The organism is Spirosoma pulveris (assembly GCF_054781875.1).
In genome coordinates this window covers 1-57,671 of sequence record NZ_BAAGTO010000015.1, presented here as the reverse complement: position 1 = coordinate 57,671, position 57,671 = coordinate 1, and the positions used below count along the sequence as shown (strand labels likewise).

Genomic DNA, 57,671 nt, shown 5'->3' with positions numbered 1-57,671 from the left:
CGGGTATTTACCAACTTCCGGCTTAGTTATCAATTGAGTAAGAATCTGAGTCTGGTTGGACAGGCTGGCTATAACTGGACTGCTACCGACATTAAGGAACAACAAAAAGTAATTTCCTGGTACAATTATCTCGGCACGATTCAGGCCGCAGACAACCCGACCCGCCCCAATTCATACTATTCACGTCGTTTGGTGAAAGATGCCTATGCAACCCTGAATGCGTATCTAAACTATGCCAAGACGTTTGGCCAGAATCACGACATCAGCGTAACCGTTGGTACGAACTACGAACGTGATGAGGCCAATGCCTACACGGCTCGAACAAATTACGTGGCCAACGACAACGTGCCTTCGCTGAATTTAGGCATCGGAGATGCAACGACCAAAAGCGTAACGGAAAGTCAAAGTCACTATGCCATCGGGTCTTATTTTGGGCGCTTTAATTATGCTTACCAGCAGAAATACCTGCTTGAAGTAAATGCTCGCTACGATGGTTCATCAAAATTCGATGCGTCAAATCGCTGGCAGTTATTTTACGGGTTATCGGGTGGCTGGCGTATTTCGCAAGAAAACTTCATGAAGAGTCTGACGTTCCTGAGCGATTTAAAACTCCGGGGCTCATACGGAACTGTCGGAAACCAAAGTGGCATTGGTCTGTATGATTACATCCAATTGCTGAACGTAGCGGCTACGTCTGGCGCAACCAGTGCTGGCTTTCCAATTATTGGCGCAAGCCCGGTTGTCACTGTAGCGCCAACGTCAAGCCTGGTTAGCCTGAACCGTACCTGGGAACGGGTTGAAACCACCAATTTTGGTCTTGACTTCTCGGTTCTGAACCGCCGATTGTCAGGTAGCTTCGATTATTTCGTCAAGCACAACCGAAACATGTTGCTGGGGCAGACTTTCCCGGCAGTACTGGGCGCTACGGCGCCAGCAGCCAACATCGGTCACCTGAAAACCTGGGGCTGGGAAGCGGCCTTAAACTGGAATGACCGGATTGGACAATTTGGGTATCGCATCGGTGCCAGCCTGACCGATAACCAGAACGTACTGGTGAGCTATGGGGGGGCAAATGTGATCAATCAGGGCTATAACGCAAACGTTGAAGGGTACGCTCTGGGCTCCTACTTCGGTCTTGAATATGCTGGCCGCATCCAGACGGCCGAACAATTGGCGGCTGCCCGTGCACTGTCTCCTGGGAATAACATCAATATGCCCCTTACGACATCTACATTACCTGGGGTACGTATTGGTGATAACAGCTTTAAAGACCTCAATGGCGACGGTAAACTAACTGTGCCGGGCGATTTGAAATACCTGGGCCGTGATGATCCACGCTACAGCTTTGCCCTGAATCTGGGTGCCGACTGGAAAGGCTTCGACTTTCAGGCCGTCTTCCAGGGAGTAGGCCAGCGAACGATCTTCCGGGAAGGAAACTGGCGAGTACCGTTCGGCTCGATCTTCCAGGGCCAAACGGACTTTTGGATTGGCAAAACCTGGACTCCGACGAACACCGATGCCTACTACCCCATTTTGTCGACGGGTCAAAACGCAACTACCTACAATACCTACAACTACCAGATTTCGGACTGGTCGGTAGAAAATGGTGCCTATGTACGACTGAAAAATCTGGTGGTTGGCTACACGGTGCCGCTTAGCATTACCAAGCGAATCAAGGTTGACCGGCTTCGGGTGTATTATTCCGGTAACGACCTGTGGGAAGCCAGTCATATCCGCGATGGCTGGGACCCCGAAGCGACTCGCAACGTTGGGCGCGCCAACAGTGAAAACACGTTCACCCGCTATCCCTTTTTCCGGCTGCATACCGTGGGTGTAAACCTTACTTTTTAACTACATGGTCTTCGCTGCTGGCGAAGACCGAAAAATATACACTATGAAATCCTTTCGGAAAATTTATCTCATTTTACTGGCTGGCACGCTGACGCTAACCCAGAATGGCTGTAATAAAGCCCTGGACCTGGACCCGCTCGACCAGCTTTCGGATGCCGCCTACTGGCAATCGCCAAATGACTTTATGCTGGCTGCCAATGCGTTTTATTCCTACGAGCGGTCGTTTATCGATGTGCTTTATGACGCAAACGGTTCCACGCAAAACTATCATTCTGATTTCAAAAGCGACTTTGCTTCGGGTCAGAATGCCTACAGCCGTGGGTTGAATACGGTACCGGTAACGGATGCGAACTACAACAACAACTATAGCCGGATTCGCACGATCAATTACATGCTGGGCAAGGCCAGCGCATACAGCAACCAAGCTGATATTGCCAAGTACGTCGCTGAGGCTAAGTTCTTCCGGGCGTATGTCTACTTCGATCTGCTCCAGATTTTCGGGGGTGTACCCATCATCAGCACACCACTGGCAACCGATGCTCCCGAATTGCAGGCCCCCCGTAATACGCGGGATGAAGTGGTCGACTTTATTGTAAAAGATTTGAACGAAGCCATTGCCGCTCTACCGGCTAAAACAGCCCAGAATGTATCGACGGAACAAGGACGAATCAATAAAGAGGTTGCACAGTCGTTCCTGGGCCGGGTAACGTTGTACGAAGGAACCTGGCAAAAATTCCGCAACAATGCCGGCCGCGCCAATACGCTGCTCGACGCATCCGTTGCCGCCAGTGGAGCTGTTATTACCGGAGCACAATACCAGTTGTTTGCTCCAGCCGCCCTGGGCGATTCGGCCCAGAAATACCTGTTCATCCTGGAAAATCAGAAGTCGAACCCCGCTAACCTTACCAAAAGCGCGAACAATGAGTACATTCTGGCCAATCGCTACGACTGGACGCTCCGGCAGATTCGCCAAAACGTGTCGCGCCAGGCGCAGGTAATGTCACCCACCAAAAACTTTGTCAATCTGATTTTGTGTCAGGATGGGTTGCCCATTGAGAAGTCACCGCTTTTCAAAGGATATGCAACGATGCTTTCGGAATTTCAGAACCGGGAAAACCGGATGAAATACACGCTAAAGGTGCCGGGTGGGTATTACTGGTTTGGTATCAATAACGCCCGGGTTGACTGGACAAGCGGAGCGGCAGACCGAGCTACAGCTTATGCGTCACCCTTTAAAATGTACACGGGTGGCCTCGGTGGTTATGGTCACCAGAAATGGATTACGGAGCGGGCCGTGACCGACAACGAAGAGGCCTATGACTACCCAGTGATCCGGTATGCTGAAGTCCTGCTCAACTATGCGGAAGCTGTATTTGAACGGAACGGGACGATCAGCGATGCTGACCTGGACAAGTCCCTCAACTTGGTTAGAAATCGGGTAAACAAGACGATGCCTAAACTAAGCAATGCCTTCGCACAGGCCAACGGGCTGGATATGCGTACCGAAATTCGCCGGGAACGTAGCGTAGAGCTTTTTTATGAAGGCTTTCGAGTGGACGATCTGAAGCGCTGGGCCGCTGCCAGTGAGTTACAGAAGCCGTTGATTGGTTTAAAATGGACGGGTACGGAGTACCAGACCTTGTGGCCTGCGATGGCTTCAGCTGCCAAGGATGCTGAGGGTAACATTATTATTGACGGCAGCCGCTCGTTCAGCGACAAAAACTACCTGCTACCAATCCCTACGCAGCAAATTCAGCTGAATCCACAGCTTACCCAAAATCCGGGTTGGTAAACAACTGCCCTTTGCTTTCCTAGCTACAATAAGGCCACTCAGCTAAGTTTAATACATACTGGGTGGCCATTTCTTCGACCTTACTTCAACAATTCTCTTCCTAAATCAGTCATGAATCATCTTTACTTCTCCACGGGCTGGGGTAAGGGTTTTATTGCCCTTCGACAAGCCATTTGCCTCATTTTGCTGCTATTAGCAGTAACGCCCTTCGTAAAGGCACAGTCATTTATTCACCCGGGGTTACTGCATAAACAGGCCGATTTCGACCGGATGAAAAGCAACGTAACTGCTGGTGCCCAACCCTGGAAAGCCGGTTGGGACGTGCTGACTACTAATTCGCACTCGTCACTGACCCGCGCGTTTACTAACCCGGTTCCGGCCACCATTTACCGGGGCTTTAATGGAACAAACCCAGAAAACTACGCGTCCATTTTCCGGGATGCAGCCTCGGCTTACCAGACCGCACTTCGGTGGAAAATTTCGGGCGATGATGCTTACGCGAACAAATCTATCGCCATTCTGAACGCCTGGGCGGCTGGTATGACAACCATCAGTGGTACAGCCGACCGTTTTTTACTGGCCGGTATTCAGGGGTATCAACTGGCCAATGCCGCCGAGATTATGCGCTCGTACAGCGGCTGGGCGCCAGCCGATTTCACCCGGTTTCAAAACTGGATGCTGACCGTTTGGTATCCGATGAATCATGATTTTCTGGTGAATCACAACGGGGCCTGCATCAGTAATTACTACGCTAACTGGGATTTATGCAACATGGCCTCCATGCTAAGTATCGGTGTCCTCTGCGACCGTCGGGACATTTACAACGAAGCCATTGACTACTTCAAAAATGGAGCAGGAACAGGCTCAATTAAGAATGTTGTCCCTTACGTGTACGGTGACCTGGGTCAATGGCAGGAAAGCGGTCGCGATCAGGGGCATACGGTGCTGGGCGTGGCCCTGGCCGGTTCGTTCTGTGAGATGGCCTGGAGTCAGGGCGACGATCTGTACGGGTACGACGACAACCGGCTGCTGAAAGGGTTTGAATATATCGCCAAATATAACCTGGGTTACGAGGTCCCCTATACGACCTACCGAAATTGCATCGGTGTTGTACAGACGATTGTATCGGAAGATCAACGCGGTAATCTTCGCCCAGTATGGGAGATGGTCTACAACCACTACGTCAATCGAAAAGGCCTGAGCGCCCCCTACTCCACCCGTTTTGCCCAGCTTGTGCGGCCCGAAGGGGGCGGAGGTAATTACGGCCCCAACAGTGGTGGTTACGACCAGTTGGGTTTTGGCACATTGACGTTTTCGCTTGAAGAGGTAGCAAAGCCGAATAGCCAGACCATTACGTTCCCTCCTATTCCAAACAAAGACTTTGGCGCTGCCGATTTTTCGCCGGGAGCAACCGCCAGTTCAGGGCTACCCGTTGTCTATGCCAGTTTAAATCCGACTGTTGCCTCCATCAACGCCGATGGAACAATACACGTGTCAAAGCCCGGAACAGCAACGATTACGGCTCAGCAAATGGGTGACAGCCAATACAATCCGGCACCTGTTGTCTACCAGGTTTTCACCGTAAACCAGATTCCCGGGGTTACGGATGGTACCTGGACGAACACGGCGGGTATCCTGACAACCACCCTTTCATCGGTCGCTGGCAGCGCCGATTTGAACTGGCCGGGTCAGACATTTACCGTTGGGGATTTTGTGCGGCTGAGCGGAACCGTTCCGGGTGGTTTTACGGCCAATACAAACTATGCCGTTGTGGCCGTGAATGGATCGGCAATACAGCTCTCACAACGGCCAGGTGGTACGGCCATTACGGCTACTACAACCATCTCGAACGGAACGGGTAACCGGTTCCTGAAATGGCCAACGGCGACCAACTGGAGCAATTCAGTGGTTCCGGGCGGAGTTCAGGCCAACGCGACCTTTGGGGCCACCAGTTTTGGAAATATTGGGGGTGTTCAGCTGGATGGTACTATCACGGTAGGTACGTTGACCTATGCCGCCAACGGCACCTCGGAACTAACGCTGGCCAGTGGCCTGAATGGGGGTACGTTAACGTTTCAAACGTTGTCGGGCACGCCCGCGATCAACATGATCAATACGGGTGCCCGGAAGCTGTTCATGGGAAATGCCAACAACAACTCGCGGGTACCGTTAAAAATCGCCGGGACGCAGGGGTTGAAAATTACGACCCCGGTCTACGGTGGCAGCGGTTCATACGCAGGTCTGCGGATACAGGCGGCTATGGACTGGAGCGGTTTGCAGGGCGGCCTCAATCTGGCGCAGGGTACCATTGAATTGCACAACACCACCAATAGCCTCACCGATGCTAACAACGTATTGTTACCCCCCACCCGGCTGACGATGGGAACTGATGCGACGGCTGTACTGGTCTATAATGGAGCAAACCTATATGCCAACAAACAAACCATTGGAGCGCTCGATGGCACTTCTGATGCCTACATCATCTCGCGCAGCAACCTGACAAACGGGGCTTCGATCCTAGCGATTGGTATTGATAATCAGGACGGTACGTTTGATGGCACAATTGGGTCGGGTCCTACGGCCGATGCCGTGGATAAGGGTCGGGTCAATCTGGAAAAAGTCGGTACCGGTACGCAAACCATCACGGGATCGATCAAAAACGGAACGACAACCATTGGTGGAACGCCTTTTTATTCGTCGGTGACAGTAAATAACGGCAAACTGGTGCTAACTGGCGCAAACGAATACCAGGGAGCTACTACCGTCAACAGCGGCACACTGGTTGTCAATGGTTCGCTGGCCAGCCCGGTATCTGTAACCGGCGGCACCTTAGCTGGCACTGGCCTGACCAGTGGTTCAGTCACCATTGGCAGTGGGGGATTCCTGGCACCAGGTAACTCAATCGGTACGTTCACTTCCTCAGCAGAGTTACTCCTCAGCACCGGTGCAACCTATCAGCTTGAGTTGAACAGCAGCAACAGTACCATGGATAAACTAGTGGCCAACGGGGTTTCGCTCAATGGGGCGAACCTGGTTTCCAGTGACCTTGGAAATGGAGGCAGCCTGCCAGTCGGCACCAGCTACGTGATCATCGACAACACGTCGACTAATCCCGTTACAGGAACATTTGCTGAGCTAGCCGAAGGAAGTAGTATGACAATAGGATCGATTCGCTTTCAGATAACATACCAGGGCGGAACTGGAAATGATGTTGCGTTACTAGTATCGAAACTATCTCAGACGATTACGTTCAACCCGTTGCCGTCCAAATCTGCGGGTGATGCTGATTTTGCTCCAGGTGCCACAGCCACATCAGGTTTATCCGTAAATTATACCAGTTCGAACACCGACGTAGCAACGATTGTCGACGGCAACATTCATCTGGTTGGTCCAGGCTCAACCACGATTACCGCTACACAAGCCGGGGATGCAACATATACAGCCGCAAACCAGGTTAGTCAAACGCTGACCGTTTCAAAACGTAGTCAGACCATCACATTTGCCCCCTTACCGTCTAAAAAAGTGGGTGATGCTGATTTCGACCCAGCGGCTATCGTTAGTTCTGGCTTACCAATCTCCTATGCCAGCTCGAACGTTTCTGTTGCGACAATTATCGATAACAAAATTCATCTGGTTGGTCCGGGATCAACAACGATTACAGCTTTGCAGGCTGGGGATGCTACCTACGCAGCAGCCGCTCCAGTTGATCAGGTTCTCGTGGTAACACTGGCAACACTGGTAAAAGTGAAATCGCTGGATGGGGATAATAACAAAACGACAAATAATGTCATTCGGCCTTACCTGACGCTGGTTAATGAAGGCACAACAGCTGTGGCCTATAGTGAGCTGACCGCCCGTTACTGGTTTACGGCTGAGAACTATGCGGGCATTAATACCTGGATTGATTATGCGCAGGTAGGCAACAGCAATGTCAAACTGAAATACGTGATACTGGATCAGCCGCGTAACGGCGCACTGGGATATATCGAGTACAGCTTTACGGCTGGAGCTGGCACTTTGGTAGCTGGTGGTAATTCTGGGCCTATTCAATCCCGGTTCGCCAATACAGACTGGGCAGATTTGAATGAAAGTAATGATTATTCCTTCACTCCTCAGTTGAGTTATGGAACGAATGAACGCATCACCGTTTATCAAAATGGCTACCTGATCTGGGGAACTGAGCCCGCTCTGGTTACTCCGGTGGTCAAGCTAAAGGTCTATACCGAAAACAGGAATCGCAACACAGGGAGTAATTCGATCAGTACGTACCTGAAAGTGACGAACGAAGGTAATGTTCCCGTGTCTTATGGTGACCTTTCGGTACGTTACTGGTTCACCGCCGGAGGAACGCAGAGCCTCAACTACTGGATCGACTATGCGAAACTGGGTAATTCAAACGTGACGGCGCAATTTGTCAGTAATGTAGGACGCACCAACGCAGACACGTATTTCGAACTAAAGATAAATCCGAGCGTAGGTACGTTATATCCATCAGGCACGACAGACAACATTCAGTACCGGATCGCCAAAGCTGACTGGTCGAATTTCAACGAAACCAATGACTATTCGTATAAGGTCGCGGGGGCAATGGCGGAGAATGATCGGGTAACGATTTACCACAAAGGGCAACTTATCTACGGCACTGAGCCTGCTTCGGGTGCCCGTATGGCTGCTGAACACACAGATAACCCGCTTATTCTGACTGCGCTGGGCAACCCGGTAGCTAACGATCAGGCCATTATCAAAATTCGGGGAGCTACCGGTCAGCCTCTTAAACTGACGCTAACGGATATAACTGGTCATGCACTGTTCGAACATCAGATCGAGTCTGTTACGCCTGGTCAGCAGCAGGGTATTCCGATGAGCCGTCAGTCAGGTATCTATTTGCTTCAGGCATCTACCAATACTGAACGGGTAACGATTAAACTAATAAAGCCTTAGTGCCAGCGACTATGTTTTGATTGACAAGCAAGAGGAAGCCATACGGTTTCCTCTTGCCGTTAAAGGGGGTATGCATACAGAAATCTTCCTTGCTTTTAAGCCGTCTGAAAAGGGTATGCGAAACCAGGCATGGTCTATTTCAGGATAGAGGCAGTTTAGTGTATGCCTTAGCCTTTCTATGACGAAAACCCTTCGCATTTTCCAAAAATACAGCCTCGTGCGGGGCCTCTTCACGTTTGGTTTGATTGGCCAGTCGGTCCTGGGCTTGGCGCAGTACCCCGGCCAGTCGGCCGACAAAATGAAGGTGCCGGTGAACGTACCCATCAAAGCCCAAAGCTTCGATTTGCAGGATGTCCGGATTACGCACGGCTTGTTCCACGATAACATCGAGCGTGAAGGAAAATGGCTCTTATCACTGCCTGTCGACCGATTGATACACAGCTTTCGGGTCAATGCGGGCATGAATACGCCCAAGCCGGGTAGCCCAACCAAAATGCCCAAGCCCCTGGGGGGTTGGGAAGGGCTGGATATGGAACTTCGTGGCCATAGCATCGGCCACATCATGTCGGGTCTGGCGCTACAGTATGCCTCTACGGGTCGTGACGCCTTTCGAAAAAAAGGCGATAGCCTGGTGACGGCCTTGGCTGACGTACAGCGGGTTCTGAACCAGAACGGCTACCTGAGTGCCTATCCACAGCAGTACATCGACCGCAACATCGCCGGCACGGCCGTCTGGGCACCCTGGTATACGCTGCACAAACTTTTCGCCGGGTTTACGGATCAATACACCTACGCGGGTAACCGGCAGGCGCTCGACATCGTCACAAAAATGGCGTCGTGGGCTAGCGCGAAACTGTCGCCACTGACACCCGAGCAGCGCCAGAAAATGCTTCGAAATGAGTTTGGTGGCATGAATGATGCCTTCTTCAATCTGTATGCCGTAACGGGCAATCCGGATCACCTGAAACTGGCGCAGTTTTTCTACCATAAAGCAGCCCTGGAACCGCTCGAAAATGGGCAGGACAATCTGGATAAGGCTCATGCTAATACGTTCATCCCCAAGCTGGTCGGTGAAGCGCGTGATTATGAGTTGACAGGTAACGAGAAAGCTAAAACTGCCGCCCTGTTCTTCTGGAAAACGGTCGTGCAGCATCACACCTATGCGCATGGGGGCAACAGCGACAAGGAACATTTCTTCGAGCCAGACCAGCTCTCCAAACACCTGACGGGCAACACGAGCGAAACCTGCAACACGTATAACATGCTCAAACTGACCCGGCACCTGTTTACCTGGTCTGCCAACGCGACGGTTGCGGACTATTACGAGCAGGCGCTCTACAACCACATCCTGGGTCAGCAAGACCCCGAATCAGGCATGGTCTGCTATTTCACGCCCATGAAAGCGGGGGCCTACCGGCTCTACAGCACACCCGATCAATCGTTCTGGTGCTGCGTGGGCTCTGGGTTTGAAAGCCAGTCGAAATACGGCGAAGCGATTTATTACCATGACGACAAAGGCGTGTACGTCAACCTGTTTATTCCGTCGGAAGTAAGCTGGAAGCAGAAAGGTGTCACCCTCCTACAGGAAACCAATTACCCCGAAGAATCAACCACTCGCCTGACGGTGCAGACAAAAACGCCGGTACAAATGCCGGTATACCTCCGGTATCCGGCCTGGGCAACGGCAGGTGTCACGCTGAAAGTAAATGGAAAAGCAGTCGCCGTCAAGCAGTCGCCGGGTAGTTATATCACCGTCGAACGTACCTGGAAAGCGGGCGATCAGATCGAGCTTACATACCCCATGGCGCTCCGGCTGGTGCCCACCAACGATGATCCTGCCGTGGCAGCAATTGCCTACGGACCGATTGTGCTGGCGGGGCAACTGGGAACGGCTAATTTGAAAGGAACCGCCCCGTTTCATGATCCGGCCGACCCGTACCAGTATTACGGCTATGATTACACCATTCCCGATTCAATTAACCATATGCTGACCACCGGCGGCAAACCGGTAACGGATTGGCTGAAACCCGTTTCCGGAAAGTCGCTGACGTTCCAAACGGTAGCCATGCCGGGGGGCAAACCCGTTGAACTGGTGCCGTATTACCGGACTCATCGGCAGCGCTATGTCGTTTACTGGGACCTGAAATAATCCTTTTCACTCTTCTCACTCAAGAACGTATGTCCGGCAGGTCTGCATTGTATGGCTGGTTGATTGGCTTGTGCTTCATATCGTCAATCGTTGCCGCTCCCAAACCCAAAACGTATCAGGCCTTATCGCCCGATAAAAACACCCGCATCGAGATCACCGTTGATGATCAGAAAGCGCTGGTGTATCGTATGTTGTTCGCCAATGAACCGGTATTGACCTGGTCGGCGCTGGGGTTTGGGCTGAACGACGTAGCCGTCGGATTAGACGCTGTGGTTAAAAAGCAGCGGACAGAGACGCATACTGAATCAATCGCGTGGCGGTTGGGCGAAAACGACGTCATCCACAATAACTACACGGAGCTTACGCTGGATTGCGTCTCTGGGTCGGTGTCGTACCGGCTCATTGCGCGGGTCTTCAACGGAAGCGTGGCGTTCAGGTACGTGGTACCGAAAGAAGCCGGGAGTACGCCCGGTAAAATCCGGCAGGAGCATACGACGTTTGTGCTTCCCGGCGACTTTACGATCTACCAGTACAATGAAGAAACCGTGTTTACGCCGACCGCCGTGGCCGACCTTCAAAAAACCTGCGATTTCCCGGCTACGCTGACCAATGGCCGTTTGTTTCTGTCGATCGGCGAAGCGGATAATACCAGCTACACCAAAGCCGTATTGACCAAAGGCGCAACACCGAATACCCTGGCGGTTGGCTTTGGAAAAGACTCAGTGCAGACGAACGACACGTTCCAAACCCCCTGGCGAACCGTTAGCGTGGCTACATCAGCGATCGGGCTGCACGCCTTCAGCGACCTGCCTCTGCGGCTTTGCCCCCCATCGTCGCAACCCGTCCCCGATTGGATCAAGCCGGGTAAACTCATCCGCTCGTCGCTGACGACGCAGGGTGGCTTGAACTGCGTCGACTTTGCGGCTACTCACAATCTGCAGTACGTTCTCTTCGATGCAGGCTGGTACGGGGCTGAATTTCGAACCACCTCTGACCCCACGCAGGTCATTCCAGCCATCGACCTGCCGAAGGTGATTCAATATGGGAAAGAGAAAAACATCGGCGTGATCCTGTACGTCAACCGGGTAGCCTTGCGCACCCGGCTGGATGACATTCTGCCGCTTTACAAGAAATGGGGCGTGGCGGGGCTGAAGTTTGGCTTCGTAGACGGACTGACGCAGGAGGGCATCAGCTGGTTGCCCGGTGCCATCAAAAAGGCATACGACCATGGCTTTATCCTGGATATTCACGACAACTACAAACCCACGGGACTAAGCCGAACGTACCCCAATCTGCTGACGCAGGAGGGTATTCGCGGCAACGAAAACAACCCCGATGCGTTTCATAACACGGTGCTGCCCTTCACCCGTTTTCTGGCCGGTGCCGCCGACTACACGTTTTGCTACCCCAACACGAACCGGTATTTCACCGATAATCTGTACAAGAGCAAGTTGCAGGTGAGCAAAGGGCAACAACTGGCGCTGTCGGTGGTGTATTTCAGCCCATTGCAGGCTATTTTCTGGTACGGCAACCCCACGGATTATAACGACGAAGGGGAGATCGAATTCTTCAAACGCGTACCGACCGTCTGGAATGAAAGCCACTATCTGGCGGGTGAACCCGGCAAATTCATCAGTGTAGCGCGCCGGCAGGGTACCACCTGGTACGTTAGCTCGGCAGCCGGCCTGATGGAGTGGACAGGTAAGCTCTCGCTTTCCTTTCTCGCACCCGGAAAGCGGTATCTGGCAACCAGTTACGAGGACGATGGAACGGGCAGTATTCAGAAGCGAGTTGCCGAGGTCGGGGCAGGCGATTCGTTACCGGTCAGCCTGAAAGCTAAAGGCGGACAGGCCTTAATTCTGGACGAGAAGCCATAAAACCACGACGAATGATTCGTATACAAATGGGGATTGGTCTGCTGCTTTGGCTGCTATCGGTTCAACTCTACGCCCAGCAGCTTGTCATTTACCCCGTACCAGCAGGGGTGCTCTACAGTCAGCATAACGACGATTACACGGTCCGGGTACGTAAGCCGGGTGAACCGTGGCAGGACCTGTTCGAGTATACCGTGCAGGTTGACCTGGATAAAGTACGGGATGCCTCCATGGTGTTCTTCGACTTTTCGGGTATAGTCGAAGTAGCGGTACGCAAAAATAACGGCCTTGTTCAGTCGGCTCGTATTCGGCCATTGTCGTATCAGGTTCAGTCAAAGCAGGAAGGGAACACCCTGTACTTCACGCTTACCCAGCCTCGCAAACTGTCCATCGAGTTCAATGGCGACAAACTTCAGAACCTGCACCTGTTTGCCAACCCGCTCGAAACTAGTAAACCCGATCCGAACGATCCCAATGTCATCTACTTCGGCCCTGGCATTCATACACCGGACGATAAGCCGGGTGACGTGTTCAGGATTCCCAGCAACAAAACGGTGTACATCGATGGCGGGGCTGTTATTCGGGGGAAACTCGTCTGCGACAAAGTCAAAAACGTACGGATTATCGGGCGGGGCATCATCGACCAGCCGCAACGGGGCATCGAGATAACCCATTCCGAGAATGTGCTGGTCGAGGGTATTATCGTCAAAAATCCGCAGCACTACACGGTGTATGGCGGACAGTCGAAAGGGATCACAATTCGGAACCTGAAGTCGTTCAGCTGCAAGGGCTGGAGTGATGGCATCGATCTGATGAGTTGCTCGGATGTAGTGGTCGACGATGTGTTCATGCGCAACTCCGATGACTGCATCGCCCTCTACGGGCATCGCTGGGATTATTATGGCGGGTCTCGCAACGTCGTGGTCAAAAATTCAACGCTCTGGGCCGACGTAGCGCACCCGACCAACCTGGGCCTGCACGGGGATACCCGATCTGTTGGCGATACGCTGGAAAATATAACCTTCAGTAATCTGGATATTCTGGAACACGACGAAGATGATCCGGATTACCAGGGGTGTCTGGCCATCAGCTGCGGAGATCTTAATCTGGTTCGTAACGTGACCTACGAGAACATTCGGGTTGAGGATTTTGAAGAGGGAAAGCTGCTGAGCCTCCGCGTGTTCTTCAACAAAAAGTACAATACCGGTCCCGGACGGAACATCGAGAACATTACGTTTCGAAACATAACCTACTCGGGATCAATGGCTAATCCGTCAGTTATTGAGGGCCTTAGCGAACAGGGTATGGTGCGCGGGGTGACGTTCGAAAACGTAAGCATCAACGGTAAGCTACTTCGCAACAGCCAATCGGGCGACATCCGCGTCGGTGCATTTACGCAGGCCATTCATATCAAGCCGGACTGAGTGCAGCACATTTCACATTTCTGTGCAAATGCAGGGTATAGACGTATCACTGTGGTCTATTTCCTGATACTTGATAGTCGCTAAATTCTTTGGGAAGCTTCGTATGTTTAGCCGTGCGCTTAGAATAGGTTGGTTACTGATTGGGCTCTGCGTGGCATGGCCGACCTACGCGCAGGTTTGGCAGTGGTCTACATCCGTTCCGACCGTTGTTTCATCCGAAACGAAGGACCATCCGCAGGCCTTTTTATGGATTCCCGACAACTGCCGCTACGTTAGGGGGGTGGTCGTTGGTCAGCATAACATGCTGGAAGAGGGCATCTTCGAACATCCTGATTTTCGCAAAACCATGCGTGAACTTGGCTTTGCCATCGTCTGGGTCACGCCCATGATTAACCAGACATTCGACTGGAATTCGACCGCTACCACCAAAGGCGCAGGGATCGAGTTTACGGACATGATGAACCGGCTGGCCGATGCGTCGGGCTATTCGGAACTGGCCTTCGCGCCCGTTGTGCCGCTGGGGCATTCAGCGCTGGCAAGCTACCCGTGGAATTTTGCAGCCTGGAATCCCGGGCGTACGCTGGCCATTATCTCGGTTCACGGCGACGCCCCGCAAACGAAGCTCACCGGCAGCGGTCGACCCAATCCAGATTGGGTCGGACCGTCGCACGGGGGCCGCACCATCGACGGTGTACCGGGCCTGATGGTAATGGGGGAATACGAATGGTGGGAAGACCGGCTGGCACCGGCCTTTGCTTACGTCGACAAGCACCCGAAGACACCGTTCAGCCTGCTGGCCGACGCCGGGCGTGGTCACTTCGATTTCTCCGACGCGATGGTTCGCTACCTGGCGCTATACATCCGGAAAGCCGCTCAGTATAGGCTACCCAACCAAACGAATCCATCCGATACGGTAGTGTTGACGCCCATCGAGCCACAAAAGGGCTGGCTGATGGACCGCTGGCGCAAGGATAGTCTACCCACCGCAGCACCGGCCCCTTACCTGAATTATAAAGGCGACAGAAAAGTCGCAAGCTGGTGCTTCGACAAGGAGATGGCCCAGGCAACCGAGGCTATCTACCGTCAGGCAAGGGCAAAAAAGCAGCAGTATCTGGGTTTCCGGCAGAATGGGCAGTTCCTCAAACCGACCAAAGGCCACGCCAATTACCAGGTGTCATTTTTGCCCAACGCCGATGGTATCACGTTTCACCTGAGCAGTGCGTTCACCGACACGTCCCGCGTGCGGGCAACTTCCGCCCATGCCCGAACCCCCATTCGCATCGACCGTATCTGCGGGTCTGTCCGCAAACTCGATGACACGACCTTTCAGCTTAGCTTTTACCGAATGGGATTCAACAACCCCAAACGCTCGAACGACATCTGGCTGCTGGCGTCCAATGACGGCGATGCTACCTATAAGAGTATCGTACAACAGGCTGATCTACGGTTTCCGATAGCGAATAAAGAAGGCAAGCCACAGACCATCACATTTCCCGACGTACCTGATCAGGGGGTAAGTACCAAATCACTGACGCTCCGGGCGGTATCCAGTGCGGGTTTGCCGGTTCAGTACTACGTCAAAGCGGGACCAGCCACTGTGGAGGGCAACCAGCTTGCGTTCTCCCCTATTCCTCCGCGCAGCCGCAGGCCGGTGGCCGTTACGGTAGTCGCCTGGCAATACGGTACCAGTGTGGGTGATAAGATACAGTCAGCCACGCCCGTTGAGCAAACATTTTTGGTCCATTCGAACCCATAAATAGATGCCTTCGCCACTGTAAATCAGCTAGTTTGTTAACGATTAATCTGATACTTACCGTCGATATCAGTTCAGAGAATCCCGACCATATTCCATGAAACGTCTGTTCAATCGATTTACTTCTGCCTTTTCAGCGATACCTCTTCTCGTTGGCATCCTCGGTTCGCTTAATCAGGGGGTAGCGCAGATGCTGCCCGGCAAAAACATAACAACGGTTTGTAATCCGATGAACCTGAACTACCGGTTCACGCTCGATAGCCCATCCCGACGTGAAGCCGCCGATCCCACGGCCATCACCTTTAAGAACGAGTACTACCTGTTTGCGTCCAGATCGGGCGGCTACTGGCACTCTACCGACCTGAATCGCTGGGAGTTAATAAAGACGGACGACCTGCCGATGGAAGATTACGCCCCGACGGCGGTCGTCATTGGAGACACGGTTTATTTTATGGCCTCCACCACGAAGCCGGGCGGTAAAATTTATAAAAGTGCCGACCCCAAAAGCGGCAAGTGGATGGTAGCCAATTCGAATTTCCCGTTCGCCTTAACCGACCCTGACTTATTTCTGGATGATGATGGTCGACTGTATTTGTATTACGGATGCTCCAATGTGCAGCCAATCTACGTGGTCGAACTGGATCGGAAAACGCTCATGCCGATGGGCAAGTCGACGGGTTTGTTCGGGGGCAATCCGAACGCCAACGGCTGGGAACGGTTTGGTGATTATAATGAACGCCCCGAAAAGCCCTGGCTGGAGGGTGCCTGGATGACTAAGTACAAGGGCACGTATTACCTGCAATACGCCAGCCCCGGATCGGAATTCAAAAGTTATTCGGATGGGCTGTACACGTCGGATAAACCGATGGGTCCCTTCAAACTCGCAGCCAATAACCCCTTCTCGGCCCGGCCCGAAGGCTTCATCGCGGGCGCGGGGCACAGCAGTACCTTTCAGGATCGGTACGGCAATTTTTGGCGTATCTCGACCATGTCCATCTCCGTAAAGCATAGTTGGGAGCGACGACTGGGGCTTTTTCCTGCCTTTTTTGGTCCGGAAGGCCGATCCTTTACGCATACCACATTCGGGGATTTTCCGTTTATCATCCCGCAAAAGAAAATCAGCTACCCCGCCGAACTCTTCCCGAATTGGATGCTCCTTTCATACGGCAAACCGGTACAGGTTTCTTCGGAGTCGCTGAACCACCCCGCCAGTCTGGGAGTCGATGAAGACATTCGCACGTACTGGAGTGCGTCTACCGGCGGACCAACGGAATGGATGCAAATCGACTTACAGCAGCCGTGCCAGATCAATGCCGTGCAACTCAACTTTGCCGAAGAGGGTGCCAGCTTACTGGGCCGAGCTACCAATAGCGCCTATCGCTACAAACTGGAATATTCGGTCGATAAAAGAACCTGGAAATCTCTGGCCGATAAAACGAATAATCAGCAGGACGCGCCCCATGATTATCTGACGTTTGCCGCGCCGGTTCAGGCCCGCTATCTGCGCGTAACGAATCTGCATACACCGAGCGGCCAGTTTGCCCTCTCTGACTTCCGGGTTTTTGGCAGGAGTTCGGAGAAACTCCCTGCGAAAGTGGCTAGCCTGTCGGCGGTACGCGACAAAGCTGACCCTTGCATCATAACATTGACCTGGCCTAGAATTGAGGGTAGCATTGGGTACAACATCCGTTACGGCACGGCACCGGATCAACTACAGCATACGTATCAGATTTTCGATAAAAACGAGCTGGTGATCCGCAGTCTCAACAAAAACGAAAGCTATTATTTCACCATCGACAGCTTCAATGGACGAGGCATAACGCCGGGGGCCAAGCCACTCCATATTCCCTGACAGCCAACTGCCCCGTTTCGACAACCGCTCACCCAGTCAAGTTATGTTTTCATTGCTTCAAACCTACCGCTTGCCCGTGTGTCTGCTGATCGGATTAGCAACGCTTTTATCGGGGTGGATACCGCTCACGGCAACAGGGACGACCAAAGTAACTCCGCGCCCAGTCTTACGAGTTAGTGCTAAAAAGCCCAAACCAGCGCGAGCTGTTCAGGCTGTACCGTCGGAGAAGGATATGGTTGCCTATCTGCTGGTGTATTTCAAGGACGACACCCATGGCATACACATGGCGCTGAGTAACGATGGCTACTCGTTTACCGACGTCAATCAGGGCAAGCCGGTGCTGGCGGGCGACACACTGGCCGAACAGAAGGGCATTCGTGATCCACACATCATGCGGGGAAACGACGGGTATTTCTATATGGCCATGACCGATCTGCACATTTACGCTAAAGAGGCCGGATTTCGGTCGACGCAATGGGAACGGGACGGTAAGGAATATGGCTGGGGTAATAACCGGAATATCATTCTGATGAAATCGAAAGACCTCATCAACTGGTCGCACAGGCTTGTACGGGTGGATAAAGCCTTTCCAGACTGGGATAAAATTGGCTGCGCCTGGGCACCCGAACTGATTTACGACCCGACCAACGGGAAAATGATGATGTATTTTACGCTTCGCTTCGGCAATGGCCTGAGTCAACTGTATTACACGTACCTCAATCCAAAATTTACGGGAATGTCCACCGAGCCAAAGCTACTTTTCCAATACCCCAAGTACAACAAAGCATACATTGACGGCGACATCACGAAAGTGGGCGACAAATACCACCTTTTCTACGTCTCCCACGATGGTAAAGCGGGCATCAAACAGGCCGTTTCCGACAAGCTTACCACGGGGTACGTGTACGACGATAAATTGTATGATCCGGAGCCCAAAGCCTGCGAAGCACCCAACGTTTGGAAGCGCATTGGCCAGAAAAAATGGGTGTTGATGTACGATTGCTATGGCATCAGTCCGCACAATTTCGGCTTTAGTGAAACCACAGATTTTGTTCACTTTACCCATCTGGGCCACTTTAACGAAGGCGTGATGAAAACAACCAATTTCACCTCACCCAAACACGGGGCCGTCATCCACCTGACCCGCAACGAAGCCCAGACATTGGCCAGCCGGTACGGGCTGTCTATGAATTTGTAAGCATTACCGTCAAAAAACAGGCCGATCGGGCCGCCATGGCATGCCCAAGCTCAACCGAAATCTCGATAATCAACAGTCTTACCCATGCGTATTTTAGTTTGTATCGCCTTCCTGTTCAGTACCTTATTCGTCAGCGTTGCCGCACAGGGACAGCCGACAAAACCGCACCCCTATCTGTTCTACACCCCGCAGCGCACCGAGCGGTTGAAAGAACGCATCAAAACCGACACGTTACTGGCCAATCGCTGGAACGCTATGCAGAAGCGGTGTGAGGGCTGGCTAAACGAACCCAAAGGCGGGAACATGGAACAGCTGGCGCTGGCCTACACCATGACCGGCGACAAACGCTACGCCGACCGGGCTAAAACGCTGCTCACCGACCTGACTGGCCGCGCTTTCTGGGATGGAATGGACGACCGGACACCTCGCTGGAATGCGGGTCTGGGCACCAGCCATAGTAACTGGACGGCTTCGGTGACGTTCGATGCCATCTACAACGCCCTGACCAAAGACGAACGCCGTAGTATCGCCAATCAGATTGTTAAACTGGGGATTGAGCCGTCGATTGGCGACTGGGTATCGAAAGACAAGCGCATTCAATCGCTCGACAACATGGGCCACAACTGGTGGGCCGCTGTTGTGTTCGAAGCGGGGATCGCGTCGCTGGCCGTCATGAACGAGCAGCCGCAGGCCCGCCAGTGGGCGGCTGACATCATGCACGACAGCCGCCAGTGGTTCGCTTTTTCGGGTAGTTTGCTGGAAAACAAACCGGCCAATTTCGACCCCTCGGGTGGCTTTTACGAGAGTGTCAGCTACGCCAATTATGGTGTGAGTGAGTATCTCCAGTTTCGGTTGGCCTACACCAACGCGCTGGGTACGTTGACAATGCCTTACGATAGCCTGCTGAAAAAGACCGTCGACTGGTTTATGCATACGGCCTACCCGCGTAGTGGCGATAAGCCCCTGCTCTCACTGAATTTCGGCGACAGCAACGACTTTGCCAATGGCGAACGCCCGGCCAAACTGATGATGGCCCTGGGGCTGGGTAAAGAGGATTACTACTGGTACATTCAGCAAACCGGGAAGACCCCGTTTCGGGAAGATCTGAACGTCAATACGCCAATGGGCCTGTTATACCAGCCCGAAAACAAACCGGTTCCCACAACGCCGACATTGTCCCCTTCGGCTATCTACGGTTCGATGGGCTGGGGTACGCTCCGCTCGTCCTGGAAGCCCGATGCCACCATGCTAGGCGTAAAAAGTGGCTACACCTGGAACCACGCCCACGCCGACGCGGGGTCATTTGTGCTGTACCACAAGGGCGAGAACCTGCTCATCGACGGGGGCGACGTGGGCTATGGCAATCCGGAATACAGCAGTTATTTCGTCAAGAGCCAAGCGCATAATGTGGTGATGGTCAATGGTGAAGCTCAGGATGCCCGCGATCAGTACAACGCCGTGAAGAACCCCGGGCACCTCTATAACCTGCTCGATGGCGGTTCGCTGAAGTACCTGCTGGCTGATGCCACCGGCCCCACGTCGCGCAACTTCCTGCGCAACTACCGTAACTTCCTCTGGATTGGCAACGTGATTCTGGTCATCGACGATCTGAAAACATACGAAAGCGGCCAGTTCGATTTTCTGCTGCACTTCGCCGATAAAGCCGTCAAGCGGGGGCCTGACCTGGAGATAACCAAAGACAAAGCAGCCATTCTGTTCCGGCCGCTATACCCTGAAACGCTGCCGCTCGGCTACCCGCACGATTTCCCCGAAAAGCTTAAATACCGGACCGAATACGGCCTGCAGGACCGCACCACGAACGTTAAGATTCCGTATTACGTACTGTCGCCCCCCGAGAAAACCGACCGGACCAAGCTGGTCAACGCCATCCTGCTGCTCGATGAAACCAACCAGTCGATTCAGACGGCAACGGGTTCATCAGGAGCGAACGGGGCTGCCGGACGGAGCAATCTGCCGATCATCGAGAAGTTTGAGGGCACCAACCACCTGGGCCTGCGCATCACCCAGAACGGACAGGTTACCGAGGTATACATGAACCTGCTGGCCGACGGTCGACTAATGCACCGCAACGCTAACTTGACCATTGGCGATGGAGCGGGTCGGGGCTGGGAAACCGACGCGTACCTATCGGCCCTTACGTTCCCCGAGGGGGCTGACCGGCAGGACCCTTCGCAACTGACGTCTTTCTTCGTTGGCAACGGCAGCTACCTGCGTAAAAATGGAAAGCCGCTGCTCAGCTCGCTGTCGAAAGTGTTCCTGCACGCGGACAGAAAGGGAAACCAGCTGGACGTACAACTCCAGGGGCAACCGCTGATCGAGGCCACACTTGGATTCGAAAAAATAAATAAGCTCAACGTAAACAATAAAGCCGTTTCCCCCGCCTACGATGCGGGCAAGATGCTGGTAATTACCGTGGAAGGAACAAACTAATATGTATACGATCCGATTCATCATGCCCTGCCGTTTTTTATTGATTTGTGCGCTCATCAGCTGGCTGTTGCCGCTACAGTTCACGCTGGCTCAAACGCCCGAAACCCGCTTACTGTCGCCAGATGGTAAGCTGGAGGTGGTGTTTGAGCAGCAGGAAATCGGCCCCGGTCGTAAACAGATGACCTACCGTGTCAACTACGAGGGGAAACCGGTTATTCTGCCATCCGGGCTGGGTGTGCAGATCGACAACCACGTGTTCGAGCACGCCATGGCGCATAAAGTAACCACCCCTCCCGGTACCTTGGGGGCCAACTGGTGCGATAATCTGGTGATCAAAAATGTGGTCAAAACGGCAAAAGACACGACCTGGAAACCCGTGTACGGCGAGCGCAGCCTGATTCGGGATCACTACAACCAGTTGGAGATTCAGCTTCAGAAACCGGACGCGCCGGATTACGCCCTGCACGTTATTTTCCGGGCCTACGATTCAGGTATCGCGTTCCGGTACTTCTTCCCCGAACAGCCCAATGGCCTGTACTACCGCGTAATGGCCGAGAATAGTGAGTTCACCCTGCCCGCCGATACCAAAGCCTGGTATACCGCCTGGGCACAGGGGGCTTATCAGGCGCTGCCTCTGTCTGGCTGGCCCGAGAACTCGGAACGACCGCTGACCCTGTCGTTACCCAATGGCCTGTACGCATCGCTGGCTGAAGCGCAGCTGACCGATTACGCCATGACCAAATTCAAACTCTCCCCCGATAAGCCCAATACGGTCGTTACCTCACTCTATGAAAGCGTCGATCTAATGTCGGATGTGGGTACGCCCTGGCGGGTGGTGATGGTGGCGAACCGGCCGGGTAAGCTGCTTGAAAACAACGACATCATGCTCAATCTGAACCCACCCGCCACGGTGACCAACACCGACTGGATCAAGCCGGGTAAGATGATGCGGGAAGTGACGCTGACCACGCAGGGAGCCCTGTCGTGCATCGACTTTGCGGCTACCCAAAACCTGCAATACATTCTGTTCGACTGGAAATGGTATGGTCCTGCGTTTACCTTCAATTCGGATGCCCGGCAGGTCGTGGCCCCCATCGATATGCCCCAGGTGATTGCCTACGGTAAGTCGAAAAACGTGGGCGTGATCCTGTATGTGAACCTGCAGGCGCTGTACAAGCAGATGGACGACATTTTTCCGCTCTACAAAAAGTGGGGCGTCAAGGGCGTCAAATTCGGCTTTGTGGAAGTGGGGTCGCACCGTTGGATGACCTGGCTCACCGAAGCCAAACGGAAAGCGCTGGAAAATGGGCTGATGGTGAATATTCACGACGAATACCGCCCAACGGGCACCAGCCGAACGTACCCCAACGTGATGACGCAGGAAGGCATTCGGGGTAACGAGGAATTTCCCGATGCAACCCACAACACCGTGCTCCCCTTCACGCGTTACCTAGCCGGGGCGGGCGACTACACCATCTGCTACTACGACAAACGGCTCAAAAACACCCACGCCCACCAACTGGCGATGAACGTCATTTCCTACAGTCCGCTGCAATCCGTGTTCTGGTACGACAAACCGGCGCAGTACGGTGGTGAGCCCGAAATCGAGTTTTTCGATAAGGTGCCCACCGTCTGGGATGACACCAACGTGATTCATGACGCCATCGGCGAGTACGTTACCATCGCCCGCCGAAGCGGAGACGACTGGTTTGTGGGCACGATCACCAATAATGACGGCCGCACGCTATCGCTCCCGCTCGATTTCCTTCCGAAGGGAAAACGTTACGTGGCTCACCTCTACACCGACGATCCGACGGTGCCGACCAAGACGCAGGTACGTGTATCGACTAAAACCGTGAAAGGTGGGCAGTCGATGGAGATGAAGTTGATGCCGCGGGGTGGTCAAGCCCTTTGGCTGACCCCGGTGAAGTAACTCAACCCTGGAATGATATGGCAATCGGTCGCTTCGTGTTCATGAGTGGGCTCAGTTTCTTCGCACTGGTGAGTCACATGCTGGCGCAGTCAGTGCCGGGCCTGCCTGATCCGTTACAGCGCGCGAACGGCGCGCGGGTTACGACCGTTGCGGAGTGGAAACAGGTACATCGTCCAGAGCTGATCGAATTGTTTACCAGTCAGGTATACGGTCGCTCGCCGGGTAAACCAGCCGCCATGACGTTCCGCGTTTTTGACACAGACACGAAGGCGCTGGGGGGAAAAGCGACGCGCAGGCAGGTTGCCATTTACATCAACGGTAAGACCGACGGCCCCCGAATCGACGTGTTACTTTATATACCGAATCATGTGCGTGGACCTGTTCCGGCCATCGTGGGGCTGAACTTCTGGGGGAACCACAGCATCAATGCCGACCCCGGTATCCGTATCTCCACCAGCTACATGGAAAAGAGCCGAAATAACCCCTATGTCAACCTGGATTGCGTCATGGACAACCGGGCAACGGAAGCCTGCCGGGGCATTAATGCCCGCCAGTGGCCGCTGGACAGCATTTTAGGACACGGTTACGCGCTGGTGACGGCCTATCGCGAAGACATTGCCTCCGACGTACCGGCAACTCGTTTTTCTACGGGCGTGCATACGGCGTATCCCGACTGGCTAAACCGGCCCGATAACTTTGGGACGATTGCCGCCTGGGCGTGGGGGTTGAGCCGACTCATGGATTACCTGCAAACCGACCGGGCCATCGATGCCCATCGGGTAGCCGTGTTTGGCTGGTCGCGATTGGGTAAAGCCGCCTTGTGGGCGGGCGCTACCGACGAACGCTTTGCGGCCGTGCTCAGCAACGAGTCGGGCGCGGGTGGGGCTACGTTGTTCCGGCGGGGACAGGGCGAATCCATTCGGCGGCTCTGCACCGTTTTTCCCCATTGGTACAGCACCAGTTTCCGGCAGTACATGGATAAGGAAGAACAGTTGCCGTTCGATCAGCACGAAGTGATTACCCTGCTGGCACCCCGACCTGTGTATATCGCCAGCGCCGAGCAGGATAAAGGCGCCGATCCGGTTGGCGAATTTGAATCGGCCAAAGCGGCCAGTGCCGTGTATCAGATGTTTGGTCGTGAGGGACTACCCGCAACGACGGTACCGCCCCTCAATTTATCCGTGCAGGGCACCATCGGCTACCACATGCGAGCTGGTGAACACGACGTTACGGCTCTGGATTGGCAGTACTTTCTGCAATTCCTCGATAAGCATCTTGTAAAAAAATAAGCTGTGTTTTGGGTTGAATAGCTGGTTATCCAAACGGCCAAAGCGTTTACATTCTTTTGATTGTCAATACACTACAAGTGGCGAGAAAAAATTATGTATGGCAAAAAGGGTACGCTTTAACCTGCTGATTCTATTTACTATTAACCTACTTTCTCCGCGTGTCATGCCCTTATTCAGATTCAGTTTCGTGCTCGTTCTGCTTGTTGTTCTGTGCAGTTTGACAATCCATCAGGACCGCCTACAGGTCGATCCAGCCCTGACCTATTGTGTGCAGCAGGCTGCTAAAACTGCTGCGTCGCTTCCCGCTACACAACCGAATATACCTCGTAACATTCTGAATGGCCAGACGTCCTGGAAGTACATCAGCTATAAAGACTGGACCAGCGGGTTCTGGCCGGGTACGTTGTGGTACGCCTATGAATACACGAAAGATCCCAAGTGGAAAGCCAAAGCCGATTCCTTTTCGCGGGAACTGACTCCACTGGCGTATCAAAAAGCGATCGACCACGATTTGGGCTTTCAGATGTATTGCAGCTTCGGGAACGGTCTGCGGCTGACGGGCAATCCCGACTACAAAAAAATCCTGCTGGCTTCGGCCGATACGCTGGCCACGCTCTTTAATCCCAAGGTAGGCACTATCCTGTCGTGGCCGCGATCGGTCCCTAATATGGAATGGCCGCAGCACAACACCATCATGGACAACATGATCAACCTGGAACTGCTGTTCTGGGCCTCGAAAAACGGGGGTGGTAAACGCCTGTACGACATGGCCGTCTCGCACGCGACGACCACCATGAAAAACCATTTCCGGCCCGACTACACCTCGTACCACGTAGTCGTGTACGACCGCGAAACGGGAAAGAAAATCAAAGGTGTAACGCACCAGGGCTTCGCTGATAATTCGATGTGGGCGCGCGGGCAGAGCTGGGCGATCTACGGCTACACGATGACCTACCGGGAAACGAAAGACCCCAAGTTTCTGGATTTCGCCCAAAAGGTATCGGACGTCTACCTGCAACGCTTACCCAAAGACCTGATTCCGTACTGGGATTTCAGCGCGCCCGATATTCCAAACGCCCCAAAAGATGCCTCGGCGGCCGCCGTTACGGCATCGGCCCTGCTGGAACTTTCGACTCTGGTAAAGGACAAAGCGAAAGCCACGGTGTATCGAACTAAAGCCGAACAGATGCTGGCATCGTTATCGTCGGCAAGCTACCAAAGCCGTCAGGTCAACGATGCGTTCCTGCTGCATAGCACCGGCCATAAGCCAAACAACAGCGAGGTAGATGCCTCAATCAACTATGCCGATTATTACTATATCGAAGCCCTGCTGCGGTTGAAAAAACTGCAGCAGGGCAAACCGGTTCTGGAAAACTTGTGAAGGCGATTATCCCCAATTCTTGTGCAGGTAGTCTGAACAGATCAAGGAGTAGTAAAAAGGTAAGTGATTTCCAGGCAATCGCTATTTCGCCACGAATAGCTAGGCAAACTACTGTGTGCTACCCAGGCCATAGCCGATAAAAAACAGGCGCTAAATATCCTCTTTCTAACAATAAAACCAAGGGACAGTGCCGGTGTGTTTGGCGCGGCCTAATTATAAACCATCGATTTTACAGCGCCATGAACTTGTTTACGTCCCTCGTTTCGCTTTGTCTGCTTAGTCATTACGTAGGAGCCCAGTCGCCAATCCGACTAAATAACCCGGCCAGTGTACCCCTGAATCAGGAAGTTATTGACATTCCCTGGGCTACAGTTCTGAAGGCTTATCCTGGCATTGATACCACAAATTTTCAAGTAATACAGACGGGAAGCCAACAGCCAGTTGCTTATCAGCTCGAACGCCGGGGTACAAAAGACGTGCAGAACTTGCTGGTGCAGGTCTCTATTGGCCCCAGGCAGTCGATCAGTCTGATGTTTCGCAAGGGAAAACCAGCCCAGGTAGCTCCTAAAACCTATGGTCGGTACGTACCCGAACGCTTCGATGATTTTGCTTGGGAAAACGACCGAGTCGCGTTTCGGATGTACGGCGCGGCCCTTAATGGCCGTTCAGACAACGCCTATGGCACCGATATCTGGGCTAAACGGACCAATCAGCTAGTTCTGAATAAGTGGTACAAGCAGAATGATTACCACAACGATCATGGTGAAGGGCTTGATTATTACCACGTCGGCCTGACCCTCGGTGCGGGCGACATCGCCATATTTCATCACGATTCGCTTCAGTTTATTCATAACTATCGGAGTTGGGAAATCCTGGACAACGGCCCCCTCCGAACTACCTTCCGCGTGAAATTCGACCCTTACACGTTTAACGGGGTTACGGTTCAGGAAGTGCGAACTGTATCGCTGGATGCAGGGTCACAGCTCAACAAGGTGCAGGTACACATCGAGCAAAATTCTGGGAGAACTTTACCGATGGTAGTTGGCATTAGTCAGCGCAAAGAACCAAGTCCGGTAGTACTGGATGAAAAGTCTGGCGTGCTGGGGTATTGGGAGCCGAAGCACGGAAACGACGGTACCTTAGGCATCGGCTGCGTATTTCCGGTTGCGCCCGTGCGGATGTTGACGAAATACGATCATTTACTGGCCAGACTCGATGCTCCCTCAGTCGGCGATCTGATTTACTATACGGGTGGTGCCTGGGACAAAGCGGGCCAAATCACATCAGCCGAAGCCTGGTTCGCCTACCTGCGTCAGTTTGCCCTGAAACAGAAACAGCCTCCTGTTATCAGGATTCTGAAATAATTCCTTACCAAGCGTTGGCTATCCCTTTGGCCTGACCTGGGGCAATAAGACACGACGATTACTCGAGCGTGGTGGAGCTCCCTTGTTTCGTTTGTAACGCTCACCCAATCCTGTTTTGAAAGACACAATGACAGATGATAGGGGTGAACAATTATCTATAAGTAACTGAAAGACAATTATTTAAATCCAATAAACAATTTATAAGTATGTTTGATCTATTCAGTCTGGCTGGCAAAACGGCACTGGTAACCGGAAGCGATACCGGATTAGGGCAGGCCATGGCCATCGCGCTGGCGGAAGCCGGAGCTGATATTGTCGGGGCTTCTAACTCCGAAGCCATAATTGGGGGAGAAACCCATCAGACCATTACCCGCTTGGGACGTAAATTTACAGGGTACATTGTCGATCTCTCCGACCGCGACGATCTATACCAGTTCGTGACCAACGTCAAGACCGCTCACACCATCGATATTCTTATTAATAACGCGGGTATGATCCTGCGTAAACCAGTAGCTGAACATCCCGATGAGTGGTGGGATAAAGTTATTTCAGTAAATCTGGACGCCCAATTCCTGCTGACCCGGGAATTCGGTAAGGATATGATTGAACGGGGGGCAGGTAAAATCGTTTTTACCTGTTCATTACTCAGTTTCCAGGGTGGCATCAACGTTCCTGGCTATACCGCAAGCAAAAGTGCGGTTGCTGGTTTAGTAAAAGCATTCGCCAATGAGTGGGCTTCCAAGGGCGTAAATGTAAACGGCATTGCCCCCGGCTATATTGCAACCAACAATACCGAAGTGTTACGGGCAGATCCAGACCGATCAAAGTCTATTCTTGACCGTATTCCCGCTGGTCGATGGGGCGAACCTACCGATTTCAAAGGACCAGTTATCTTTTTAACCTCCGAAGCTGGGGCTTACGTCAATGGAACCATCTTAACCGTCGATGGTGGCTGGATGGCCCGTTAGTTTCATAAAAACAAGACTCGCTGGTAATGGTAGAATGAATTACCAGCGAGTTAAAATCTGCCCACTACCTTTATGTGGGCAATGTTTTATTGGATTCACGCGCCTATCAGCAATTGCAAACCAATCGGTAACCAATTGGCTTAGAACGCATACCCGTGCGTATCCTCTATTAATCGTTCACCAAAAGTAGGTTAAGCTTAGCCGGGCAAAGAAGGGTGTGCCAGGTGTAAAATGAATCTCTTCCACTGGAGTAGCCTCCCCTCTTAAACGGCTCTCGGTGGCAAACTACGTTTCTTTCCAGCGTGTATTCTGTAGGTTTTGTACCGAAAGTCCAAGTGCGTATGCAACTGATTGCATTGGACAGATAGTGAAGAAAGGCTGTCTCCTGAAATGCCCTTTCTGAGCAGCTGATGCCTGCCTGTTCCTTCGTCCCAGGCGGGAGCGATTTGTGAAACAACACGTTCTGCTGTTAGTCCTAAATTAGTTAATAGCTTACAGATGATATGGTGGTTTTTGGGGAAGCATTCCAACTTCTCGAGCTTAAATAGCGTCTTGCTCAAAAGCTCTAGTTAAGTATGAAACCAATCTTTGCTTATGGCCTGATTTGGCTAATTCTCCTGCTGACTAGCTGCCAGAAAGATAGCCCGTTGCTACCCGCTGATTGTAGTGATGGTGGGGCGTTTATTAAACGAGTGGACAAGGTCATTGGCCATGTCTATTATAACTCCATCCAGACTAAGTACGTAATCAATGTCCCGAATAGTCTGGATTCTTACGATGTAGGGTATGTCTGTTCACTAGAGGCTAAGTAACATCAACAAGGGCTACAGGTTAACTTTAGTGGTCGATATTACGAGTACGAGAAACCGCTACCCAAGTACTGGGGTGACAATCGAAATTATTCGTTGTCCGTGGAAGCGATTTCGCTTTACTAACCCTAAAAGCGGTTCCTAAAATAGCTCCTGCTTAGTGGGGCCAGAAGTAGTTGGAGTCGCTGTACCCCACATCTCAAAACAGGCTAAAAGTGGCAGTCAGCTGGGACCAAGGGCACGCTCATTTAGGTGTTAAAACGAATGATAGGGTTGTCAGCTACCAATTTTATTTTTTGCAACAGCTACCTACAATAGGTTCGTCAATCTACCAAAACTTCCGTGCTTAAATTATAAGCTCAAATTGGAGCCTATTTTGAGACCTTGGATTTTTAAGATCTGTCCAACGCCATATGGTGCAAATGGGCCGAACTACTCTACTGAAAATAGACAGACGATGATATTGGATGATGTATGAATTAAAATTCGATTTTGATCGCCAAGCGAGAAAATCGTTATTCTATGTGCAAATCGGAAGAATAAAACCAACTAACTTTCTGGTAAAGTATGGATAAATCCTCATTGGGGATTTGCCCGGCTCTACTCATTATACTTGAAAATTTGATTATGAGAGATTATACATTCATTGCTGTGGGTGTTAGCGTACTGTTTTTGTTAATTGTCACCCGGCCTGCAGAGGCTCAGGTGAAAAAGTCATCGACTGATAAACCGACACCTAAGGTCCTGAAGGGCCTTCAACGGCCTGTTCTACAAAACTCCCCGGAGATTTTAGCCGATAATCGTGTCGTATTCCGGTTACTGGCTCCCAAAGCCAATGAGGTGGCTGTTACCGGGGAGTGGACCGCCTTTAAAACGACTGTGCCTATGACCAAGGAGGAATCAGGGCTTTGGCGCGTTACGGTCGGCCCGCTAAAGCCGGATTATTATGGATACAAGTTTATCATTGACGGGGCTACCATCTTGGACCCCAATAATTACAAAATACGTAGAGACTGGACTGGTTACGAGAGTGTCTTGCTGATGCCAGGCAAAGAAACCGATCTATTTGTAGAAAAAGATGTTCCTGAAGGTACTCTGTCAAAAGTGTGGTACAATTCACCAACGCTCGGCCTTAGACGAAGAATGTACGTTTATACGCCACCAGGGTATGAGAACAGTAAAGAGAAGTACCCTGTATTGTATCTACTCCATGGGGGAATGAATGATGAAGATACCTGGACCTCAATGGGAAAAGTAAACACGATCATGGATAACCTAATCGCACTGGGAAAGGCTAGACCAATGATTGTAGTAATGCCAAACGGTAATCCCGATCAGGTAGCCGTTCCTTTTGAAGCGTATCGATTTACGCCTGACCCAAAACTAGTTGGCCCTGAGCCGTTAAATATGGCAAACGGTTACTTTGAAGCAAGCGTGATAAAAGACATAGTCCCTTTCTTGGAAGCTAATTACAAGGTTTTGGCAAACCGTACTGATCGGGCACTGATAGGCTATTCGATGGGAGGAGGACAAACGCTTAAAATTGCGATGGAGAATCCTGCTTTTTTTGCTTATATCGGTTTACTTGCGCCAGCCCCTTGGGCGCTGACGTCGGTTGATGAGCAACACCTGGAAGGATTAAAAGCGGCAAATCCCAAAAATATATGGATTGGTGTTGGGGTTGAGGATCCAATCTATGCCCCTGTTAAAAAAACTTTAATTCCAGCCTTGAATCAATATAAAATCAATCATTATTTCATGGAGACACCGGGTGGCCATGGCTGGACAAATTGGCGAATATTCTTTTCAGAAAGCATTCCTACTCTTTTTAAGAACTGATTCAAAAAGCTACCCTGTTAGAGTGGCCAGGACTGGTATAGGTTACCATTGCAAAATGACTGTACCTAGAGATCTACTCACTTAGCTTACCTTCCTAAATGAGCCTTAAATGAGATTTAGCTACCTAGGGGTCGCAAGTGAAAAGGGTGATAGTCCCCTTATTTTTCCCCTGTCAATTGGGTAAGAACCTGCTTAACTCGATCATTCGATGCATTTAATCGTAGCGACTGTTGATAAATCAGGATGGCTTCCTCTTTTTTGCCGCTTTGCAATAAAACCTCCCCATAACTGGTGTAAGGTTGCCAAGCCTGGGGTTCGGCAAACGTAAGCACCTTAAGCGTCTCCAACGCCTGAGTCGTGTACCCACCAGCCATAAATTGACGAGCCGCGTAATCCAATTCGCCCGCTGAAAACCCATACTGGGCTGTATCAGCTCGCATGGACAGAAAACGGGCGATCGCATAATCAGGACCATGGGTAAATAAGGCCCGAACATATTCCTTAGCTAACGATTTCTTGCCCGCTATAAAGGGCTGATTTGTCAACAGTTTCAGCAACTGCTGACCAGTTTCTAATACGCCATCACACTCCGCATTATTGAGGATTACTACCGTTTGCTGGTGGGTCAGGTCGCGCAAAAATAGCGTGCTACCGCCGGGGATAAACCCCGAATGCCAAACCTGTTTACCAGCGGTGGTATCTTGCCCAATAAACCAGCCTAAACCGTAGCTTACCCGATGTGGTTCAACTTCCGCTACGGCACCATTCTTTAAACGGGTTGGGGTAAAGGCCTCAGCCAGCGTTTGGGATTTTACCAACCGGTTCTCAGACAAGGCCCGATCAAAGGCCGCCAAATCGGCTACGGTACTGGCAATAAATCCCAGCCCCTATAAGCCCCCAAAATTAACCAGAAGTGGTCGGTAGCGCTGGAGGGTGTCCACCCGTTGGAGTCCAGCCGAGAAAAAAATAGGTTGGTAACTCTCAGCTCGCTTCGGATCAACTCGAGCGGTTGGCATCGAATGCGGATAAGTATTTACCATCGAAGCGGGTTGCCACACATACTCGTTTAGATAGGCATGAAAGGGCTTTTGGGTTAGCTTTTCGACCAGCAGAGCCAATACACAATAACCTGGATTGGAATAACTCCACCGCTCACCCGGCTCGAATTGAAGTTTGCCAAATCGTTTCAGAGCCGGTATGACGTCTGTGTTGGTCAGGATGCGGTTGGGGCTTTCCTGGATATAGGGTTCAAAAATTTGCAGATCGGGAAGGCCAGCCGTATGCGAGAGCAGTTGCCGAATAGTGATGGTAGCAAAGGGGAAGTTGGGCAGGTAGTTGATTAAGGCATCATCCATGTTTAGCTTTCCCTGTTCATAGAGTTGAAGGATGGCCACCGCCGTGAAGGTCTTACCAATGGATGCCAATTGAAACCGGGTATCCAACTGGTTGGATCGTTTGGTGTCAAGATGGGCAAGCCCAACCGATTTCTGGTAGCTAATTTTTCCCTGTTGGGTAATCAACACATTGCCATTCAGGCGTTGTTGATCAACGAATGAGTTGAGCAGGCTATCCAGGCGTTGCGGGGTTGATTGGGCCACAGCCAAAAGCTGACAACTGGTTAGTAGACTGACAAGGGCTATCAATGCCCCGAAATCAAAACAGTTCAATTTGGTAAAGAGGCCTTGGCCTGAAAACTGAACGTTAGGGTATGGAATCATCACAGAAATAGACAAGATTAATTTAACTTTTGTAGAACAAATGCTTTGCCAGTTACCCTTGCGATGAAACAACTATTGATAATCAATTAGTTAACTAACATATTATAGTTGGATATGTCCAATTTTGGACGAGGGGTGTACGCTAACGGACGTTAGGTGAAGGTAGAGGCTTAATAGGTTGTACTTAGATCGGCAAGCCCAGCCCACTTCAACACGATCAGCCGTTGCTTTTAACCTCTGGGTTATTAGCAGTGAGCAAAAGCCATATCGTCTCAGGAAGGAGCGAAATTGTGAGACAGCGACTTTTTACTATTTGTCAAGCACCAATGGTCGCATTAGGCCCTGTTTTTAGTAAACTGTTTAATAAGATCAGTCATATACGAGTCATTCTCTACCAAGGTCAATAAGTACCCGGTAACTGATACAAAAGAAGCCTAGCCGGTATACGCAGCTATCCTTTATTTATGCCTAAACCGATAAAGGCGAAGGGTTAAAATCGTCTCGGGACGCTTACCGAAATTATTGAACAGGCTATCCAAGGAAGCCTCCCCGAAGAGCAGAAAGTTATAAGATCGGTTCTTTTTGGCTGAAGCCAGTTGCCCAAAGGTGGCCCGGATCGACCAGAACAGGTACATAATGAACCCATATTTAGGGCCGTGGTCATTTTGAAACACCCGTCGTTCGTTGCGAACCCGGTAATAATTTTTCCACGCACCCGGCCAGGGAATACCATCTCGGTCGACGCTGGGTGGATGGTAAAAGATAGATTTAGAAATAGTCACCACAGGAAAGCCCATCTTCTGAGCCCGCGTCATATACTCCACTTCGTCGCCCCAGATAAACAACTTCTTATCGGGTATACCGATCCGTTTGATGACCTGCGCGCTAATCAGGGTGCCGTTGAAAAAAGAAGCTACGCCATAAACGATGTCCCGGGCACTCATGTCGGTGACGTACCGAAGTGTTTCTGTTGGCCTATAGACGAAAAAAGCCAGCTCATCTTTCTTGTTAACGTTAACCGACAGGCAATTCTTGATACAAGGACCCAGGTTGGGGGAAAGCAGGAGTTGTTCCAGAGCATCGGGCGCTGCCAGGCAATCATCATCCATGCACCAGATCCAGTCATAGCCATCCTGATAAGCTTGATCGATACCGGTGGCAAAGCCCCCCGCTCCGCCCAAATTTAACTGTGTCAGTACGCGTAAACCGACTTGCTGGCTGAGCCATTCGTCTGTCCCGTCAGTACTGCCATTATTGATGACATAAATGGTGTCTGGTTGTCGAGTCTGAGCCAGCAAAGTGGCCAGACAGGTTTTCAAATCACTGAGTCGATTATACGTTACGACAACGGCTGCGATACGCTCCATAGCGATAATTTACACGGATCAAACAGGCGAATGGCCTTGTGGCTAGATTGCCTGTAAGCACTTCCAGATGCCCCTGCTTGCCCCCTTGTCTCTGCTTCTATAAATGATTATTGATCCCTTTGCCCCTTAGGCCAAACCCATGTTTAGCTGAGTCAGACAGGACCCTAAGTTAGCCATTTACCAGAGCACTGATTCCCTAAAATGGCTTGCCATACCAGTAGCGACGTTTACTTAGATAGGGAAACTTTTACCTCTATTTAGGATACAGTAACAAAGGCGCATCTACACGCTACTATTTAAGGATTTAATCAATGACTAATTTGAGATCTGGTATCATTTTTATTAGAAAAGCCAGCTTAAAAATTTATCAGTCAATCAGCACGCAGGGGCATAAGGAGGCACTCAGTGAGGGTTGAGGAAATGAATAAACTCCGTTTGCCGGCGGGGTTATCCATAAAGACCTGCCCAGTTTACAAGCAGAACTATAGGTAAGGATGGTAGCTCAGAGTAAGTAAGGCAAGCTGCCTCCCTCATTTAGAAGCTGAGGCATGAAAGCCCACTCATCTCGCTTAGTTGTGATTTGTGAGACAGCGATTTTCACTAGCTGTCCACTCAATCAGTCGCCTACGGGCTTACCAAAAGGACAATAGGTGGCTGCTCTCATCCGTAACCAAGTCTTATACTTCCATCAGATAACCCTCTCGCCACCTGTACTCAAAGATTGCTTTGTAGCCACGAGGTGCAGTTGGGATCAAAACCTAGCCAGGAAGCTTCTTGATTTACGGCAATGACCATGAATTTATCACCCACCTTAAAAAAGGGTTTCAACAGAGTCGCTATTTGAGTCGAACTAAGATTGGATTTTATGATCCATGAAGAGTTCATGCACTGACAGCCGCTACCTAATTTTCGTAGTTGCGCCTGTAAAGACTGATCGGTATGAAGCTTGTTCTTGAATTGGCAATTGATCAAGTAGGTTTTCATGATGGGGGTAGGCTTTTCAGGTAGGCATAATGGCTTGCTGGTTAAAACTAGCGAAAAACGGCAATGCCGATGACCACTAATTCGGTACTCCGTTATCATCTACCAGGCGTTGACATTGCCGTTCAGCAGCGACTTGATCGTCAGCCAGCCAATCCACAGATCGAGCGCCGGGGATTTTTTCTGGCTGTAGAAACGGTCATACTTGATGCGGTGCTGCATTTTGATCAACTCCTCGGTCTCGCCCCGGCAGCCTCGCACCTGAGCCAGACCGGTTATGCCCGGCTTTATTTCATAGCGCTTGCGGTAATCGGGCAGCGTGTGCCAGTACTGGGCACTGTGCTCCAGCGCATGGGGCCGTGGCCCGACGATGCTCATATCGCCCAGAATGACATTGATGAACTGCGGCATTTCATCGATGTTGGTGCGTCGTAACAGGCCTCCGATGCGGGTAACACGGCGATCGGTTTTTTTTGCTTGTTGGAAGGCCGCATTGGGTTGGTGTTTCATGGTGCGGAACTTAAAGCAGTTAAACCACTTGCCGCGATAGCCGGTGCGTTTCTGAATGAAGAATACGGGACCGTTTGACTCCAGGCAGATGAGTAGGGCGAGCACCGGGATAAGCCAGGACAGCACGAAGAGGGCAACCAGTAAGGCGAAGGCCAGATCAAAGGCGCGTTTGCCGAGTCTTAAGTAGATAGACTCCTGGTTTGTGGCCAGTAATTCTGTCTCTAGATAATGGGGTTTGAAGTGCGAGTTAAGACTTAACATGCTGGCAAGTGTAAATTGGGATAGATAGGTCGTTAATGGAGATAAACTCAGTTTTTGGTGCGCATCATTGTCTACGTGATTTCTAAATGCGCTGAAAAATAAAGCCATTCAGAACTCAGCCCATGAGATAACTACTCTGTTGAGTAGCAATCGCTACTTCTTTAACCGGGATTCAAAAACTTTGACCCAGGCATCCTCACCTACCTGATTGTCCGGGTTAGTTTAATGTACTTATATGGCTTGATCAGATTAGGGGCGATGTCTAGTATGTCTAGTATGTCTAGGATGAGTGATCAATCGCCATACCATTCCTGAGAAGCCTATGGCCGTACTTGGATGAGCATGCACTGGATTTCAGGAAAAGATCAGACTGCTATTCCAGACGTCAGTTTGTTTCGGAACGGGTTTAGAGTAGTGAAATCAATTAAGTTACACCTACCCTATACGGTTAGGATTCAATCAATACTTGATATACAGTCTAGACCTCTATTTTTAACAAGTTAAGGGTAGCCTACTTTGAAAAAGGTTATAGGTGATACTAGTTAATCAACTGTTATGTTACTCTAAACCGCTCAATCTATGATGTCTACTAGCATAAAATGGGCGCAACGAATTGATGAATAGCTCTTTACTTGCTTTTTCTGGTGATCAGGTGGATCAAACTTACTGAAATTCTGAATGTACGCCATGGATTAGTAAGTGCCCTATTCTTCTATAACTCTTCTAACGTTAAACATTATGTTTAAGTAATTATGTAATGAAACATTACAGTTACCTTATCAAGCCGCGTGTAACACTCCATACCACTATTTACTTTACTGCTATGCTATTTTCAATAAAAAATAGAGAGAGTGATCCATCTGATAATTTTATATGTAACTTCTATAAAACGAGCGTGCGAAAACTACTAGTGACCTTCAGGCAAAATTTTTTACAATTGCGGTTAATCTACTCGAGCTAGTTTAGTAGTCTTGTCGGTTTTTATGATTCGTCAGGAAAAAATGCTTTTCGGGTAGTGGTCTAACTGCGTGGGATGGGGTATTTTTGTCAATGCTGCCACAGCTGTTGCCTAAGAACAGAGTCCTCAGTTGTTGATGAAGAAGCGGAGTGCGCCGGGTCGGTAGGCCAGGGCCACTGTATTAAGAAGGGACTATAAAATTGATCGGGTTTAAAGCCACACGAACGGGTCGCCTCAGGCAGGGAAAATTACGTTCTTCCCACTACACACGAACGGGTCATAGATTGCCTGGCCAGGGCACTGGTAAAAACGCTCACCGCCATTGATGGTACACTGACCCAGCTGAAAGGGCGGATACGGGAGTGAAACTTTCTGGCTGGAAGAGGACCCGCAAAGCGCTACTCAAAAAAATAGATTGGCCTTCCTCAAATTAAGGTGAGTAAAGTTTGTAGACACATTAGGGCCATACTGGTCCCCATTAACAGGATCAAGGTCCAGGGACCTAACTCAAAAGTTTTCTTGCTAACCGTTTTCATGCCGTCAAGTTGTTAAGCGTTCGTGAACCAGTCTCGCTGAGACGGAAAAGTTACCTGATTATAACGATGGCAAGATAAAATAGATTAATTTAAAGCGCAAGGTAGTGTGATTAATTTAATGATTGGAAGCGGTCACGATGAACGGTTCTTTCCAGGATACAAACCCAGGACTAAGCAGTTGGAAGGCTTACGCTCGTGGAGGTCTGGTAGACTTCCAGGCTAAGCGCCGTAGCGTGACGGCGGCTGCCTAAACGAAAACTCGGTTCCCTAACAAACCCTATGAAACCCTTAACCGTTGCGAATGGTCTTTTGGCTATGCCCGGCTATCGAACCCCCCAACCCGTGGACCAAATCCGCTGGCTGGAAGGCGTGAGAAACTACACCCGTATTCATCTAAGCCAGAAAAAGACGCCCTTACTGGTTTGCCAAACCCTAAAAGACTTCGAGAAGCCGCTGTCGGCGTTTCTGCGGGCCACCCGGGGGGCCTTGATCAACCCCGCTTATGTGCGGGCCGTAACCTGGGTCAATGCCATGAACATGACCCTAACCTTATCCGATGATGTGCTGATCCGGGTTTCTCGCCGTCGGATCGCGGCAGTGGCCACTAAACTGGCCATTATGGAACCACTATTGATATCCGCCGTTAGTCCCTATTACAACCCGAGCTATAGCCTGACCAAGGCGGTGCGGTTGCCGGAAAACATAGTTATTCCGGCAGTTATTCATCAGCCGCCGTCCAAGGCGGGCCTGCTAGTAGACGCTCCAGGCCCGTGGTTACCCTGAGCTGATTAAGCCGGGAGCGGGCCGCTTATTTAGCTTGGCACCGAAACGGATCGCCTCGAGTCCGCTCCCCGACCGGCTTACTGCGGGTATCCCCAGGGTGCTGCACGCAGCCTTTTTTTGGAGCAACCCAGGCCAATGAATAAAAACGGGAAGCCGCTTGCCTTAAGCGTCAGTGAGGGGCAGACCCGGAGCGGCACCGACGGCTAACCCGCTATGGTACTAAACGGTTAGCTCAGTTGGTTTGCTCACCAATCGAAACAAAACAGCCAACCCCTAATCAGCGCGTTGGCGGTCAATCTATACGTAACCTACTATGTTCAATTTATACACTATAAACTGGACTTTAGTTGACTTATTGTGTAAACCCTATCTGGTAGAGCTAAAGACATACGCTCAGTCGCCCATGCTACAGCGCCCAATTGGACTTCCAGGTGAGCGCTGTAGCATGGGCGACTGAAGTGCAAGGGCTTACTGCTTTAGCACCTTCACCGTCTGGCTGTGGGTTGGCGTGCTGACCCGCAGCAGGAGCAAGCCAGGACCCTGACTGCCGAGACTCAAGCTCTGGCGCTCCAGGGAGCTCGCCTGCTCAACGTGGTGCGTCTGCACCGCCCGACCGCTGCCATCAAGAAATTCATAGCGTAGCGTCTCGTGCTGGGCACCGCTTACCTCGACCTCCACCTCGTTGCCGGTTACCGGATTGCCCAGCACCCGCACCTGCCAGCCCTCGGTCAGGGACCTCTCAACGCCACCGGCCACCAGGCGGGCGGCGCCTGAGTTAATCACCCTGAAGCGCACCGTCAGGGGAGTACCCATCGCCCCACTGCCGCCTAATTCGCTGTAGGGTGTCGCCGTCAGACTATAGTCGCCCAACGCCGGTGTCCAGCCCGCATAATCCCCGCCGTTATCGGTGAATAAGGCGAAGGGAGCTACGTTTTCCACCTGCTGGTACTGCTGTCGACCAGTCAACGAAAAGACCACCGAGCCCAGCTCGGCCGGGGCGGTCATCGCCCGGATGTTGAGTTGGCGAGTCGGTAACTTGGCCAGGTCCACCTCCTGCCCATCGGTCAACTCCCGGATGGGCTGATCGGTATCGGCATTGATGAGCCAGAACCGGGTTAGCTGCTGATCGCTGGGTGGATCCAACACCGTAAAGGACACCGTCAGGGGCGTCCCGATGGCCCCTGTACCCCCCGCTTCCGCGTACGGGGTGGCCGTGAGGTGGTAACTCCCCGCGGCTGGGGTCCAGCCTTGATAATCGCCTTGATTGTCACCAAACAGGGCATAGGGCGTTACCGTCTCGGTTTGCTGCCGGGCTTGCTGACCGCTCAGGGTAAACACCACCGAGCCCGTCGTGGCCGGTTCAGTCACCGCCTGAATGTTGATATGACGCGTGGGCAGGCTGGTTAAATTCACCACCGAACCCTGGGTGAGTTCCCGGATGGGCTGATCGGTATCGGCATTAATGAGCCAGAACCGGGTTACCCGCAGAGCGGGGGGACAGGCACTGGCCTGCTGGTATTCATAGGCACCCACATCCAGCTGCCCCCCGCTGGGGAAGATGCGGGCATTGCCCGCCAGATCGATGGCGGGGCCGTCTAGACTCGTATACAACGCCGTCGATCCGGTGTTGATGGCCGGCGAGCAGGCACCCAGTTGCAGACTCTGCTCACTGGCGAAGGGCGAACTGGTGATGAACCGGTTATCGGTTCCCAACGTCAGCACCGCCCCCGCTTCCAGCAGCCCATTGGTCGAGCTCGTTACGCCCTGACCCCCACTGGTCACCCCCGAGGGCGGAACATAATCCTCATTGACCAGGGCATTGACGCCCCCATTGTTCCAGACGATGCAGTTGAGCAGGTCAACCTGGCTTCTGACCAGCAGGAACCGCACAAACAAGGGTACAGCCGTGTTGTAGACGGCCCCTCCCTTGGGTGCGGCATTGCCGCTCAGGGTACAGTTGAGCAAGGTAATCAGGGTGGTGAAGGAGTTGGTGCCCCGGGAGGTGGTGTAGAAAGCGCCCCCCCGGTCGGTAGCCGTATTGGCGCTGAAACTACAGTTTATGTAGCGGGGGGCGATGGGTCCGCCGCCTGAACTTAATTCGAAGGAGACGGCCGTGTAGACGGCTCCCCCGGCCTGGGCCGTGTTGTGGAGGAACCGGCAGTTGGTGGCCAGACTGCTCAGCCCAGCGCTATTATTGGCATACTGGTACCAGGCGCCCCCCAGCTCGGCTGAATTGTTGATAAAGTCGGTGTTGATCAGCTTGAGTCGGCTGGACCCGTTTTGGAAATCATTGAACAAAGCCCCGCCACTCCCACTCGTCTTGTTGTTGACCAGCAGGCAGTTCTCCAGGGTGGGACTGCTCTCGCTTTGGTAGGCATCATTGTAGACCCCCCCTCCGCCAATGTGGGAACTGAGTCCGGAATGAGGGCGGTAGGGTTGGCTCCAGGCGTTGCCGCCTGTAATAACCACACCGTCCAGGCGGGTCTGCTCCGAGGCGTGGGAAAAGACAACGACGTGCTCGCTGTTGCCCTCGTCCAGCTGGTTATTGTTATCAATATCGCCCGACAGGGTGGTGCTGCTGGGTTGATCGGCGATGGCAAAGTCGATGCGCTGATCCGGGGTGGGCCCTGTGCCGGGGTAGCCGCCATACACCTGCACACCCGAGGGAATCCGGAAGGAGAGGGTAGTATTCCCGGTTTGGGCGGGCTTGTAAAGACCAGCTCCCAGGCGAAACACCGCGCCCGAAGTTGCACTGGCCAAACGGGCTTGCAGGGCGGGGCCCGGCAGGGCATTGGCCCAGTCAGTGCCGGTCTGCAGGCCGGCGCCCGTGGGAGTAACATAACTGACCTGAGCCCAGCCCGTGAGCAGACTGAGGCCGCAGCAGGCCAAAAAACTAAGGAGTCGGCTCAGTCCGGCGTAGACAGAGACAGGGCGGAAGGTAGAGACGTGTGTCATGCAATAAAGGAGGTAGATAGAGGTATGATTGTTAACGGGTGCGGGGGTTGACGACTCGGGCGGAGCCGAATGTCGGGAGACGGCGCGCATCGCAGGCGGAGCTTTAGCACAGCTGCTGACCTCGATGGATGGGTGTAGCCTGGCTGAAGCAGGCGGGATGGGTCGGGGTTCTTTTTTGAGTGGAGGGGAATAGTTGGGTTGAAAGTGGTGAGGTTAGAGGGCGCAACTATCCGGCAAAGGACTTACTACCAGTGTTTTACTGGTAGTAAGCTAATTTATCTATGGATAAAGAAGACTATTGATCGAGCGGATAAGTGACGCAGACGTATCGTTAGTCCATGACCGATGTTAAGATAAGCTGTTTCATGAGATGCCCGAATTAATGAGCAGATACATGACTACTTCGTCGTCTCAGACGGTAGCTTATTCATGAACGTTTCTTTGTCTCATGGAGGAGGATATTATGAGACACTGATTTTTACATACCTGTCCAACTCATTCTGTCGATGGCTTATAATATTATTATAGGTGGCCAGTTGCATGGAGTACATATCCCTCGTTGGATGCTTTTCCAACTTGCCTTCAAGATTGACGTTTAATAGATAGCCGATCAGATGGTATCAAGCATGCCAAGCCGACACAACCCGTTCACCAGCAATACGCCAGAATGGGCTTACTCAATTTTTATCGAGCGGGGAACAACCATTGGCTTAGGCGTTGAGATGCTAACCTCCCGGATGAACACCTCAAGGCCATTCGAAATCTTCAGCCGGTACTCACCATCCACCAAAGCCGTTAAGTCTAAGCTAAGCCGGGCGGTTGTTTCCACCGCCTTCAGCGTTTGGTCAAAATATAATTTACTCTTCAAGTCGGTTAATTGAATGGTTACCTGCCCGCCTACTTGCTTATCGATATAAACATGCAGTTTTGTTCCCCCAGCCAAGTAAGCACCCGCTTGATAGCGGGCTAATTTAGTGGGATGATCCTTCTTATCGGTTTGGATAAGCGGAGCGCTAAAGACGTTAAAACTGACAAGGAGTGCCAGCAGGAGGGACCTGATTAGTGACTGCATACGGGTAGAGGCGGTTTGGCAAGGGATGAGTGATTCGTTTAGGGTTAGTAGGCTAAGAAGCAACCCTTTAAGATACTCTCCTTTATTTCTTGACGAGTGGTTTGTTGGCGCGGTAAGTGGCAAGCGGGTCCTTTCATAAAAGCCTCATCAGCAGGCTACGTTTTACGCCTAGTGCTTCAAATCGGCGCTAACTTGGCTGACCCAGCAGGGGTTGAGCTAAATAGGGGCCTGGGATGAGGATGGTTGTGAAACCTGGTTGAGGAGTAAGATCAGGTTGAACTATTTCTTTATGCTGTCTTTCATGAGGCCAGCGTTGCTCACTGTCGAGAACTAAACTGTAACGCGTTCTGAACCGCTGTACGTAACTTGGTAACGAAACCCGGGTCTGAATGGGCCGTTTTCCTGAACGGTTCTCCGCAGGGATGGGTACCGCTTCTTTTACTACCTGTTAACCACAATTAGTGGCAAAGGCCCCCAACTTAACGGCTCGTTGACCCCAGTAGTGACTGGATCATCGGTATCGCCTGACCGACGCCTTGAATCCCGTGACCCATCCTGGGTAAGAGAATCAGACTCGCTACCGAAGGCAGGCACTCACTCGCCCGCTCCAGGGTAGCCCCGTAGGGATAGAGCTTGTCCTGGGCTCCCACCAGTAAATGGAGTTGGGTGGTAAGGCCGCTCAACTCATCGCTGGGGAGTGCCGGGTGCCACCAGCTCGCAGGCGTGAACTCGGAGAGGGCGTACACCTGATAATCGACCACCAGCTTCTCGTAAGCCGGGGGTAGGCCCGGAGCCGACCCACTTAGGATGGATTGCCGCAAGAAAGTCTGCACCGCCTCATAACCGGGCCGGTGCAGCGCCAGCCAGTAGTAGCGCAGCAAGGCGAAGCTGGGCGACAAGGCCTGAAGACCGGCGGGGTTCACCAGGATGGCCTGTTTGATGCGGTCAGGGGCCAGCCGGCAGGTCTTCAGACAAATGAACCCGCCTAAGCCGTGACCCAGCAAGCTCACCCGCCCCGGGCTCAGTTGCTGAAGGACCTCAAGCGCCCAGCGACCGTAGGCATCCGTTTCCAGGGCGGGACTATGCCCCGCACTCAAGCCAGGCTGCCCATTGATCTCTACCAGGCAGAGCCGGTAGTTCTTTTTCAAGGGGGCCAGGTTGTGGTTGATATCCCAGGCTAAGGCCGGGCTGTGAAAGCCCGAAAAAAAGACGAGTGTCTCGGCGAAGCGTCGCTTGGGGGTGTGTACCCAGACGACGGTTGAGCCCCAGTCGGTGGCCAGGGTAAGCCGTTGGTAGGGCAGCCCATTGAGGGCCTGGAGTTGATCGGCCCAATGCTGGTTAAAGCGTAGCGCTTCCGCTGGGTTGCGGTAGCGGGAAAAATCGGGAGTTACCATAAGCAACGCGGGGATAGGCCCCCTACAAGGTAGTCTGATCCGGATCAAGAGCGACTTGTTTTTTAGCCAGCGGTGAGAAAGGGGGGCTGTCGGGCCGCTTCTTTCGATTCCCTGTCAACCCCAGTCATACCCTACGGGTAAACGGGCGCTACAGCTTCCCTACGCTCATTACCTCCGGTCTCAACCGCGTGTTCAACGGCTGCGTAATGCGTTAACTCCCCTAGCCGGTTGTAGAGGGGCTCGATCCGCATGTGACATACATAGGTGGCTCCTGATTTGTGGTAGTTCACTAACTCCGCTTCTACTCCCTGAGCGGCGCTTAGCTGCTGGCGCACATAACTCACCACACCGGCATCCGTGGCGGACCCTTGCAACAGGCTGGGCCGCTGACCCACCACCTCATCCGGTTGGTAACCCGTCAAGCTAGTAAAACGTTGGCTCGTCCACAGGATTCGTTGGTTGGCGTCGGTAAGGATGAGGGCATCCCCCTGCTTTAAGGCCTGGTCATATCCCTGCTGCTGGGGCGTGGTCAATGACCAGTTGAAGAGGGTACAGAATTGATCAAACACGATTCGATCGGTGGCTTGCTGCTGCTGTTGATGACTCCACTGGGCCAACTCAACCAGTTCCTCTTCTTGGCGACGCAAGATGGAGGCCCGTTGGGCCTGGTAGCGGGAAAGCTGCTCGGTTTGTTGAGCCCTATAGCGCCCGATGGCTTTGGCCCAGCCCAGGGGATCGAGGACGATACTGATCTGAGCCATTTCGCGTTGGTGGCGTTTGGCTAGCTGTGAGCGGGCTTGCTCCTGGGCAGTCTGATTATCGGCTAGTTCCTGCCGATGGTTGGTTTGCAGGGCGAGTCGCAAAAGAGCCCAGCCTGGGTGGGTGGATAGTGTCAACTTCTTCGCCATGGTGTGAACCGGCTTGGGATGCGTTGCTGGTTAGGACGTACTGCCCGTGTCGTTAAAACTGATAAAGGCCTCATCTTGTTAGGCTTAAGGGGGGCTAGACTAGCCTGCTTAGCGGGAGCGTTGGTGCCGCTTCAGGTAGCTTGGAGCGGTTGGAGCGTTAGCCTGCATGATCACCGCCCCAATTCTATACCGTAGTCAAACTCAGGTAATACCGTCTTGGGTGGAGGCTGACATCCGGGCCAGGTAGGGAGTAAACCAAGCAGTGGCGGTTTGTTAACCGGATGCCTGTGTCATAACCAGTGCCAGTGCCGTCCTTTGAGCTTAGCCAGGTTGTTAGCTGGGTTAGGGGGCGCTCTGGTGACAAACGTAGTGGAGCCATGTCTAAATAAGGCATTCGTTACCAGTTACTATTCCACCCCTATGTCCATCCGCGTGTACTATAACCAGCTCTCACTGAGCATTTATCCCGCCATCGCCAGACGACTGAAATTCACGCCGGGGCAGCCATTAAGCTCCATCCACCAGGCGATGGACGTGCTCAACCAAAATGCAACTCATCAAGCCTTAGTAGAGATGGCTAAGCAGCGAAGCCTCAGTTAGAACGCCTGCGGCCCATTGAGCCATGCTAGCTTTCAACCGGATAGCCTTTGTGGGCTCCCCACTGGTCTATGCTAGAGCAATCGGTTTATAAAGGGGACAAACAAGGCCTGTTCACCGGATAATGCCCATTTTCGTACCCGACATTTTGATCGGGGTACCATGTTAACCCTTCAGAAGACAACCAAAAAGAGACCTCCAGTCGTCCAGACGCTCGACGACTCCGTTATCCGTTGTTTGATGTACGCCAAGGCCTGTTGAGGTCCCTGCTTCTCAATAGGAAGGACTAATGGCTCGGTAGTCGACAAAGAAGTGGATTAGCTCATCCAACCACTGCTGACCTAAGTCGTCAAGGGTGTGTATGTGGTCAAACTCGTGAGAGACCACCGGTTTGGCCAGCATTCGGTCATGGCGCTGGACTTCTTTGCCTTGGTCTTGTTGCTCGCCCTGGATGACCCCAATCAACCGGCATTCTACGACAAAACCCATCTCGAGCGTCTGTTGCGTTAGTTCCACTATAGCGACTGGATCGCCATCCCCGGCTCAAAAACGAGGGGCAAACGTTTTCCTACTCTAAGCAGCTGCCATTTGTAAGAAACTAGTAACCCGACCGGGGATTAAAGTGTATCTTACCTCAACAGCCTTCAATCTACTAATCTGCTTAGCACATGAACACCATAATTGAAGCTATCGATCATCCCGATTGGATGCTTGAGGAGTGGCGAGTCAAGTTTCTTCTGTCGGAGAGGATGCTTCACGAAGTAAAAAAGTTAGCCGGCATTGAAAACTGGTATGAAGACCCAGTTATTACCGATATATGGCGAACTAGATTAGGTATTTGCTATACGAGCATCTTTAGCTTTTACACAACATTTGGTATTTTACCCCAGATCGGAGACCGACTATTTGATGAAGACACGGGCCTGATTATTCAGAATCGATCCATTGATGGGCAATTCAAAACCATTACGTTTACCTTGAATATTTAGTTAGACAGACGTAGCCAAAAAGATCTTTCTCTTCTCAAGGGCTGGGTTTAGCTGGCTCTGGGTGGGCAAATCATCAACGGGTAAGGACAGGCAACAGATTAAGTTCACGGTGATAGCTTACCTGTTACGCAGCTATTTGGACGTCTTTTTTCGCTGCCTCTCTACTTTGTGTTGTCTAAATAGCCCTTATCTATACTCTTGATTCAATAACAAAAAAGCCGTCCAATCAAATCCCCTGTTTAAGCCGATGATACCGGGCTTCGTCTCATTTGGGAGCATTTTTTGAGACGTGTAAAATTGGGACAACAACTCGGGTATGCGTTGACTCTTGACGGTGTGGTGACCGGGTTCAAACCCGAATGAGTTAGTTGGCCTGTCAGCTAAGCCAATCCCAACCAGGTGAAGATAGCGGGGCCCCAGTAGTAGCGGGTAAAATAGTAAGTTCCCACCCCGACGAAAACCGTGGCCAACACCAACACCAAAGAGGCCAACAGCTTCAGGGAAGCTGGGAACCGATACGACCCGGCCCGGCTAACCAACTCAACAATCAGCAGGTTTGGTAGATAAAAGAAAAAAGCCATGACTTCATCAAAAGGGCCACTAAAGGTGGGGGTGTGCCCCAGACCGTTGGTCAGCAGCAACCAAAAGCCATAGTCCATCCGGTAGAGCCAGGAGCCAATGGCCAGCGCATAGAGGCGCAGCGCCCAGATTCGGTGCCGCTCAACCTGTCGCTGGATAGCATGCCGATAAGTGGCCAGGGCGGCCCAGCCCATCAACAGTCCGTACAACCCAAAGCCAATGTTCATGACCCATCCACCAATGGTTCCCTTACCGACAATGAATACCAATCCTCCCACGGACGCCAGCAGGCAAGCCCCTACATACAGCCGTCCAATCCATCGGTGTAAGGCCGGGTAACGAATACGAACCGAGTCGAGTAGCTGAATGCTTCCCAGTATCAAAATTATACCCCCGGCGGCAAAATGCAGGCCAATGCCCGCTGTAGCCGTCGCTGTTTCGGGCTCATACAGACGGGGGAGCACCCCATTCCAGTGTTCCATAGTTCCCTGGTACAAGGCGGCTGCGTAGAAGGCTAGTATATAGAGGCCAAAGAGGAAAGTGCTGAGCCAAACCGTCGTGGCCAAGATGCGGCTTGCCCAACGCAGCAGGGTGGCACTCAGCCTGGCGAGGAATAACCATCGGGTAGGCTGTTGGAGGTCGGTATGGGTAGTCATGGTAGTAATTAGGTGGATTGTTTTATCAGACCATTAAGAAGGGAAAGCACTGTTTTTAGGGGCTAATAAATATAGTCAAACGTAAGATTGACGCTAGCTTTTATGGCTCTCTAACGCCTCACATGGTACAAACACTCTACTCGGCTTTTACCCTAAAAAACCGTCAGGCAGGTATGGGCTTGACCAACACCTCCCTACCAGCTGCATCGTAGTAGATGTACGTCAATTGATTCAGAAACAACGACCATTTGATAATGACTAATTAAGCATATTCGGCACAAACCTAAAGGCATACGGCCCATTATACAATCGACTATCTGAATACGCTTTGAATCATTCCGCCTGAAGGTAAGGATTGAGTTTGCAAGTTTGGTACGTGGTTGAAAAGCTAATGAATGGATGTGAGCAGAGGAGACCTAGAGTGGGTTAGCTTTTGCGGAAAGTGACTAGCTAAAATTTTCGTCCAGCCAGTCTACTACCCACCGGTTGAGGAGCGTTCGGTTCCTCATTTCACCGTGATCGCCAGCACCCCGGCCAGTCGTAAACGTCAGAAAGGATTTGGGTCAGGTAAGGGTTTAATAAAAAGCCTGGGCTATACCCATGATTTTCCCAATATTAATTCCGCCATAGAGAATATAAGCCAGTGGCCATGTACCAGACACCTCGTGACAATCACTTTTTCGCGATACACCATTATTTTGAGCAGTTAAATAGACACCGCAAAAATGGATGGGTGAAGATGAAGAGGTGGTAATGCCCGTTACCATTCTGGTAATGGTAGTAACAAGAAAAGTTGACTTAGGCCGTTTTCTGGGCTTTTTGCGCAAATTCGCTCGGTGTCATGTGATAAACCTCCCGAAAGCATTTGGCAAAATACTGCGGACTGTCAAAGCCTACCCGGTAGGCGGTTTCGGAACTGTTGAAGCCCTGCTGTAATAATTGAGTGGCCTGCTTGAGTCGGTAATTGCGGATAAGATCACTAGCCGCAAACCCAGTCAGGGCTTTAAGCTTACGGTGCAGATGGACCCGGCTCATGTTGAGTTGATCAGCTAACTCCTCTACACTAAAAGATGTATCATCCAATTTGGTCTCAATGATGGTATAGAGCTTTTCCAGAAACGGATTAGGCGGCAGGGTAATTTCGGGTTCGGTTGGTACCGAATGGCTGGTTTCGAGTTTATTAAGTACCGGACGACTTAACTCCTGACGAACGCGTTCACGAAGTCGGTGCTGCCGCTCGAGCAGGTTGTGGATCCGTAACGCCAACTCCTGGACATGAAACGGTTTGGTCAGGTAGTCGTCAGCTCCCCGCGTGAGTCCCTCCATGCGGTTGTCCAGCGTTACCTTCGCCGTTAGCAAAATGATCGGAATATGATTGGTCCGCTCATCGTCCTTTAACTTCTGACAGAATGTGTAGCCGTTCATGATCGGCATCATCACATCCGAGATCACCAGATCAGGCAAATCGGCCAGCACCTGTTGTAATCCGTCAACCCCGTTCAAGGCCCGGCTCACCCGGTAGTGGGCGGGCAGACTATCAGAAATAAATTCAGCCAGTTCTTGATTATCTTCCACCAGCAGCAGGTGCGGTTGCTCCCGGAGTGGATACGCACCCGTTGGCTCGGTTATTTGGTTGGTGGCTGTGAGCGATGGCGCTGCTACGCCGGGCGTTGGTACGTCATCGGCTTTGCGGTAGGGTATATGGATGTGGAAGGTAGTGCCCTGCCCCGGCTGGCTCTCTACCCTGATCCGCCCGCGCTGTAGTTCGACCAACTCCTTCACCAGCGACAGGCCAATACCCGTTCCCACCTGTTGCGGAAGTGCCTTCACCGGAAGGCCGGTATCCGTTGTCGCTACTTGAAAAAAGCGATCGAATATATAAGGCAGCTTATTCTCGGCAATGCCAACCCCGGTATCCGATACACGCAGGTCAACCCCGTCGGTTTGCTGCAACGTAATAGTGATGTATCCACCAGCCGGGGTGAATTTTAAGGCATTGCCGATCAGGTTCGCCAGAATCCGCTCCAGTTTATCGGCATCGAACCAGTACTCGTCCGAACCCTCGTAGTGGTAGGTAAAGTTAATCGTTTTGAGGACAGCCTCCTCTCGAAACACGTAAAGGGCCTGTTCGACGAACTGCCCCACGTGGCCCCGAACTTCCTGAATCGACAGCGCATTGGCTTCGAGCTTGGAAAAATCCAGCAACTGATTAATCAGGTTCAGCAATTGCTGAGCATTTCGGCTCATCGACTCCAACCGCTTAACGTAACGGGTGCCCGCCAGGTCCTGAAGCAGCTCTGTGATGGGCGAAAGAATTAGGGTTAGCGGGGTACGAAAGTCGTGCGTTACATTGGTAAAAAAGCGCGACTTCATCTCGTCGAGTTCACGTAGCTGCCGGGCTTCCTGCTGCCGTAGCGTGATGGTCTGTTGCATGGCCAGCTGATTCAGCCGGAGCCAGATGCCGTACCAGATGCTGCCCGCGATTACCATTCCGTAAAACAGGTATGCCCACCAAGTCCGCCACCAGGGTGGATTAATCGTAACCAGGAGCGTACGCAGATGGGGACTCCATAAATTGGACGTATTCGTGGCGTTTACCCGAAATATATACTGACCGGGGGGAAGGGCGGTATAGACCGCCTGCGGCTTTGTAGATTCCACCCAATCCGGATCAAGGCCTTCCAATTGATAGCGGTAGCGATTCTTGCCTAACCGGTTATATTGTAAGGCGGCAAACTGAATCGTTATGAAGTTCTGATCGTAGGCCAATCGGAGGTTGTTTGTCGACTGAAGTGGTTGGCTCAGGGGTGTGTTAACCGCGGGTTTGACAACTCGATTGTTGATTAGTAATTCAGTCAATTCTACCAAAGGCTGAAAGGCATCGTCTTGAAATTGAGCAGGAAAGAACGAGGTAATGCCCTCCACACCACCCATGATGATCTGTCCGTTCGGCAGGTGGAGGTAGTGAAAACGGTTAAATTCATTGGCTAACAAACCATCAGCGGTTGTGTAGGTTCGGGTCTGAAAAGAGCTACGGTTCAGCCGACAAAGCCCCTTGTTGGTACCGATCCAAAGATTTCCGAGCGCATCGGGAATAGCAGAATAGATGACGTCGTTGGGCAGTCCTTCCTGCTCGGTGATACGTCGGCACCGGCCCGATTGTTTATCGAACGCACACAGGCCTTTACCGTATGTACCTATCCAAAGTCGATTCGAATTGACGGGATCAGCCGACAGGCAATACAACGTATTGCTACTGATTGACGCAGCCTGATTCGATTGGTGGACGTACTGGCTTAGTTGCTTTGTCCGAAGGTCGAGTCGGAACAAACCCCGCTCCTGGGTGGCAAACCAGAAAGCCCGCTCGTCGGCGACCATCTGCACAATTTCATGCGTACGCTTCCAATCCACTTCGTACACGGATTGAATCCACTGATGACTATCAGTCTTATAGTTCCAGAGGGAGTACTGTTTATTTTCCCAGAAAAGCAACCAGACATTACCCTGCCCGTCGGTAGCCAGGGGCGTCACGAGTCCAGCATACTTCTTTGGGAAATCCACTCGTTCGCATTGATGGGTCGCTACATTGATGCGATAGATTGTTGAACTACCAAGCGTAGTCCAGAGGTATCCCCGGCTATCGAGTGTATACCGGAACTTATAGGGATCGGCAGACCGGGTGGAAAGAACTTGTTGTTCGCCTATCATTAACCAATTCGTCAATACGTCGGTCTGAAAATTCGTCTGATATCGTGCTGTTCGAAACCCATCCGTTCCTAAATCGTACTTTCGTACCCCCGAGCCATCAGTACCCACCCACAACACATCCGAACGGTCGATGAATAAACTGGAACAATAGCCTGTCTGGGGCGTAAGACGAGCCAGCAGCTGAAGACCATTCCGATCCGAGAAACGAAACAGCCGATTCCGCTGATCGCAATAGATTGTTCCCCGACTATCGGCCGTAAAGCGCATGCCCCATTCATGATGGTCCCCCCACAACGCAGCATCCTCGTCGGGCAGCCTAAAGGCTTGCAGCCGGCCCGTTTTGGGATTGAACTGACAAACGTGATGGTGTAAACTTAGCAGAAGCTCCCCCGATAGTCGTTGATAGAGACTGTAGATTTCCAATTCGGGCAACGCCAGGGGCGTCTGAGCATTCGGATGATAGTGCACAAATTGTGCTGTTTTGTCCTCAAATCGCTCCAAACCGGCATCCCCTGTACCAATCCAGATGGTACCCTGCCGATCTTGTAGTACACAGCGTATGTTATCCGTACTCAGCGAATGAGGGTCGCCCGACCGGTGGCGAAACCAGTGAACACGCCCCGTAGTGAGTTCGTAGCAGACCAATCCTAAACGATCAAAAGCTAGCCATAGCCGACTCTGGCGGTCTACATAATACTGTCTAGGGCCTTGATGAGGATAGGAACGCTTGGCCAGTTGTTCCGAGATATTGATAAAGGTTTCGGTTTTTGGATCAAGTGAAACAATTTCTCCTTGTTCGGAGGTAATCCAGATGTGGCCTTTGTGGTCCATTTGCAGGGCAGCAACGCTGGAAAAAGGAACGACCGATGGCCCGGATGCCTTGGCCCGAAAGATTTTAAACTCGTGTCCATCGTAGCGGCATAACCCATCGTGGGTGGCCATCCAGATAAAGCCCTGGCTGTCTTGTACTATACCGGGAACAAACCCCTGGGGTAAGCCCTGCTGGTCCGTGATTAACTCCGGTTGCGGCAACTGAAGGCGTTGTGCCCACAGGGGTGTGTACCACAAACCAAGCAACATCCAAAGCATCAGCCCAAGGTGAATCTGGTTCTTAGTTCGTCGCACGACTTTAATGCTGGTTTAGTGGATAAGGATAGCGTACAGCTGATATGAAGGATAACCGCTATTGTAAAACTATTTAGAAGTCCCAACATCTGCAATGCGTTCGTCAAGTTCGTGCTTATTGCCTACTTGCATCTAAGTAGGGAATCATCGCTTATGCACTAGAAAAACGATTGCTCTTCATTAAAATCCACCAGCTCGTCAGATTTGGTAACGTCTGTTACCACATTGGTAACCTGACTTACCGTCCATCGTTGTGCGTCCGGCCACCTTTGCAGGGTCAATGACGTACGACCGCAAACTCCACGACCCGGTCTAATACGTTCACGTATCGTGCTCCTAATTAGTATATTAATTAATCACAAAAGCCAAACCCATGAAGAAGTCAATTGCAACTTTTTTGAGTATTTGTTTAGTGGCTGGACTCCTTACGAGTGCCTGTCAGTCAAATGATCATTTAGTTCAACCTGTCATGCAGCAAAAACTACAACAGGACATCCTCACCAAATTATCAATGTCAGCAACACAAGTACCGCCATCGCGACTAGTACCGCCATCGCAAGTTATAGCGCCGTAATCAGAGACCTTGATTTCTAAGCCATCCTCGCCAACAGTACGTTACTGGATTATCTACTTCACGGTATATAGCCTTGACAAAAATGGACTCCCCCTCAAAGAAGACGTTCCGTATTGCAGGAGCAGGCAGCAGTCAACTGACTGCTGCCTGTAATTTCCAGATCTGCTTAGGTATCCTAAAGCTACAATTATTCACGTTTCCCAACCCAGAAGGCCTTCCGGGCATCCCAAAATACATGAAAACTCAAGTCAATCTATCTCAGTTATCTACGCTTCCCGAAAGGGCTAAATTTGGTTTGAACTCGTTGCTGCGGACAGGGCGTCAGACGAGGGTTATTCTGTCGGACGCTAACAATAGGTTGACTCATCAGCTAAACAGCTTACTACAACCCGTATTTCGGTCATTCAGAATAACCTGGGCATTTGTTTCCAACTTAAAAACAACCGGAGCACTGTACGAAACGTCAAAAAAAGGAAATCTGGAAGTAAGCCGATATGTCACTGATGAAAATCCCCAAGTAATTGTCGAATTTGGGGCAGGTCACGGAAATATTACCCGGTTGCTTCTGTCAAAAATGAATAAGAATTCAAGGCTGTATGCGTTTGAAATAAACCGTGAGTTTTGCCAATTGCTTACCGAAATAAACGATGATCGATTAGTTGTCATAAACGACTCGGCGCAATATCTGAAAAGATATTGTCACCACCCTATAGATTGTATTGTATCATCTATTCCGTTTTCACTTATTTCTAATCCGGTAATCGAAGAGATTCTTTGCCAAAGTAAGGATATGCTTAGCGAAAACGGCATAATTAGTCAAATACTTTATTCTACCTATCATCTAAAAAAATACAAAAAGCATTTTACTCTTACTGCCTGTAAATCAACCGTTAGCTTACCAGTTGAATTTATCTATCACTGCCAGAAGTAAGTTTTCTCCAGACTATATTGGATAAAAATGTATCTTCAAATTCGGTATGCTATTACTCACTGATTTGATATGCTAACACTATATAAATTGCTGAAATTAACATTTTTGTATTGGGTCATTATTATTGTTTCAGCTTCTGTAATCATATCCTATAAAAACACTTATGCTCTTCCGGGCAGCGTAATCATTTATCATCTGTTTTTTGTAGGACTAGTTTATCTGACAGGCTTCGTAGTTGGTTTCTTTCTTTTGTCGTTGAAAAAGGGTATTCTTTATGCAAAATGCCTGTTTGCGGCCTTTCTAGGAATTGTATTTCTGGCACAGTTGCTCGTATATATACTGGCTTTTGGTGGAAATGAACTCATAAAATATCCCATTTCGATCAGTATATTCTGGGTGTATATTTCTCAGTTTACTAGTACGATCCAGGCATTTTCTATTCCTTACTGGATTGCTTATCTCGTATGTTTCTTTATACCCGTTTGTATTATAGGCTGCTTTGTGATTGGATCGAATCAGCTATGGTCAGTTTTGGTTATTAGTAAGCAAAATTTGACAATAAATAGTAATTACCGTAGTAAACTAAGCAAAGGTATTGTTGTGCTATTCTCGGTTACGACCTTCGTTTTAATCAACTATGAATCTGATAAAAATACGTTTGCGCAACGTTTAGAGCTAATTCGTGAGCCATTGTATACAGTACTGATAGGGGATGGAAAAACAGGCATTACATTAACCAATGATGACCAGGTTGATAAAGCCAGAGGCCTATATCCCAAACGGTTAACCTTCAACAAAATGAACGTCATTCTCATTGTCATTGACGCGCTAAGGGCCGATTACCTACCTGTAAATGGGGATCCGGAATCAAATACGCCTTTCCTTTCTGATCTGTATAAGACGGGGCGGCTGCAAAAAGTTGATTATTCATTTGCGACATCGACTTACTCTTTTCCCAGTATTTTAAGCATACTCCGCTCAAAATATGTTCCCGATGTTTACACCAAGACTTTTTCTATCCAAGAGCTATTGAAGGATCAGGGGTATACTACCAATTTTATTTTATCTGGCGATCATACTAATTTTTATAATTTAAAGTCATATTACGGTACGAGTATCGATTACTTCTTTGATGGAACAAATTCAACTAAATTTTCCATCAATGATGACGCTTTAGTACTAGAAGGGTTAGATGGTGTTAATAGCTACAGGAATAACCCATCTTTTTTTTATTTCCACTTGATGTCGGTACACCCGCTAGGATTAAGACACGAAAGTATAAAAAAATACCTCCCTGCTAATGTCGATTTCAATAAGATTTCATACGAAAATAACTATAAGAATGGTGTCCTTCAGGCGGATTGGTGTATCAAAAAAATATTTGAGAAATTAAATCAAAAAGGTTTTCTAGAAAACAGTATTGTAGTCATTACAGCTGATCATGGTGAATCTATTGGTGAAAAAAATATTTTTGCCCATGGTCATGAAGTTTCCAATCGAGAAATCCATACTCCTTTACTGATTTACGACAACGATCGTTCGGTTTCTTACCGAACGGATCATGCTTCTCAACCAGACATAGCAGTCACTATTTTAGATCGCTTAGGATTGCCTGTTCCACCGTCATGGCAAGGGGAATCTCTCTTAGAGGAAAGCAAGCATCTATATAGCTTTCATGCTAATCCATTACTAAAAAACTATGCTGTGATACAGTACAAAAACAATGAGATTTTAGAGTATTACTATGATATGCATACAAAAAAAGAAGCAATCTTTGATCTCAAAAATGACCCTGGTGAGACCAATAACTTAATTAGCCAGACTAATAACCAGTTGTTGATCGCATTTAGACAGGCTATAAAACCGGCACTTAGTTCGGTAAACTGATCGAGAACTAGGTTAAAGTCGATTCTATTGACCAGTGAATTAGTCAGTAAGAATGTGTTTAAGAATTAAAGTATCTTTTTTATATAAACCCCTGAATAGTTTTGATAATGAACGAATCTCTGATTGGAAAAGTAGCACTCATTACCGGTGGTACTACAGGAATCGGCCTGGCGGTTGCCCAGCAGTTAGCCGCCCGGGGTATTCGAGTAGTCCTGAGTGGGCGTGACCAACAGCGGGGAGAAGCTGCTGTCAGCTTAATTGACGATGCGTCGAAAACTTTGTTTGTTCAAGCCGACGTTAGTGACGAGAGCCAGGTTCAGGCCTTAGTTGAGAAGGCGGTTCATCACTACGGCGGAATCGATTTTTTGTTCAACAATGCGGGTATTGAGGGCATGTTAGGCCCCCTCACCACCAACACCGAAGCGGTCCTCGACCAAATTCTGGCCATCAATGTGAAAGGGGTGCTGCTGACCATTAAGCATGTGTTGCCCCATCTGCTCAAGCGGGCTGGAGGTATCATTGTCAATACCGCTTCGTTTGTGGGAACCACAGTTCCCTTCCCAGATGCGGTGGCCTACGGGGCCACCAAAGCTGCCGTGTTAAGCATCACCCAGTCGGTGGCCGTAGGTTATGCCCTGGATCAGATTCAGGTGTTTGCGGTTTGTCCCTGGATTACCGATACGCCGATGGTGGATCGGTTGACGGGTCATCAATCGGATGCCAAAGCGGCTTTTGGATCATCGAATCCCAGTGGTCGGATTGCTAGTCCAGCTGATATAGCGCAGGTGGTTTTAGCGATTTATTCCCAGAAATTGGCTTTACAGAGTGGGGATGCGGTCTTGGTGGACCATGGGGGTGTATGGACTAAAATTCAGCCTGTGTCAGCATAACACGGAATGGGTCTACTAAATCGGCACAGTGATCCTGTGTATTTTCGCTAGATCATGCAGCCTAAAAACAAATCTCTCAAACGTCATAAATACGACCGCGCCGACGGACCGGCTATCTTCAAAGCTGATGTCTGAAAATAAATGATAACGGGTCCACACTGAAAATTAAATCGTTATTGAGCGGATACCCTGAGAAGCCATGGTTCGTTCGGTGTTGTGTTTTCTTTCCCTCCAGACTTACCAGTGCTATCGATACCGTCGCAAGTTTCACCGGCTTAAGCGTGCGCAAAAAAAGGCCATACGGCTTCAGTAACTTAAAAGTGAACAAGGTTCACACAAAAGAGACTGATTGGTTTCAGTTGCTTTTGTTGCCGCTTATTAGTCTTACTCTCCACTTATTTTCTTAGAATAATAGTACGATGCAATTGATTTCATTTAACAGACATGAAAAATCGACGTTTTACAAGCTGCCTCTATACGAGACGAACGAGCGTTTTTATGCTCTTTGCGTTTTGTTGACTGTCAAATGCAATTAGTCGCATACTTAACCCTACCAAAGATTTTTGTGTAGAATAATGCCGCCTTACTTTTTTATCTGTCCACTGGATTCGCTTAGACCAGCACTGGTGCTGGCCTCCAACTAACATCATTACCTTTAGTCGCCATTCAAATCAAGCTTTTTTATGCCTCCATCCCTGATTGCCACTAGTACATCCCCTCAAGGGGGAAGAAGTGTTCAGATTGGTGATTGTAAAACTACGTTTCTCGTTAGTAAAGCCGATACGGGCGGCCTGTATTGTGTCGTTAAACATGATTTACCCCCTGGCTTCCCAGGGCCGGCACCTCATGCTCATCAAGTGACAACTCACACCTTTTACATTATCCAAGGGACAGTAAATATTGTCCTCGATAGAAGGGTTGTTGAAGCGACGGAGGGCACCTCAGTGTATATACCCACCGGCGTGGTTCATGGGTTTTCCAATCCAGGCCAAGAGCAAGCCTGCATGCTGGAAATTGATATGCCTGGCAGTTTTCAGGACTACTTTGAGGCGTTAGGCCGCGCGTTTGTGCCAGGGGAACCGATTGATCAGGTGCGCATGGCCCGACTCCAGCAGCAGTTTGATTTCGTAGCAGTTCAATAGCGTAGGCTACGAACTAGACGGCGGCGGCGAACCACTTGATAGATATTAAAGCAAAAGGGCGCAGCCAATTAAACGCCCGAATTAATGAGCAGCTACATGACTACTTCGTCGTCTAAGGCGGGAGTTCATTCGTAAACGTTTTCTCGTCTCACAGGGGAGCGTGGCTGTTGCACAACTCTGCCAGTGCCTAAAACTGCATGATAGATGGAGTTTTTGTACCTTCAGCTATCTATGCAAGGCAGAAAACACGACCGCGAAAAACTCATCACCTCTTTCCACCTT

At 50.9% G+C, this 57,671-nt stretch carries 33 protein-coding genes and 2 pseudogenes (1 of these 35 running past the window's edge); 24 read left to right on the top strand and 11 right to left on the bottom strand.

The annotated features are described in order from the left end of the window. The 17 genes from ACYVJM_RS28565 to ACYVJM_RS28485 all read left to right on the top strand — a co-directional run. Positions 1 to 1,851, top strand: the 3' portion of a protein-coding gene (locus ACYVJM_RS28565; protein ID WP_461151590.1) for a TonB-dependent receptor. 1,698 nt of this gene lie to the left of the window's left edge; 1,851 of the gene's 3,549 nt are visible here — the last part of the coding sequence; its start codon lies off the left edge, out of view; its stop codon occupies positions 1,849 to 1,851. A 43-nt stretch (positions 1,852 to 1,894) separates the two neighbouring features. Next, the gene (locus ACYVJM_RS28560; protein ID WP_461151589.1) at positions 1,895 to 3,643 is read left to right on the top strand and encodes a RagB/SusD family nutrient uptake outer membrane protein; all 1,749 of its coding nucleotides are present in this window, start codon (positions 1,895 to 1,897) and stop codon (positions 3,641 to 3,643) included. Positions 3,644 to 3,754: 111 nt separating this feature from the next. After that, a complete protein-coding gene (locus ACYVJM_RS28555) occupies positions 3,755 to 8,584 on the top strand; it encodes a cellulose binding domain-containing protein (RefSeq protein WP_461151588.1) in 4,830 nt (1,609 codons plus the stop codon). Positions 8,585 to 8,762: 178 nt separating this feature from the next. Further along, positions 8,763 to 10,733: a glycoside hydrolase family 127 protein gene (locus ACYVJM_RS28550; protein WP_461151587.1), complete on the top strand. Its 1,971-nt coding sequence runs from the start codon at positions 8,763 to 8,765 to the stop codon at positions 10,731 to 10,733. Positions 10,734 to 10,762: 29 nt separating this feature from the next. Further along, positions 10,763 to 12,610 (top strand): glycoside hydrolase family 97 protein, encoded by a 1,848-nt coding sequence (locus ACYVJM_RS28545; RefSeq protein WP_461151586.1) that lies wholly within the window; start codon positions 10,763 to 10,765, stop codon positions 12,608 to 12,610. Positions 12,611 to 12,621: 11 nt separating this feature from the next. Then, positions 12,622 to 14,031 carry a glycosyl hydrolase family 28 protein gene (locus tag ACYVJM_RS28540; RefSeq protein WP_461151585.1) on the top strand — a complete coding sequence of 470 codons (1,410 nt, stop codon included), beginning with the start codon at positions 12,622 to 12,624 and terminating at the stop codon, positions 14,029 to 14,031. Positions 14,032 to 14,182: 151 nt separating this feature from the next. Continuing rightward, on the top strand, positions 14,183 to 15,787 hold the full coding sequence (locus ACYVJM_RS28535; RefSeq protein WP_461151584.1) for a hypothetical protein: 1,605 nt from the start codon (positions 14,183 to 14,185) through the stop codon (positions 15,785 to 15,787). A gap of 94 nt (positions 15,788 to 15,881) precedes the next feature. Then, positions 15,882 to 17,636: a family 43 glycosylhydrolase gene (locus ACYVJM_RS28530; protein ID WP_461151583.1), complete on the top strand. Its 1,755-nt coding sequence runs from the start codon at positions 15,882 to 15,884 to the stop codon at positions 17,634 to 17,636. 43 nt (positions 17,637 to 17,679) lie between these two features. Continuing rightward, positions 17,680 to 18,834 carry a glycoside hydrolase family 43 protein gene (locus ACYVJM_RS28525; protein WP_461151582.1) on the top strand — a complete coding sequence of 385 codons (1,155 nt, stop codon included), beginning with the start codon at positions 17,680 to 17,682 and terminating at the stop codon, positions 18,832 to 18,834. Positions 18,835 to 18,918: 84 nt separating this feature from the next. Then, complete coding sequence (locus tag ACYVJM_RS28520) at positions 18,919 to 21,285, top strand: heparinase II/III domain-containing protein (RefSeq protein WP_461151581.1); 2,367 nt, start codon at positions 18,919 to 18,921, stop codon at positions 21,283 to 21,285. Between the two features lies 1 nt (position 21,286). Further along, positions 21,287 to 23,218, top strand: coding sequence for a glycoside hydrolase family 97 protein (locus ACYVJM_RS28515; RefSeq protein WP_461151580.1), 1,932 nt, complete (start codon positions 21,287 to 21,289; stop codon positions 23,216 to 23,218). A 17-nt stretch (positions 23,219 to 23,235) separates the two neighbouring features. Further along, positions 23,236 to 24,507: a glucuronyl esterase domain-containing protein gene (locus ACYVJM_RS28510; protein ID WP_461151579.1), complete on the top strand. Its 1,272-nt coding sequence runs from the start codon at positions 23,236 to 23,238 to the stop codon at positions 24,505 to 24,507. A 163-nt stretch (positions 24,508 to 24,670) separates the two neighbouring features. Next, positions 24,671 to 25,888, top strand: a complete 1,218-nt coding sequence (locus ACYVJM_RS28505; RefSeq protein WP_461151578.1) for a glycoside hydrolase family 88 protein — start codon at positions 24,671 to 24,673, stop codon at positions 25,886 to 25,888. Between the two features lie 239 nt (positions 25,889 to 26,127). Further along, the gene (locus ACYVJM_RS28500; protein ID WP_461151577.1) at positions 26,128 to 27,252 is read left to right on the top strand and encodes a DUF4861 family protein; all 1,125 of its coding nucleotides are present in this window, start codon (positions 26,128 to 26,130) and stop codon (positions 27,250 to 27,252) included. Positions 27,253 to 27,458: 206 nt separating this feature from the next. Beyond that, the gene (kduD, locus tag ACYVJM_RS28495; RefSeq protein ID WP_461151576.1) at positions 27,459 to 28,220 is read left to right on the top strand and encodes a 2-dehydro-3-deoxy-D-gluconate 5-dehydrogenase KduD; all 762 of its coding nucleotides are present in this window, start codon (positions 27,459 to 27,461) and stop codon (positions 28,218 to 28,220) included. Positions 28,221 to 28,795: 575 nt separating this feature from the next. Next, the gene (locus ACYVJM_RS28490) at positions 28,796 to 29,032 is read left to right on the top strand and encodes a hypothetical protein (protein WP_461151575.1); all 237 of its coding nucleotides are present in this window, start codon (positions 28,796 to 28,798) and stop codon (positions 29,030 to 29,032) included. A gap of 564 nt (positions 29,033 to 29,596) precedes the next feature. After that, positions 29,597 to 30,868: an esterase gene (locus tag ACYVJM_RS28485; RefSeq protein WP_461151574.1), complete on the top strand. Its 1,272-nt coding sequence runs from the start codon at positions 29,597 to 29,599 to the stop codon at positions 30,866 to 30,868. Positions 30,869 to 31,026: 158 nt separating this feature from the next. Here ACYVJM_RS28485 and ACYVJM_RS28480 read toward each other — a convergent pair. The 3 genes and pseudogenes from ACYVJM_RS28480 to ACYVJM_RS28470 all read right to left on the bottom strand — a co-directional run bounded on the left by ACYVJM_RS28480 (position 31,027) and on the right by ACYVJM_RS28470 (position 35,705). After that, positions 31,027 to 32,466 (bottom strand): annotated as a pseudogene (locus ACYVJM_RS28480) (serine hydrolase). 578 nt (positions 32,467 to 33,044) lie between these two features. After that, a complete protein-coding gene (locus ACYVJM_RS28475; RefSeq protein WP_461151573.1) occupies positions 33,045 to 33,953 on the bottom strand; it encodes a glycosyltransferase family 2 protein in 909 nt (302 codons plus the stop codon). A gap of 1,083 nt (positions 33,954 to 35,036) precedes the next feature. Further along, entirely contained in the window at positions 35,037 to 35,705 is a 669-nt protein-coding gene (locus ACYVJM_RS28470; RefSeq protein WP_461151572.1) for a sugar transferase, read from the bottom strand. A gap of 1,773 nt (positions 35,706 to 37,478) precedes the next feature. On the opposite strand from ACYVJM_RS28470, the gene ACYVJM_RS28465 reads away from it, so the two are divergent. Next, entirely contained in the window at positions 37,479 to 37,982 is a 504-nt protein-coding gene (locus ACYVJM_RS28465) for a LytR/AlgR family response regulator transcription factor (RefSeq protein ID WP_461151571.1), read from the top strand. A 468-nt stretch (positions 37,983 to 38,450) separates the two neighbouring features. On the opposite strand, the gene ACYVJM_RS28460 is transcribed toward ACYVJM_RS28465, so the two are convergent. From ACYVJM_RS28460 to ACYVJM_RS28445, 4 genes are all read right to left on the bottom strand, one after another. Next, positions 38,451 to 40,937: a choice-of-anchor Q domain-containing protein gene (locus ACYVJM_RS28460; RefSeq protein WP_461151570.1), complete on the bottom strand. Its 2,487-nt coding sequence runs from the start codon at positions 40,935 to 40,937 to the stop codon at positions 38,451 to 38,453. Positions 40,938 to 41,610: 673 nt separating this feature from the next. Next, positions 41,611 to 42,009: a hypothetical protein gene (locus ACYVJM_RS28455; RefSeq protein WP_461151569.1), complete on the bottom strand. Its 399-nt coding sequence runs from the start codon at positions 42,007 to 42,009 to the stop codon at positions 41,611 to 41,613. Positions 42,010 to 42,488: 479 nt separating this feature from the next. Further along, positions 42,489 to 43,403 (bottom strand): alpha/beta fold hydrolase, encoded by a 915-nt coding sequence (locus tag ACYVJM_RS28450; protein WP_461151568.1) that lies wholly within the window; start codon positions 43,401 to 43,403, stop codon positions 42,489 to 42,491. A gap of 131 nt (positions 43,404 to 43,534) precedes the next feature. Further along, on the bottom strand, positions 43,535 to 44,311 hold the full coding sequence (locus ACYVJM_RS28445; protein ID WP_461151567.1) for a PAS domain-containing protein: 777 nt from the start codon (positions 44,309 to 44,311) through the stop codon (positions 43,535 to 43,537). 420 nt (positions 44,312 to 44,731) lie between these two features. Between ACYVJM_RS28445 and ACYVJM_RS28440 the strand changes: the two genes are divergently transcribed. Further along, entirely contained in the window at positions 44,732 to 44,911 is a 180-nt protein-coding gene (locus tag ACYVJM_RS28440) for a hypothetical protein (RefSeq protein WP_461151566.1), read from the top strand. A 270-nt stretch (positions 44,912 to 45,181) separates the two neighbouring features. Here ACYVJM_RS28440 and ACYVJM_RS28435 read toward each other — a convergent pair. Further along, positions 45,182 to 45,436 (bottom strand): annotated as a pseudogene (locus ACYVJM_RS28435) (inorganic diphosphatase); the annotation flags it as partial. 140 nt (positions 45,437 to 45,576) lie between these two features. Here ACYVJM_RS28435 and ACYVJM_RS28430 point away from each other — a divergent pair. Then, on the top strand, positions 45,577 to 45,897 hold the full coding sequence (locus tag ACYVJM_RS28430) for a hypothetical protein (protein WP_461151565.1): 321 nt from the start codon (positions 45,577 to 45,579) through the stop codon (positions 45,895 to 45,897). Positions 45,898 to 46,277: 380 nt separating this feature from the next. On the opposite strand, the gene ACYVJM_RS28425 is transcribed toward ACYVJM_RS28430, so the two are convergent. From ACYVJM_RS28425 to ACYVJM_RS28415, 3 genes are all read right to left on the bottom strand, one after another. Continuing rightward, complete coding sequence (locus ACYVJM_RS28425; RefSeq protein ID WP_461151564.1) at positions 46,278 to 47,132, bottom strand: DUF2306 domain-containing protein; 855 nt, start codon at positions 47,130 to 47,132, stop codon at positions 46,278 to 46,280. Positions 47,133 to 47,707: 575 nt separating this feature from the next. Then, positions 47,708 to 47,899: a hypothetical protein gene (locus ACYVJM_RS28420; protein WP_461151563.1), complete on the bottom strand. Its 192-nt coding sequence runs from the start codon at positions 47,897 to 47,899 to the stop codon at positions 47,708 to 47,710. A gap of 31 nt (positions 47,900 to 47,930) precedes the next feature. After that, positions 47,931 to 51,965: a hybrid sensor histidine kinase/response regulator transcription factor gene (locus ACYVJM_RS28415; RefSeq protein WP_461151562.1), complete on the bottom strand. Its 4,035-nt coding sequence runs from the start codon at positions 51,963 to 51,965 to the stop codon at positions 47,931 to 47,933. A gap of 809 nt (positions 51,966 to 52,774) precedes the next feature. On the opposite strand from ACYVJM_RS28415, the gene ACYVJM_RS28410 reads away from it, so the two are divergent. The 4 genes from ACYVJM_RS28410 (at position 52,775) to ACYVJM_RS28395 (ending at position 57,389) form a co-directional block, all read left to right on the top strand. Then, positions 52,775 to 53,470, top strand: a complete 696-nt coding sequence (locus ACYVJM_RS28410; protein ID WP_461151561.1) for a class I SAM-dependent methyltransferase — start codon at positions 52,775 to 52,777, stop codon at positions 53,468 to 53,470. Between the two features lie 69 nt (positions 53,471 to 53,539). Continuing rightward, positions 53,540 to 55,357: a sulfatase-like hydrolase/transferase gene (locus ACYVJM_RS28405; RefSeq protein WP_461151560.1), complete on the top strand. Its 1,818-nt coding sequence runs from the start codon at positions 53,540 to 53,542 to the stop codon at positions 55,355 to 55,357. 107 nt (positions 55,358 to 55,464) lie between these two features. Further along, complete coding sequence (locus ACYVJM_RS28400; protein ID WP_461151559.1) at positions 55,465 to 56,247, top strand: SDR family NAD(P)-dependent oxidoreductase; 783 nt, start codon at positions 55,465 to 55,467, stop codon at positions 56,245 to 56,247. 683 nt (positions 56,248 to 56,930) lie between these two features. Next, on the top strand, positions 56,931 to 57,389 hold the full coding sequence (locus tag ACYVJM_RS28395; protein ID WP_461151558.1) for a cupin domain-containing protein: 459 nt from the start codon (positions 56,931 to 56,933) through the stop codon (positions 57,387 to 57,389). Positions 57,390 to 57,671: the final 282 nt, after the last annotated feature.

Bases quoted from the DNA above. Each gene is read 5' to 3' on its own strand.
- ACYVJM_RS28560 (WP_461151589.1), top strand. From the start codon at position 1,895: ATGAAATCCTTTCGGAAAATTTATCTCATTTTACTGGCTGGCACGCTG.
- ACYVJM_RS28555 (WP_461151588.1), top strand. From the start codon at position 3,755: ATGAATCATCTTTACTTCTCCACGGGCTGGGGTAAGGGTTTTATTGCC.
- ACYVJM_RS28550 (WP_461151587.1), top strand. From the start codon at position 8,763: ATGACGAAAACCCTTCGCATTTTCCAAAAATACAGCCTCGTGCGGGGC.
- ACYVJM_RS28545 (WP_461151586.1), top strand. From the start codon at position 10,763: ATGTCCGGCAGGTCTGCATTGTATGGCTGGTTGATTGGCTTGTGCTTC.
- ACYVJM_RS28540 (WP_461151585.1), top strand. From the start codon at position 12,622: ATGATTCGTATACAAATGGGGATTGGTCTGCTGCTTTGGCTGCTATCG.
- ACYVJM_RS28530 (WP_461151583.1), top strand. From the start codon at position 15,882: ATGAAACGTCTGTTCAATCGATTTACTTCTGCCTTTTCAGCGATACCT.
- ACYVJM_RS28525 (WP_461151582.1), top strand. From the start codon at position 17,680: ATGTTTTCATTGCTTCAAACCTACCGCTTGCCCGTGTGTCTGCTGATC.
- ACYVJM_RS28520 (WP_461151581.1), top strand. From the start codon at position 18,919: ATGCGTATTTTAGTTTGTATCGCCTTCCTGTTCAGTACCTTATTCGTC.
- ACYVJM_RS28515 (WP_461151580.1), top strand. From the start codon at position 21,287: ATGTATACGATCCGATTCATCATGCCCTGCCGTTTTTTATTGATTTGT.
- ACYVJM_RS28510 (WP_461151579.1), top strand. From the start codon at position 23,236: ATGGCAATCGGTCGCTTCGTGTTCATGAGTGGGCTCAGTTTCTTCGCA.
- ACYVJM_RS28505 (WP_461151578.1), top strand. From the start codon at position 24,671: ATGCCCTTATTCAGATTCAGTTTCGTGCTCGTTCTGCTTGTTGTTCTG.
- ACYVJM_RS28500 (WP_461151577.1), top strand. From the start codon at position 26,128: ATGAACTTGTTTACGTCCCTCGTTTCGCTTTGTCTGCTTAGTCATTAC.
- kduD (WP_461151576.1), top strand. From the start codon at position 27,459: ATGTTTGATCTATTCAGTCTGGCTGGCAAAACGGCACTGGTAACCGGA.
- ACYVJM_RS28490 (WP_461151575.1), top strand. From the start codon at position 28,796: ATGAAACCAATCTTTGCTTATGGCCTGATTTGGCTAATTCTCCTGCTG.
- ACYVJM_RS28485 (WP_461151574.1), top strand. From the start codon at position 29,597: ATGGATAAATCCTCATTGGGGATTTGCCCGGCTCTACTCATTATACTT.
- ACYVJM_RS28475 (WP_461151573.1), bottom strand. From the start codon at position 33,953: ATGGAGCGTATCGCAGCCGTTGTCGTAACGTATAATCGACTCAGTGAT.
- ACYVJM_RS28470 (WP_461151572.1), bottom strand. From the start codon at position 35,705: ATGTTAAGTCTTAACTCGCACTTCAAACCCCATTATCTAGAGACAGAA.
- ACYVJM_RS28465 (WP_461151571.1), top strand. From the start codon at position 37,479: ATGAAACCCTTAACCGTTGCGAATGGTCTTTTGGCTATGCCCGGCTAT.
- ACYVJM_RS28460 (WP_461151570.1), bottom strand. From the start codon at position 40,937: ATGACACACGTCTCTACCTTCCGCCCTGTCTCTGTCTACGCCGGACTG.
- ACYVJM_RS28455 (WP_461151569.1), bottom strand. From the start codon at position 42,009: ATGCAGTCACTAATCAGGTCCCTCCTGCTGGCACTCCTTGTCAGTTTT.
- ACYVJM_RS28450 (WP_461151568.1), bottom strand. From the start codon at position 43,403: ATGGTAACTCCCGATTTTTCCCGCTACCGCAACCCAGCGGAAGCGCTA.
- ACYVJM_RS28445 (WP_461151567.1), bottom strand. From the start codon at position 44,311: ATGGCGAAGAAGTTGACACTATCCACCCACCCAGGCTGGGCTCTTTTG.
- ACYVJM_RS28440 (WP_461151566.1), top strand. From the start codon at position 44,732: ATGTCCATCCGCGTGTACTATAACCAGCTCTCACTGAGCATTTATCCC.
- ACYVJM_RS28430 (WP_461151565.1), top strand. From the start codon at position 45,577: ATGAACACCATAATTGAAGCTATCGATCATCCCGATTGGATGCTTGAG.
- ACYVJM_RS28425 (WP_461151564.1), bottom strand. From the start codon at position 47,132: ATGACTACCCATACCGACCTCCAACAGCCTACCCGATGGTTATTCCTC.
- ACYVJM_RS28420 (WP_461151563.1), bottom strand. From the start codon at position 47,899: ATGGTAACGGGCATTACCACCTCTTCATCTTCACCCATCCATTTTTGC.
- ACYVJM_RS28410 (WP_461151561.1), top strand. From the start codon at position 52,775: ATGAAAACTCAAGTCAATCTATCTCAGTTATCTACGCTTCCCGAAAGG.
- ACYVJM_RS28405 (WP_461151560.1), top strand. From the start codon at position 53,540: ATGCTAACACTATATAAATTGCTGAAATTAACATTTTTGTATTGGGTC.
- ACYVJM_RS28400 (WP_461151559.1), top strand. From the start codon at position 55,465: ATGAACGAATCTCTGATTGGAAAAGTAGCACTCATTACCGGTGGTACT.
- ACYVJM_RS28395 (WP_461151558.1), top strand. From the start codon at position 56,931: ATGCCTCCATCCCTGATTGCCACTAGTACATCCCCTCAAGGGGGAAGA.